At 55.3% G+C, this 57,013-nt stretch carries 50 protein-coding genes, 1 tRNA gene and 1 pseudogene; 34 read left to right on the top strand and 18 right to left on the bottom strand.

Features of this window, described 5'->3' with window-relative positions:
* Positions 1–8 precede the first annotated feature (8 nt).
* The 3 genes from ihfA to BM155_RS13705 all read left to right on the top strand — a co-directional run bounded on the left by ihfA (position 9) and on the right by BM155_RS13705 (position 866).
* Positions 9–317 (top strand): integration host factor subunit alpha, encoded by a 309-nt coding sequence (gene ihfA / locus BM155_RS13715; protein WP_067152890.1) that lies wholly within the window; start codon positions 9–11, stop codon positions 315–317.
* Positions 295–651, top strand: coding sequence for a MerR family transcriptional regulator (locus BM155_RS13710; RefSeq protein WP_067152892.1), 357 nt, complete (start codon positions 295–297; stop codon positions 649–651). Before ihfA ends, BM155_RS13710 begins: the two co-directional genes overlap by 23 nt.
* Positions 652–789: 138 nt before the next feature.
* A tRNA-Pro gene (locus BM155_RS13705) sits at positions 790–866 on the top strand.
* Between the two features lie 127 nt (positions 867–993).
* Here BM155_RS13705 and BM155_RS13700 read toward each other — a convergent pair.
* The 3 genes from BM155_RS13700 to BM155_RS13690 all read right to left on the bottom strand — a co-directional run bounded on the left by BM155_RS13700 (position 994) and on the right by BM155_RS13690 (position 2,639).
* The gene (locus BM155_RS13700) at positions 994–1,422 is read right to left on the bottom strand and encodes a DUF1810 domain-containing protein (protein ID WP_074903732.1); all 429 of its coding nucleotides are present in this window, start codon (positions 1,420–1,422) and stop codon (positions 994–996) included.
* 79 nt (positions 1,423–1,501) lie between these two features.
* Positions 1,502–2,230, bottom strand: coding sequence for a pseudouridine synthase (locus BM155_RS13695; RefSeq protein ID WP_074903730.1), 729 nt, complete (start codon positions 2,228–2,230; stop codon positions 1,502–1,504).
* A 34-nt stretch (positions 2,231–2,264) separates the two neighbouring features.
* Entirely contained in the window at positions 2,265–2,639 is a 375-nt protein-coding gene (locus tag BM155_RS13690) for a YchJ family protein (RefSeq protein ID WP_067152898.1), read from the bottom strand.
* 227 nt (positions 2,640–2,866) lie between these two features.
* Here BM155_RS13690 and BM155_RS13685 point away from each other — a divergent pair, with 227 nt between their 5' ends.
* The 5 genes from BM155_RS13685 (at position 2,867) to BM155_RS13660 (ending at position 9,158) form a co-directional block, all read left to right on the top strand.
* A complete protein-coding gene (locus BM155_RS13685) occupies positions 2,867–3,397 on the top strand; it encodes a TetR/AcrR family transcriptional regulator (protein WP_074903729.1) in 531 nt (176 codons plus the stop codon).
* A gap of 50 nt (positions 3,398–3,447) precedes the next feature.
* On the top strand, positions 3,448–4,509 hold the full coding sequence (locus BM155_RS13680; RefSeq protein ID WP_074903727.1) for an efflux RND transporter periplasmic adaptor subunit: 1,062 nt from the start codon (positions 3,448–3,450) through the stop codon (positions 4,507–4,509).
* A 46-nt stretch (positions 4,510–4,555) separates the two neighbouring features.
* Positions 4,556–7,657 carry an efflux RND transporter permease subunit gene (locus BM155_RS13675; RefSeq protein ID WP_074903725.1) on the top strand — a complete coding sequence of 1,034 codons (3,102 nt, stop codon included), beginning with the start codon at positions 4,556–4,558 and terminating at the stop codon, positions 7,655–7,657.
* A 581-nt stretch (positions 7,658–8,238) separates the two neighbouring features.
* Complete coding sequence (locus BM155_RS17595) at positions 8,239–8,583, top strand: GmrSD restriction endonuclease domain-containing protein (protein WP_067152908.1); 345 nt, start codon at positions 8,239–8,241, stop codon at positions 8,581–8,583.
* A gap of 275 nt (positions 8,584–8,858) precedes the next feature.
* A complete protein-coding gene (locus BM155_RS13660; protein WP_074903719.1) occupies positions 8,859–9,158 on the top strand; it encodes a hypothetical protein in 300 nt (99 codons plus the stop codon).
* Positions 9,159–9,197: 39 nt separating this feature from the next.
* Here BM155_RS13660 and BM155_RS13655 read toward each other — a convergent pair whose 3' ends face one another.
* Positions 9,198–10,820, bottom strand: coding sequence for a hybrid sensor histidine kinase/response regulator (locus BM155_RS13655; protein ID WP_082817429.1), 1,623 nt, complete (start codon positions 10,818–10,820; stop codon positions 9,198–9,200).
* Between the two features lie 156 nt (positions 10,821–10,976).
* On the opposite strand from BM155_RS13655, the gene BM155_RS13650 reads away from it, so the two are divergent.
* The 3 genes from BM155_RS13650 to BM155_RS13640 all read left to right on the top strand — a co-directional run bounded on the left by BM155_RS13650 (position 10,977) and on the right by BM155_RS13640 (position 14,088).
* Positions 10,977–11,294, top strand: a complete 318-nt coding sequence (locus BM155_RS13650; protein ID WP_082817430.1) for a helix-turn-helix domain-containing protein — start codon at positions 10,977–10,979, stop codon at positions 11,292–11,294.
* Positions 11,295–11,377: 83 nt separating this feature from the next.
* Entirely contained in the window at positions 11,378–12,790 is a 1,413-nt protein-coding gene (locus BM155_RS13645) for an amidohydrolase (RefSeq protein WP_074903715.1), read from the top strand.
* A complete protein-coding gene (locus tag BM155_RS13640) occupies positions 12,787–14,088 on the top strand; it encodes an amidohydrolase family protein (RefSeq protein ID WP_074903714.1) in 1,302 nt (433 codons plus the stop codon). Before BM155_RS13645 ends, BM155_RS13640 begins: the two co-directional genes overlap by 4 nt.
* A gap of 191 nt (positions 14,089–14,279) precedes the next feature.
* Here BM155_RS13640 and BM155_RS13635 read toward each other — a convergent pair whose 3' ends face one another.
* The 3 genes from BM155_RS13635 to BM155_RS13625 form a co-directional block, all read right to left on the bottom strand.
* Complete coding sequence (locus BM155_RS13635; protein ID WP_067152918.1) at positions 14,280–14,582, bottom strand: YebG family protein; 303 nt, start codon at positions 14,580–14,582, stop codon at positions 14,280–14,282.
* A gap of 286 nt (positions 14,583–14,868) precedes the next feature.
* Positions 14,869–15,486 (bottom strand): LysE family translocator, encoded by a 618-nt coding sequence (locus tag BM155_RS13630; RefSeq protein WP_067152921.1) that lies wholly within the window; start codon positions 15,484–15,486, stop codon positions 14,869–14,871.
* Positions 15,486–16,088 (bottom strand): DUF924 family protein, encoded by a 603-nt coding sequence (locus tag BM155_RS13625; protein ID WP_074903712.1) that lies wholly within the window; start codon positions 16,086–16,088, stop codon positions 15,486–15,488. The genes BM155_RS13630 and BM155_RS13625 overlap by 1 nt, the downstream gene beginning before the upstream one ends.
* Positions 16,089–16,240: 152 nt before the next feature.
* Between BM155_RS13625 and BM155_RS13620 the strand changes: the two genes are divergently transcribed.
* The 4 genes from BM155_RS13620 to BM155_RS13605 are packed head-to-tail and all read left to right on the top strand — an operon-like array spanning position 16,241 to position 18,313.
* Positions 16,241–16,513: a hypothetical protein gene (locus BM155_RS13620; protein ID WP_067152926.1), complete on the top strand. Its 273-nt coding sequence runs from the start codon at positions 16,241–16,243 to the stop codon at positions 16,511–16,513.
* A 53-nt stretch (positions 16,514–16,566) separates the two neighbouring features.
* Positions 16,567–17,379, top strand: coding sequence for a DUF6249 domain-containing protein (locus BM155_RS13615; RefSeq protein ID WP_254773195.1), 813 nt, complete (start codon positions 16,567–16,569; stop codon positions 17,377–17,379).
* 12 nt (positions 17,380–17,391) lie between these two features.
* Entirely contained in the window at positions 17,392–17,946 is a 555-nt protein-coding gene (locus tag BM155_RS13610) for a sigma-70 family RNA polymerase sigma factor (RefSeq protein WP_067152931.1), read from the top strand.
* The gene (locus tag BM155_RS13605; RefSeq protein ID WP_067152933.1) at positions 17,939–18,313 is read left to right on the top strand and encodes a DUF5056 domain-containing protein; all 375 of its coding nucleotides are present in this window, start codon (positions 17,939–17,941) and stop codon (positions 18,311–18,313) included. Before BM155_RS13610 ends, BM155_RS13605 begins: the two co-directional genes overlap by 8 nt.
* Before the next feature lie 30 nt (positions 18,314–18,343).
* Here BM155_RS13605 and BM155_RS13600 read toward each other — a convergent pair whose 3' ends face one another.
* On the bottom strand, positions 18,344–18,817 hold the full coding sequence (locus BM155_RS13600) for an LEA/WHy family protein (protein WP_074903708.1): 474 nt from the start codon (positions 18,815–18,817) through the stop codon (positions 18,344–18,346).
* Between the two features lie 161 nt (positions 18,818–18,978).
* On the bottom strand, positions 18,979–19,608 hold the full coding sequence (gene maiA / locus BM155_RS13595) for a maleylacetoacetate isomerase (RefSeq protein ID WP_067152938.1): 630 nt from the start codon (positions 19,606–19,608) through the stop codon (positions 18,979–18,981).
* Positions 19,609–20,057: 449 nt separating this feature from the next.
* Here maiA and BM155_RS13590 point away from each other — a divergent pair, with 449 nt between their 5' ends.
* The 5 genes from BM155_RS13590 to BM155_RS13570 all read left to right on the top strand — a co-directional run bounded on the left by BM155_RS13590 (position 20,058) and on the right by BM155_RS13570 (position 26,373).
* A complete protein-coding gene (locus tag BM155_RS13590; RefSeq protein WP_082817431.1) occupies positions 20,058–20,570 on the top strand; it encodes a MarR family winged helix-turn-helix transcriptional regulator in 513 nt (170 codons plus the stop codon).
* 32 nt (positions 20,571–20,602) lie between these two features.
* On the top strand, positions 20,603–21,793 hold the full coding sequence (locus BM155_RS13585; RefSeq protein ID WP_067152940.1) for an amino acid aminotransferase: 1,191 nt from the start codon (positions 20,603–20,605) through the stop codon (positions 21,791–21,793).
* Positions 21,794–21,955: 162 nt separating this feature from the next.
* Positions 21,956–23,347 (top strand): class II 3-deoxy-7-phosphoheptulonate synthase, encoded by a 1,392-nt coding sequence (locus BM155_RS13580; protein ID WP_067152943.1) that lies wholly within the window; start codon positions 21,956–21,958, stop codon positions 23,345–23,347.
* 486 nt (positions 23,348–23,833) lie between these two features.
* Entirely contained in the window at positions 23,834–26,059 is a 2,226-nt protein-coding gene (locus BM155_RS13575) for a M3 family metallopeptidase (protein ID WP_074903704.1), read from the top strand.
* Positions 26,060–26,166: 107 nt separating this feature from the next.
* Positions 26,167–26,373 (top strand): DUF2905 domain-containing protein, encoded by a 207-nt coding sequence (locus BM155_RS13570; protein ID WP_067152947.1) that lies wholly within the window; start codon positions 26,167–26,169, stop codon positions 26,371–26,373.
* A gap of 102 nt (positions 26,374–26,475) precedes the next feature.
* On the opposite strand, the gene BM155_RS13565 is transcribed toward BM155_RS13570, so the two are convergent.
* On the bottom strand, positions 26,476–28,662 hold the full coding sequence (locus BM155_RS13565; RefSeq protein ID WP_074903846.1) for a TonB-dependent hemoglobin/transferrin/lactoferrin family receptor: 2,187 nt from the start codon (positions 28,660–28,662) through the stop codon (positions 26,476–26,478).
* A 219-nt stretch (positions 28,663–28,881) separates the two neighbouring features.
* On the opposite strand from BM155_RS13565, the gene BM155_RS13560 reads away from it, so the two are divergent.
* Genes BM155_RS13560 through cobN form a run of 3 tightly spaced genes read left to right on the top strand, consistent with a single transcriptional unit; the run spans position 28,882 to position 33,724 of the window.
* The gene (locus BM155_RS13560; RefSeq protein ID WP_067152949.1) at positions 28,882–29,412 is read left to right on the top strand and encodes a MotA/TolQ/ExbB proton channel family protein; all 531 of its coding nucleotides are present in this window, start codon (positions 28,882–28,884) and stop codon (positions 29,410–29,412) included.
* Positions 29,412–29,777: a DUF2149 domain-containing protein gene (locus BM155_RS13555; protein ID WP_067152951.1), complete on the top strand. Its 366-nt coding sequence runs from the start codon at positions 29,412–29,414 to the stop codon at positions 29,775–29,777. Before BM155_RS13560 ends, BM155_RS13555 begins: the two co-directional genes overlap by 1 nt.
* A complete protein-coding gene (gene cobN / locus BM155_RS13550) occupies positions 29,774–33,724 on the top strand; it encodes a cobaltochelatase subunit CobN (RefSeq protein WP_074903702.1) in 3,951 nt (1,316 codons plus the stop codon). Before BM155_RS13555 ends, cobN begins: the two co-directional genes overlap by 4 nt.
* A 141-nt stretch (positions 33,725–33,865) precedes the next feature.
* On the opposite strand, the gene BM155_RS13545 is transcribed toward cobN, so the two are convergent.
* Positions 33,866–34,360 (bottom strand): Lrp/AsnC family transcriptional regulator, encoded by a 495-nt coding sequence (locus BM155_RS13545; protein WP_269454584.1) that lies wholly within the window; start codon positions 34,358–34,360, stop codon positions 33,866–33,868.
* A gap of 255 nt (positions 34,361–34,615) precedes the next feature.
* On the opposite strand from BM155_RS13545, the gene BM155_RS13540 reads away from it, so the two are divergent.
* Both BM155_RS13540 and BM155_RS13535 read left to right on the top strand, forming a co-directional pair.
* Positions 34,616–38,131: an indolepyruvate ferredoxin oxidoreductase family protein gene (locus BM155_RS13540; RefSeq protein ID WP_074903700.1), complete on the top strand. Its 3,516-nt coding sequence runs from the start codon at positions 34,616–34,618 to the stop codon at positions 38,129–38,131.
* Positions 38,132–38,349: 218 nt separating this feature from the next.
* Complete coding sequence (locus BM155_RS13535) at positions 38,350–38,742, top strand: hypothetical protein (protein WP_067152959.1); 393 nt, start codon at positions 38,350–38,352, stop codon at positions 38,740–38,742.
* Between the two features lie 147 nt (positions 38,743–38,889).
* Here the strand turns inward: BM155_RS13535 and BM155_RS13530 are convergent, their stop codons facing one another.
* On the bottom strand, positions 38,890–39,867 hold the full coding sequence (locus BM155_RS13530; protein WP_254773194.1) for a LysR family transcriptional regulator: 978 nt from the start codon (positions 39,865–39,867) through the stop codon (positions 38,890–38,892).
* Here BM155_RS13530 and BM155_RS13525 point away from each other — a divergent pair.
* Positions 39,860–40,360: a lactoylglutathione lyase family protein gene (locus BM155_RS13525; protein WP_067152963.1), complete on the top strand. Its 501-nt coding sequence runs from the start codon at positions 39,860–39,862 to the stop codon at positions 40,358–40,360. The genes BM155_RS13530 and BM155_RS13525 overlap by 8 nt on opposite strands.
* Positions 40,361–40,445: 85 nt before the next feature.
* On the opposite strand, the gene BM155_RS13520 is transcribed toward BM155_RS13525, so the two are convergent.
* Together BM155_RS13520 and BM155_RS13515 are read right to left on the bottom strand one after the other, a co-directional pair.
* Positions 40,446–40,721, bottom strand: a complete 276-nt coding sequence (locus BM155_RS13520) for a PepSY domain-containing protein (protein ID WP_074903698.1) — start codon at positions 40,719–40,721, stop codon at positions 40,446–40,448.
* Between the two features lie 297 nt (positions 40,722–41,018).
* Entirely contained in the window at positions 41,019–41,543 is a 525-nt protein-coding gene (locus BM155_RS13515; protein ID WP_074903696.1) for an HD domain-containing protein, read from the bottom strand.
* A 237-nt stretch (positions 41,544–41,780) separates the two neighbouring features.
* Between BM155_RS13515 and BM155_RS17895 the strand changes: the two are divergent.
* Positions 41,781–42,174: pseudogene (locus BM155_RS17895) on the top strand (IS30 family transposase); the annotation flags it as partial.
* A gap of 83 nt (positions 42,175–42,257) precedes the next feature.
* Here the strand turns inward: BM155_RS17895 and BM155_RS13505 are convergent.
* Positions 42,258–42,602, bottom strand: a complete 345-nt coding sequence (locus tag BM155_RS13505; RefSeq protein ID WP_074903690.1) for a hypothetical protein — start codon at positions 42,600–42,602, stop codon at positions 42,258–42,260.
* 289 nt (positions 42,603–42,891) lie between these two features.
* Between BM155_RS13505 and BM155_RS13500 the strand changes: the two genes are divergently transcribed.
* Positions 42,892–43,389 carry a hypothetical protein gene (locus tag BM155_RS13500; RefSeq protein WP_074903688.1) on the top strand — a complete coding sequence of 166 codons (498 nt, stop codon included), beginning with the start codon at positions 42,892–42,894 and terminating at the stop codon, positions 43,387–43,389.
* A 189-nt stretch (positions 43,390–43,578) separates the two neighbouring features.
* A complete protein-coding gene (locus tag BM155_RS16825) occupies positions 43,579–43,845 on the top strand; it encodes a hypothetical protein (RefSeq protein ID WP_082817433.1) in 267 nt (88 codons plus the stop codon).
* Between the two features lie 474 nt (positions 43,846–44,319).
* Here BM155_RS16825 and putA read toward each other — a convergent pair whose 3' ends face one another.
* Positions 44,320–47,466: a bifunctional proline dehydrogenase/L-glutamate gamma-semialdehyde dehydrogenase PutA gene (gene putA, locus BM155_RS13495; RefSeq protein WP_074903686.1), complete on the bottom strand. Its 3,147-nt coding sequence runs from the start codon at positions 47,464–47,466 to the stop codon at positions 44,320–44,322.
* Positions 47,467–47,608: 142 nt separating this feature from the next.
* On the opposite strand from putA, the gene BM155_RS13490 reads away from it, so the two are divergent.
* The 5 genes from BM155_RS13490 (at position 47,609) to BM155_RS13470 (ending at position 52,728) form a co-directional block, all read left to right on the top strand.
* Positions 47,609–48,118 carry an Lrp/AsnC ligand binding domain-containing protein gene (locus BM155_RS13490; protein ID WP_067152975.1) on the top strand — a complete coding sequence of 170 codons (510 nt, stop codon included), beginning with the start codon at positions 47,609–47,611 and terminating at the stop codon, positions 48,116–48,118.
* A 70-nt stretch (positions 48,119–48,188) separates the two neighbouring features.
* Complete coding sequence (locus BM155_RS13485; protein WP_067152977.1) at positions 48,189–49,106, top strand: DMT family transporter; 918 nt, start codon at positions 48,189–48,191, stop codon at positions 49,104–49,106.
* Between the two features lie 34 nt (positions 49,107–49,140).
* Positions 49,141–50,298, top strand: a complete 1,158-nt coding sequence (locus BM155_RS13480) for an acyl-CoA dehydrogenase family protein (protein ID WP_067152979.1) — start codon at positions 49,141–49,143, stop codon at positions 50,296–50,298.
* Positions 50,299–50,739: 441 nt separating this feature from the next.
* Entirely contained in the window at positions 50,740–52,032 is a 1,293-nt protein-coding gene (locus BM155_RS13475; protein ID WP_067152981.1) for an OmpP1/FadL family transporter, read from the top strand.
* Between the two features lie 237 nt (positions 52,033–52,269).
* Entirely contained in the window at positions 52,270–52,728 is a 459-nt protein-coding gene (locus BM155_RS13470; RefSeq protein WP_067157641.1) for an OsmC family protein, read from the top strand.
* 100 nt (positions 52,729–52,828) lie between these two features.
* Here the strand turns inward: BM155_RS13470 and BM155_RS13465 are convergent, their stop codons facing one another.
* The gene (locus BM155_RS13465; RefSeq protein WP_254773193.1) at positions 52,829–54,769 is read right to left on the bottom strand and encodes a tetratricopeptide repeat protein; all 1,941 of its coding nucleotides are present in this window, start codon (positions 54,767–54,769) and stop codon (positions 52,829–52,831) included.
* A 552-nt stretch (positions 54,770–55,321) separates the two neighbouring features.
* A complete protein-coding gene (locus BM155_RS13460; RefSeq protein ID WP_067152985.1) occupies positions 55,322–56,938 on the bottom strand; it encodes an arylsulfatase in 1,617 nt (538 codons plus the stop codon).
* Between the last annotated feature and the right edge of the window lie 75 nt (positions 56,939–57,013).

The raw sequence follows: 57,013 nt of genomic DNA, 5'->3' as shown, positions 1-57,013 counted from the left end.
AGGAACCAATGACAGAGGCACTGACCAAGGCCGGGCTCGCTGAAAAGCTGTACGAAGAGCTGGGCTTTAATAAGCGCGAAGCCAAAGAGATCGTCGAGTACTTTTTCGAGGAGATCCGCAACGCGCTGGAAAACAGCGAGCAGGTCAAGCTGTCCGGTTTCGGTAACTTTGACCTGCGCGACAAGAGCCCGCGCCCTGGCCGCAACCCCAAGACCGGCGAGGAAATCCCCATTTCCGCACGCCGGGTAGTCACCTTCAAACCGGGACAAAAACTCAAGGCACGAGTAGAAGAAGATGCTGGAAGCGAGCAACAATAGCGAATTGCCCGTCATCCCCGGCAAGCGCTATTTCACCATTGGTGAAGTCAGTGAGCTGTGCGCGGTCAAGCCACATGTTCTGCGCTATTGGGAACAGGAATTTCCCCAACTGAATCCGGTAAAACGCCGCGGCAATCGCCGTTACTATCAACATCAGGACGTCATTCTGATCCGCCAGATTCGAGCGTTGCTGTACGAAGAGGGGTACACCATCGGCGGCGCCCGCCTGCAGATGGAGAATGGTAGCCAGAAGGCGGAGACTGTCCAGTTACAGCAGGTGATTCCACAAGTTATCGCCGAGCTTGAAAGTGTTCTCAGCTTGCTGGAGACCTAGGCCGGCTATTGCAACTCAAAAAAGGCGTAAATCCAGGCTTGCATTCCCCTGTCACTCATGTATGATTTGCGCCTCATCGCAATGCGGTGCCCCTTATAAATCAAGCACTTATGTTGTTTAGTGTGCGATTTGCTCAATCGGAGCGTAGCGCAGCCTGGTAGCGCACCACACTGGGGGTGTGGTGGTCGTCGGTTCAAATCCGGCCGCTCCGACCATATACTCAGTACGCAGAAAGCCCTTGTAATTCTCAGATTACAAGGGCTTTTTGTTTTTGTGGTGGGTATAGCGCAACGCTCCCAATGTAGTGGGCTTGCGGTCACGATACGCACGCTGTCTGCCATCTCACTGGGGTTTGCGCAAAATTTCCAGTGTGCGGTAATCCGGCTGGCCTTTATAGAATTTGTCCAGAACCTGGCTGAACAGCCCCTTCCCACCTTCTGCGATGGAAAACAGGGTCATGGAAGACCTGAGTTTCAAATCATCCGGGCTGCCAAAAATTTGCTGGGCTGTGCGTTCTTGTTGCAGCAGCTGTGTGCAGCATTCTTTGAGTCTGGGCCCCAGTAGCGGGTGATCAAGGTAAGCCCGCGCTTCATCCAGACTTTTGAGCGCATAGTGCTGAGCCATGGCGCTGTGACCCAGGCCGACAATTTGCGGAAATACATACCACATCCAGTGGGAACGCTTTTTTCCCTCCGTTAGCTCTTTTAATGCCGAGTTGTAATTTTTTTCTTGGGCTGAGACAAATCGCTCTAGGTTAAACGGATCGTTCATGGTTCTATGCGTGGAAGAAGTCGCGTGGAAGAAATCGGCCTGTGCCGAATAGCAGTATAGTTAGTTGTTCCGGGAGTGTTTATTGCGGCAGCTGCCAGCCAAAAGCCTGGATCAGAGAGTGAAATTGCCCGCGCGGCGGTGCCAGCAAATTGAGAGGCTCGCCGGTTAGTGGGTGGCTGAGGCGTAACTGCAATGCATGTAGTAGTAACCGTTTGCAGTTGTAATGTTCAGCAAAGAAGCGGTTGTGGACTGACTTACCGTATTTGGGGCAGCCGATCAACGGGTGGTGAATGTGTTTGAAGTGACGGCGTATCTGATGTCTTCGCCCTGTGACCAGAGTTATCTCTACCAGGGAGTAGCGGCTGCTTGGGTAGCGATCCACGGCGTAGGGCAGTTCGACGGTCTCTAGTCTGCGGAACTTTGTGATAGCAGGCTGCCGCGGCAGTTCGGCTCTGCGGCGCTTGCGCTGATGCTTGAAGTCAGCGACTGGTGGTAAGGGGTGGTCGATCACACCTTCCTCCGGGCAGTAGCCGCGGCAGACGGCGACATATTTTTTTAAGGATTCCTCACTTTCCATCTGCACTTGTATTTTTGCGGCGATTTCTCCGCTCTTTGCGAATACGATAACCCCAGAGGTGGGTTTGTCCAGCCGGTGGATAGGGTAGAGGTGTTTGCCAGTGCGGTCGCGCAAGTGCTGCAATAGGATTCGCTCCTCGCGGGGATCTATGTTTGATCTGTGCACAAGCCATCCTTCTGGCTTGTAGGCCGCGATGAGCTGGGTGTCTTCGAAAAGGATTTCAGGATGCATGCCGCTTATATTCCGCTTGGGATTGCTTGTGCGGTCAACCCTGCAATGGGGCGACGTAAACCCAGCGCTTTTTATGCAGTTTGAATAAGGAGATCTCATGCATTGCCTGTTCCGTGCCGTTGTCTCGGTACCAAGCTCGGAACTCCACAATTGCTTTATCCGCTGCCTGCGTACTCCTAAGAACCTCTAGACGTGTCCACTGGGTTTGCAGGTCATCGGGGGTTAATTCGGGGCAGGTGTTTGGGTCCCAGGTCTTGCGCAGATAGGGCAAGTTGCCGCGAGTAAAGGCGGTGAACCGGCTGCGCATCAGGGTTTCGGCGCTATCAGGGTAGGCTGTACCGTCGAGAAACGGACCGCAACATCTTTTAAGGGGCAATCCGGAGCCGCAGGGGCATTTTACGTCTGACATAGTTGTATTACAGGTTGTGGTGTTGCGGAGCCCATCATTCGCTATTGATGATGGGCTGCGGCAGATTCTAAAGCCCCTGGGACTTGCTGTCTCGTCCGTCGGCGGGCAGGTGGGTGGTTTCGAGTGCTGAATACTGTCCATTGAAAGTTACTTCTTGACGCGGTCCCGCGGGCTGTTAACATACCGTCCAGTTGGTCGGTTATGACTAAGGTTCTCTGGAGAGTCACATGTCGAAGGTCGACAAAGAAGACATTATCCGTGCAGCAGAAGAGGTGCTGCGCGAGAAGGGGGCGCGCCGCTTGACCCTCGATGCGGTGGCAGCGCGGTGTGGCTTGAGTAAAGGCGGCTTGCTGCACCATTTCCGGAGCAAGCAATCCCTGCTGCAGGCGATGCTCGAATCCGCGATCGCTAGTGAAGAGGCTCTGGCTGCTGAGTACGCCGCGAACCACGAAAACAGCGTTCTCGCATCCCGCATTTATTCTGCGTTTGCGTTAATGCAGGACGAAAAACAGCTCCCTCGCGCTTTGATTGCCGCGGTGGCGGAAGATCCCGCTCTACTGGAGCCCATCAAGGCCAAAGAAGCAAAGATTCGCGCGACCCTGTCTGAGCACTGTCGAGACCCAGAGCTGGCGCTCCTGCTGATTTTGGCAACGCGCGGTCTGTTTCTCGGCCGCCAATTTGGTGTGCTGGACCCCGATGACCCAATTTTCACTCAGCTGCGAGAGCGCTTGCTGAATCTTGCTGCCGAGCTGGAATAATTTCTGATTAAGTTCTGTTAACTCCCCACTCGATGTTCTGAGTATTGCATATGAATATCCCTGGTAATGTTCGTTCCCCTTTAATTTCGCTGTTGGCATTTGCGGTGGTTGTCTCTGGTTGTTCCGGCTCCGCTGAGGATGAGCAGCAGGTCGAGCGCGAGTGGCCGGTAAAAGTCGCCACGGTTTCCACCAACGACACAATCGATCAGCGCCAGTTCGCCGGTCGGGTCAAGGCGGTGCAGACGGTGGATTTGTCATTTCAGGTGGGAGGTAAACTCAACTACCTGCAATTCCGTGAAGGCGAAATTATTCCAAAGGGTAAGCTGATTGCAGCTCTTGATGAGAGCGATTTTGTTCGCGAGGTGAAACAGGCGCGTGTCAATCTTGATTTGTTACAGAAAACGCTAGCCCGCCAGCGCTCTTTGGCCGAGCGCAATGTGATTTCCCAGCAACAGCTGGACGAAACTGAGACCAATTACGATCTTGCCAAGGTTGCGCTCGAAAAAGCGGAACAGAATTTATCTTATACAAAATTGAAGGCCCCCTTCGATGCACTGGTTACGCGTCAGCTGGTGGAAAATTATACTAACGTGCAGGCTGGGCAGGGCATTGTGCGGCTGCAAGATGTGTCGGAAGTCCGGATTCAGGTATCGGTGCCGGAGAACCTACTGGCCACAGTGAACCGCGAGCGGGTGAATTCTGTAAGTGCGACATTTGAATTTCTGCCTGGTAGAGAATTCCCACTGGAGTACCGAGAGCACCAGGCCGAAGCAGACAGCGTGACCCAGACTTACATTGTGGAGCTGGGTATGCCACAACCAGAGAATGTGCAGATTTTGCCGGGCATGACTGCCCGTGTGAACCTGAAACTTAACCAGGCGCAGGATGACCTGTGGGTACCTTTATCCGCTGTGCAGAGCAGTGCGGATGGCTCGCCGTATATTTGGCGAATCAACGAAGATCAATCTGTATCAAAAACGCCTGTACAACTCGGGCGTACCGATGGCGAGGTGGTGGAAATCAAGAGCGGCGTGGATACATCCATGAAGCTGGTGGCCGCTGGCGGGCAGCACCTCTACGAAGGTGCAAAGGTGCGTAACTATGCACAGTAACTCGTGCGATGTTTCTGCAGGTCACTGATAAGAGTGGGAAAGCGTTGTGAAAATTTCTGATGTATTCATTCAGCGGCCTGTTTATAGCTGGTTGCTGATGTTGATTTGCTTGATCGGGGGCCTGTGGGGTGTGGTGGATATCGGCCGCCTTGAGGACCCCGCTTTTACTATCAAAGAAGCTCGTGTCTTTACCGCCTATCCCGGTGCTAGTGCGCGCAAGGTCGAAGAAGAGGTAACCGAAAAGCTCGAGGTTGCCATCCAGCAGCTGGGGCAGCTGAAGCGGATTACCTCCACGTCCCGTCCGGGGATGTCTGAAATCCGGGTGGAAATTGAGGATCACTACGATTCCGATGAGTTGCCGCAAATCTGGGATGAGCTGCGCCGCAAGGTCAGTGATGCCCAAATTGAGTTGCCCAGCGGCGCCATGGAATCCATTGTCAACGACGACTTCGGAGAAGTCTACGGGATTTACTACGCCGTGACGGGGGTGGGCTTTTCCCAGAGTGAGATGCGCGATATCACCAAGGTGATTCGCCGGGAGCTCCTCACCGTTGATGGCGTCGCCAAGGTGTCGCGCTCCGGAGTGATCGATGAAGTCGCCTATCTGGATATCGACGAAGCGCGTCTGGCGCAATTCGGCTTTTCCCTGGACGATCTGGCGCAGGTTCTGCAGACCGAAAGCGCCACCCAGCCGGTGGCCGAATTAGAAGGTCGGGATTTGCGCACCAGGATCCGGGTGGACAACCAGGCCAGCGACTTGGAGTCAATTCGCAATATTCTGCTCGGGGTTCCCGGTTCCACCTCCATGCTGGCGGTGCGGGATATCGCCCGGGTGTCGCTGGGTTACGATACGAATCCTGATTTTATTGCCCGTTTCAATGGTGAGCCGGCCATTTTGATCGGCGTAGCGGGCGCGATGAATACCAATATCGTGGACGTGGGCAAAGCCGTAGAAGCGAAACTGGAAGAACTGGCGCAAAGTCTGCCTCTGGGAATCGAGATTCAGCCGGTCTATGAACAGCACCGGGTGGTTGAAGATAGTGTCGATGGATTCCTGTTCAACCTGATCTCTTCGGTGGCGATTGTCACTTTGGTTTTGTGCCTGTTTATGGGGTGGCGTTCCGGCGTTGTCGTCGGGACGGTGCTGGCGCTTACTGTTCTCGGAACGGTATTGATCATGAACCTGTTTGGTTTCAATCTGCAGCGGATTTCCCTCGGTGCCCTGATCATTGCCATGGGGATGCTGGTGGACAACGCCATTGTGGTGGCCGAAGGCATACTAATGGGGGTGCAGAAAAAAGAAACCGCGCAAAGTGCGGCAGCGCGCGTGGTACGCCAGACTTTCTGGCCCCTGCTGGGTGCCACGGTGATCGGGATCATGGCCTTTTCCGGTATTGGTCTGTCCAGTGATGCCACCGGCGAATTTTTGTTTTCCCTGTTTGCCGTGATCGGTATCTCCCTTTTGTTAAGCTGGGTGCTGGCTATCACCATCACGCCTTACCTCGCGCATCACCTGTTTAAGCCCGGCACTGACGCGGGCGCTGAAGATCCCTACGCGGGCCGCTTTTACCGGATGTACGCGCAGGCGCTTTCCGGCGCCTTGCGTCACCGGGGACGCACGGTAGTTGCACTCGTGGTGGTGACACTGGTGAGTTATTTTGCTTTTGGTTTTGTGAAGCAGGGCTTTTTCCCCAACTCCAACGCGCCCCTGTTCTATGTGAATTACTTTATGCCCCAGGGCAGTGATATCCACCGCACGGACAAAGCACTGCAGCAGGCGATGGAATATCTGCTGGCCCAGGACGAGGTGGTTTCCGTGACGTCGGTTGCAGGGCGGGGCGCGGACCGGTTTATGCTCACCTATGCACCGGAGCCGTCCAATCCCTCGTACGGACAGCTGATCGTACGCACGGAAAACCGCGATCAGATCCCTGCGGTGATCGAACGGGCGAAAGTGGAATTGCGCAACGCGCATCCGGAAGCCCTGGTGACATTTAAACGACTGGTATTTGGCCCGGGTGGGGGCGCGGACGTGGAGGTGCGTATTTCCGGCCCCAACTTTAACACGCTCCGGGCCGCTGCTGATGAGGTGAAGGCGATTTTCCGCAGCAAGGGACTGGAAGACATCCGCCACGACTGGCGCGATCGGGAGCCGACCATACGCGCTCACCTCGATGATGAGCGGGCGCGGGTGGCGGGGGTAACGGCGACTGATATTAGCCGCACATTGCAATTTGCCACTGAAGGCTACCGTGTTGGTGATTTTGAAAGGGGCGATCGCATTATCCCCATTGTTGCCCGCCTGTCCCAGGAGGAGCGCAATCAGGCGGGTGCCCTGCAGGATCGCCTGGTTTGGAGCCCGAATGAGCGCAACTATATTCCTGCCGGGCAGCTGGTGGACCAGTTCGAAACCACAGCCGAAGAGGGATTGATTCAACGTCGTAACCGGGTGCCGACGATTACTATTAGTGGTAACGCGCCGGATGGGGTCACTGCGATGGCGGCTTTTGCGCGCATTCGTGCGGAAATAGAGGAATTAGCTCTGCCCCAAGGGTACAAGATGGAGTTTGGTGGTGAGTACGAGCGTTCCTCGGATGCGCAAGAGTCCCTGGGCAAAGGTTTGCCACTGGGGTTCCTGGTCATGATTCTGACATCAGTGTTGCTGTTCGGTACTGTAAAGGAACCGGTGATTATCTGGCTGGTGGTGCCCATGTCACTGGTGGGGGTAGTGGTCGGTTTGCTTGTGTCCGGTCTGCCATTCGGGTTTATGTCACTGCTGGGCGTACTTAGTCTGTCCGGTATGTTGATTAAGAATGCGGTGGTGCTGGTAGACGAAATTGAGGTACAGACCCATGCGGGATTGCCGCGACTAACCGCGATTCAGCAGGCAAGTGTCAGTCGTCTGCGCCCGGTATTCCTGGCCGCGGCTACTACAATTCTCGGTATGTCCCCACTGCTGTTTGATGCCTTCTTCGCAGATATGGCGGTAACCATAATGGGAGGGCTCGGTTTTGCGACAGTGCTCACCTTGATTGCAGTGCCGGTGCTCTATGCAATGTTTCACAAGGTTCGCGCAGACGAAGTGGTTTCCTCACGCGATTCTCGGCAAACGGAGGAAATCCGGAAAGAATCCCCGCAGCCGGCATAGGGAATCTATGATGAAATTGCCTGAGTGCCGTGGTGGGTTTCGGGGCGCTCAGGCAATAGGGTGGCCATTTCGAAAAAGCGCGAGTGCTTCTCTGTGGCTCCGCCGGATACCTCCTTGTATCCGACGGTTTCGAAATGTCCACCCCACCACCTGAGCTTCTCATTTGGGCGATATGTCTCTTTGTCGTCCAAGAGCCAATTAATCAGAGGCTCCCTATAAAGGAAAGCGTAATCCATTTTCCTAGTCCGTAGGACACAGTGAATTTTCGTTTGCCACCTTCCTGTCCGGTGAATTGATCGATACCCAAATAGATTGAAATTTCGTACGATTGTGCCACTTTTTTGATTGGTAGTAGTGGTATGCGCATTCGATCAATTTGTCGGCATTTTGCTTTTGTTTTATTCTTTTTTTCTGTTTTTTCGGCATCAGCGGCGTCCTACAAAAGATCCGAGTGGTTACCCCGTTGGTCGGATTTCGACGGTGATTGTCAGGACACCCGCCACGAACTTCTGATTCGTTACTCCCTGGCTCCGGTTACATTCACACGCGTCGATAATTGCAAGGTGGCTACGGGCCTGTGGATGGACCCCTACACCGGCCATTTTTTTACCAAGGCATCGGACCTGGATGTGGAGCACATAGTGCCGCTGAAATGGGCTCATGACCACGGCGGTGCCGGCTGGAGTCGTGCGCAGAAGCGGCGGTTCGCTGAAGATCCAGATAATCTTTGGTTGGTGGACGACGGTCACAACCAGAGTAAGGGCGATCGGGGCCCCGATGAATGGATGCCGCCCTATGAGCCGGTTGCCCAAATCTATGTGCAGAGGTTTATGGCCATAGTACAGAAATACGGGCTCAAGCCCACTTTGGCAGAAATTCGCCACTTCGAAACACTTGCGGCAAATTCACAGAGAACCTCCGGTTAACGATATCTTGTTTCTGATAGAGGGGGCGTCGGAGCTACAGGGGTGTACTCGTGCGGTTGTGAAATGCCCATCCCATTGCCTGAGTGCCTCCCGGTCCAATACGGCTATCGTGTGAATTAATCAGAGATTCTCCAGAGGGCATCTCTCGGATACAGGAGCGTATCCGAATGGGTTATAGGGACTCGGGACTAGAGTAGACGGGAGGTTCGGGAGGAAAACTACGCCGGCTATTGCTACGCTTATCGGGAGTGAGTGGATGCAGTTGTGGTGTGCTTATGTGGCAGTGGTTGCTCGCCACCAGTCTGCTGGTGCCGGTTTCTTTTGATACTCAGACGATAATCGTCGGACCCCAGCCGGGGGGAGGGCAGAGCCCTTATTTGAGTTTTTGCCAGCAACGATTTTACGAAGAGGAGGATGGCCGCCTGCTATGCAACTGGGCGGTCAACTTCAACTATGCCTGTTTTGTCTCCTATCCGAGTAATAAAGTGATTCAAGCCGGCGCCAAGCTGTCTGAACCGGAAGTAGTCGGCGAGTGTGATGATGGGGAACCGGTCATCAAATTATTGCACTACTGATCCGGATTGCGACCAGGGTGTCTGGTATACCGGTTAATGCTACAGATGTCCGGCGCTGGCCATTGCATCTATTTTTTCCTGGAGCTGCTCATAGGTAAAGGGCTTCTGGATATAATCCAGAATGCCATCGGTGAGCGTTTCCTGCACTTTGCTGTCGACGCTATACCCGGTGGACAGTATCGCCTTAATTTCCGGGTTGATGCCTTTGAGAATCTTGAACAGCTGCTGGCCATCCATACGAGGCATGATCATATCCAATAATACCAGGTCAACATTCATGTAGGAGCGGCGGTAGAAATTGATCGCCTCTTCGGCACCCGCGAAAGTCCGTACCTGGTGGCCGTGCATTTCGAATAGCGTTTTTGAGTAGTTGCGCACTATGGCCTCATCGTCCACAACCATGATGCGGATTTTCCTCTCTTTTCCGGATGGTTTGGGGGACTGCCGTAGATGCTTGGCGCAATCCCTGATGATTGGCAGGTAGAGATCGAAGCTGCTGCCTTGCCCCTCGCTGCTGCGACAGCGGATAGCACCTTTGTGCAGATGAGTGGTGCCGTAGACCGCGGCTAGTCCCAGGCCCGCACCACGGCCGCTTTCCTTGGTGGTGAAAAAAGGTTCGAAAATACGGCGGCGTATCTCTGCGGACATGCCTGTGCCGCTGTCACAGATGGTGATCAGCAGATACTCTCCAGCCTCAATCTCGAAATCGTAAATTTTGGTGGGACTGTCGATGGAAATATTGCGGGTGGAGAAACGGAGCGATCCTCCGTTAGGCATGGCATCCTTGGCGTTGATACCCAGGTTCAGCAGGGCGCTCTTCAGTTGCGCCGGGTCGCCCATCACGTGTGGCCGGCTGGCGTCCAGTTGCTGGCTAACGCGAATGCGCCGGTCGATGGTGCGTTCCAGTATGGCGCACACATCGCGGATAATTTCGTGGGTATTGCACTCTGTCAACTGATAGCTGCCTTTGCGCGCGAATGTGAGCAGTTGTTTGGTGAGTTCCGCCGCATGGTGCGCGGTGGTCAGAATATGGGTGCTGTACTCACCGAGACGCGGGTCGTCAGTAAGCTGTTGTATCGCCTCGGCATAGCCGATAATGCCGTGGATCATATTGTTGAAATCGTGCGCGATACCTCCGGCCAGTTCGCCGATTGCCTGCATTTTGTGCGCTTGGCGCAGTTCCTCTTCCAGGAGCCGTTGTTTAGTGATGTCGGTGCCGATACTGAGCACGCCGATGGCGTTACCCTGATCGTCGGTGAGTAGCTTGTTCGTCCAGGCGACCCATACCCTGCGACCGTTTTTGGTGATGTTTTCGTTGACGTTGTAGTGATGTTCTTCCGGGTGGTTACAGATTTGCTCCATTAGAGGGCGCAGGTCGCGTCCGGTGCTTTCGTTGGCGGGAACAATAGTGCCGACAACATGTTTGCCAATGATTTCTTCTTCGCTGTAACCGAAGAACTGTTGGGCGTATTCGTTAAAGAAGGTGATAATCCCGTTCTTGTCCCAACGCATAATGATGGAATTCGCATGTTCCACCAGCTCGCGATAGCGCTCTTCACTCTTGCGCAGCGCCTCGTAAATTTGCCGGGAATCTTGCAGTGTGACCGGGGGAGGAGCGGATCCCCAAGCCTCGCAGCTCAATACGGGTACTTTGTTATTCATGTCTTCCCCTTGGCCCCCTTCCTGGGTATTTTTTCGTCAGGATTCCACCATGAAGTAGTGACAAAGTCCAGATGGCAATTGCGAGTCAGAACACATTTTTTGCCGTTTCTTGGCACTCTATAATCCATCTCCAAATCACGTTGGATATTGTTTCAAATGCAATCGGTTAACACTCGAAAAATGCGGGAGCAACGGTTGCTGTGCCGGCTGGGGAAGCAGGTCCGTCACCTGCGCCTTGCGCATAATATTTCCCAGAAAGATTTGGCATCCGGTTCGGGCGTCGGACTCAGTACATTAAAGCGGCTGGAAAACGGTCAGGGGTGTAATCTGGCCGCTCTGGTGCAACTGTTGGTCGCGCTGAACTGTGACGACAAGGTTGATGTTTTGTTTGCGCAACTCGCGGAGGATGTGGCTGGCAGCCGGGCCGCGATTAGAAGCCGCGCATCTTCACCGCGCAAGGCGGTCGATCCCTGAAAGTAATCTGGCAATGGAAAAGTGATCGCGAGCTGATAAGATTTAACGAAATTATTTCGGTGATATACAAAGGAAGTCTGACTATGCAGCTTTATTCTCGAGCGGCCGGGTGCTGTATCGCTGCCCTGATTTGCGCTGCAGTACTGCTGCCGGGGTGCGGAGGAGGCAAGCAGGCGGAGGGGCATCGATCCACTGATTTCGCCCGCCAGAACGCTTTCCCGTCCACCTATTCCGTTAAACAGTCCCGTCCGGTGCTGATCGAGGGGGCAACGGTGCTGACTGGCACTGGTGAGCGTCTGGACAACACCGACTTGCTGCTGGAAGACGGCAAAATCGCAAGGATCGGCGATAACCTGGAAGCGCCAAAGGATGCACTGGTGGTGAAGGGTGCGGGTAAATGGGTGACTCCGGGTATTATTGATGCCCATTCCCATTTGGGGGACTACCCGGCTCCGGAAATTGAGTCCACTCAGGACGGCAATGAGATGACGGCGCCCAACACTGCGGAGGTTTGGGCGGAGCACTCTGTATGGACCCAAGACCCGCAATTTGCTCTGGCGCTTGCCGGCGGCGTGACCACCCTGCAGATTTTGCCGGGTTCTGCCAATCTGTTCGGCGGCCGCGGTGTTACGCTGAAAAACGTACCCGGCCGCAGTGTGCAGGAGATGAAATTTCCCGGCGCACCCTACGGCCTGAAGATGGCCTGCGGCGAGAACCCGAAGCGCGTCTACGGAAGCAAGGGCAGCGCGCCCTCCACGCGCATGGGCAATGTGGCCGGCTACCGTAAGGCCTGGATCGAGGCCACTGCCTATAAAAAGAAGTGGGAGAACTATTGGGAAAATGGCGGTGACATGCCGGAGCGTGACCTACAGTTGGAGACACTGGCTGGTGTGCTCTCCGGGGAAATTCTGGTGCACAACCACTGTTACCGCGGCGAAGAGATGGCCATCATGATGGACATCGCCGAGGAGTTTGATTTCCAGATTTCCGCTTTCCACCACGCCGTTGAAGCCTACAAAGTGGCCGACCTCTTGGCAGAGCGGGGCGTTTGCGCGGCTATGTGGGCGGACTGGTGGGGCTTCAAGCACGAAGCCTTCGATATGACGGAGGCCAACATCGCCATTGTCGACCAGGCCGGTGCATGTGCAATGATTCACTCGGATTCCGCCATCGGCATTCAACACCTCAACGAAGAGGTGGCAAAGGCCATGACGGCAGGGCAGCGCGCTGGCTTCGATATCCAGCCGCAAGACGCGGTCGCCTGGATGACACTGAATCCCGCCAAAGCACTGGGTATTGACGATCAGACGGGCAGCCTGGAGAAGGGCAAGATGGCCGATGTCGTGGTTTGGTCCGGCAACCCTTTCAGCGTATACAGCCAGGCCGAAAAGGTGTTTATCGACGGCGAACTCATGTACGACCGCGCCGACAGGGCGCGCCAACCGCGCAGTGATTTTGAGCTGGGTATTCTCGACGCAGAGGGGGAACGGCTGTGAAGAAATTGTTTACAATTTGCGTCCTGACTCTGGGCCTGGCGACTGGCGTGGTCCGGGGAGAAACTGTATTAATCCAGGGCGGCAAGGTGCACACTCTAACGGAGAAGGGCAGCTTCGATGCGGCGGATATATTGGTTCGCGACGGCCGCATTGTCGCTGTGGGCCTGTCACTGGATGAGGATGCCGACCGCGTGATCGACGCCCGCGGCAAGGTGGTGACGCCGGGTGTGATCGCTCCGGTTTCAGAATTGGGGCTGGTGGAAATTGGCGCGGCGAGCGCCACCAATGACTATGCGGTTAACGGTGCAAGTATCGGCAGTGCCTTTGACCCGCTGCCGGCCTACAACCCAAAATCCACATTGATTCCATTCAACCGTGCTGGCGGCGTCACCCGTGCCCTGGTGTTTCCCGGCATCAGCCTCTGGGGCGGGGACAGCGATGGCCTGCAGCGGGTGTTTGCGGGCCGGGGCTTCGCTATCAAATTGAATGGGGCCTTTGACAGTGTGGTGAAGCGTAATCTGGCGCAAAAAGCGTACCTCGGGGAGGCTGGCGGACGGCTTGCCGGCGGGAGCAGAGCAAGCGCCTACGCCAAGATAGAGACGGCCTTGTTCGAGGCTCGGGAGTATCGCGATAACAGGGCGGCAATTCGCCGTGGCGACTGGCGCGAACTGAATCACAGCATTGATGACCTGGAAGCGCTGCAGGGGGTACTCAGTGGTGCGGAGCCCCTGCTGGTAACCGTCAACCGTGCCAGTGATATCCTCTGGGCTATTGAGCTGGCGGATGAGTACAATATCAAACTGGTGATCGCCGGTGCGGCGGAAGGCTGGATGGTGGCGGAGCAGTTGGCAGCTGCCGAGGTGCCGGTCATCATCGATGCAATCAACAACCTGCCCATTTCCTTCTCCACCCTGGGAGCCCGTCTGGACAATGCAGCGCTGTTGGCAAAGGCGGGGGTCAAAGTGGCGATTAGTGGACCGGAGTACGCCGCGACGCACAACCTCTACCTCGCGCGTCAATCCGCTGGCAACGCGGTAGCCTACGGTCTTCCCTATGAAGAAGGGCTCAGATCAATTAGTGCCAATGTGGCAGAAATTTTTGGTCTTGAAAGCGGAACCCTGGATCCGGGTGCGGTGGCGGATATTGTTGTTTGGAGCGGCGACCCGCTGGAGGTGACCAGCTATGCCGAGGAGGTGTTGATCGATGGGGTGCCGCAATCCCTGGTAACCCGTTCAACCCGTCTGCGCGACCGTTACTTGAAGCCGCAGCAGGGACATCAGGTGGGTTACAAACACTAGCACCCTCTGATTTAATCTTGCAGTAATCGGTTTCGCGGCCCTCAGGCAATGGGATGGGCATATCGAAAATGCACAAGTAGGCCCTTCTATCCGGCGGCTTGGAAGTGCCTATCCCATCACCCTGCGCGAATTCGCAGCATAAAAAAGCCCGGTATTTCTCCGGGCACAAAGTACAGGGATGGAATTCTTACTTACTGGTTTGCGGCGAAAGGAGTGACACGGTCGTCTTGCATTTCGGACGCTGCACTCTCTTCTTGTTCTTCCAGCAGTAACTCTGGTTTGCCCTTGCAGGCTTTTGCCAGGTCCTCGCGGCGCTTGGCCAAGAGCAGACCGATTTCCTCTCCGGCTTGCTCCGGAATGCCGTCGATATGGCGCTCGATCAAAGAGGTGATATTGGCGGCCAGCTCCAGCATTTTGTCGTGTTCTTCGGCGTCTTTTTTGTTGTCGAACATTGCTCCGTCTCTATCGCATTTCCATACAGCTACTACGGCCATAGTTTGTCTCCGGTTATTTTGCGGCAGTTGATTGATCTGTATGAGTATACAGTATCTGTATAGATATTCAGTGTCAACTAAAGCGAGGGAATAGGAGGGGACTGTGGGGTGCGGTAAGTGGAGCGACGTTTGCGGTGGCTCGCCTGTGCGAAAGCGGAGAAGCTGTCATAATAGATGCGGAAGTTAGCTGTCTTTACTCCCCCCATCGGGCAGTTAGCTCCGACCCCGCAGTAAGACGTTTAAGGCCCGCAAAGCGGGCCTGTTTTTTATTCGGATTCGGTAGCGGCTAAATGGAAAATACCAATTTCGCCGCCAGGCCGATCAACAGGGCGCCAAACAGCTGCTGCATCCTGTGGCCGGTTGTACTGCGCACCCAGCCGCGGTTTCGCCCGGCGATTGCGATCAGGGTCACCAGGCAGTACCAGCCGGCGTCTATTCCCGCAGCCAGGGATACCATGCCCAGCTTGACTGAGAACGCTTGTTGCTCGGCAACGAATTGGCTGAAAAGTGCTGTAAAGAAGACCGCAATCTTCGGATTGAAAAAGGTAATCCCGAATCCCTGCATCGCCGCGCGGCCGACTGACAGCGCTTGGGCCGGGGAGCTTTCGCCCTCGGTAGTGGGTGCCGGTGCGCGAAGTGCCTTCCATCCCAGATAAATGAGCATGGCTGCGCCGGCCCACTGCAAGATGTTGAACAGTAGCGGCGAGTGAAGAATCAGCACGGCCAGGCCAAAGGCGGTGAGACCGGCGTAGATAGCGACCCCAAAGCCGTGGGCCAGGGCGCAGGCGAATCCATGGCGCACGCCAGCACCAGCACAACGCAGCACAATCAGCAGGCTGGGGCCGGGGGACATGGCGCCCAGGGCACAGATTCCCGCGAGGGAAAGCCAGGATATAAAGTCCATCAGAAGCCTCCACCTTGTTCCAACCAACGTTGCTCCGCCGCTGTAGACGCGCGCCCCAAGGCCTTGTTGCGGTGCGGAAAACGGCCAAAATCCTCGATGACTTGCCGGTGGGCCAGGGCGTATTGGTGAAAGCGTTCCGACTGAACTGCAGTCTCGGCGTCATCCAAGTAATCGGCGTGCAGCCGGTGGAAATAAGCTACTGAGTGGTGTTGCATTTCCGGGTCCTCGCTGTGTTCCAGCGGCAGGCCGAGAAAGGCACGTTGATAGAGCCCCATTGTTTGGTCATCGCCCCGTTCTATAACGCTCCGGGCTGTCTCCAGCGCCTGCGGGTCACCGGCGAAGGCGCGTTCCGTTCCCCGATAAATATTGCGCGTGAACTGGTCGCAGACCAGTACCAGGGCCATTTCGCCCTCCAGTGTCTGGCGCCATTGGGAGAGCTCTCCGTTCACGGCCGCTTCCACAGTGTTTTGGAAACGGTCGGCGATAGTCTGGTCAAATGTTTCGTCAACCGCGAACCATCGTCGGCGGAGCTCGTCGCCGGGCATGGCATTAAGTTGTGCGCTTCCGAACCAGAAGGTCAGTATTTCATTGGGCGTTGACATGATTCGTCATTCCTCTGCCGGCAAGGGGGATTGCGACCTGTTTTGCGGCGGGTCCTGGGGCAGCTCGGGAAAGATTGTTTTGGCCACTGCATCCAAATGCCGCTTTGCCATCGTCCAACGAGCATACAAGGACAATCCGTCTGGAGGGGACTATGGTAACCGCTGGATCGCTGAAGAAGATACAATTCTGTGCCGGCTTGGCTCTGTTGTTGGGGGTGATGCCGGTGGGAGCCGGAGAGCTGCAACTACCGTTGCAGGAGGTGCGGCAGCAGCTGACCGAGCTGAGCGATGAAATCTTCTCGCGGAAGTTAAAGGAGCGCCGTGAGCGGCTTCGTCATACGCGAGATTGTCAGGCGTATACCGCTGAAAAACGGGAGTCCTGCGCGCCGGGCTTGCTGCCGCGAGCGCGCCTGACGGTAATATGAATGAAATTTGTCCGTTAGTTCACTGAACAAGAGCACTGCATCGAGAGTAGAAAATGAGAGCGAGAGTCATTTACCCCTTGCGCGGCTGCGCACGCTGGTTGCTGGTTCTGGTGGTGGCGCTGCACGTTGCCACTGGTTGGGCGCAGGACACGTCTTCTGCGGATCCAGACGTACCCAAGCCCCCTGAGCCGGCGGCCGCCGGGGTGCCGGCCGCCGATGCTTCGGAAGTGGAAAAGGTTGAAAAGCAGGTACGTATACTGCGCGACGAGCACGGTAACCTGACCATCAGGACCCGGGACGAAAACGGCGAGCGCAGTGAAGTGCGGGTGGATTTGGGCGAGGAATTCGGCGGCGCCTTGAGCCGGCGCATTATTGAGCGGCTGGAAAGCAAGGGCGTTCTCGATGAGAAGGGGCTGGTCGTCGAGGATGCGCTGGAGAGCGTGCCGAAAAATATCAGTATCGGGATCAGTGGCGACCTGGAAGATCTGCACGATCACCGCAGTTATAGTGGTAGCATGCAGTGGCTGACCGGTGTGGTGGCGATCCTCGCAGTGTTCGGGGCGCCGATAATGATCGTATGGCTGGTGACCCGCAACAGCTACCGCAAGAAGCAGCTGCTGATGGACAATATCAATCGCATGGTGGCCGAGGGCCGAGATATCCCGCCAGAGTTGCTGGACGCCATGGAAGGGGAGTCTCCCCGCAATATGAAGGATAGAGGTTTCACCCTGATTGCGGTGGGATTGGCAATCTTTATCTGGCTTACCGTCGCTGCCGGTCCCGAGGTTGGCAGCCTTGGCCTGATACCGCTGTTTATCGGTATTGCCCGCTTTATCAATTGGAAACTGGATAACAAGCAGGCGTAAGGGCAGGGGTGTATGGACCTCTCTGATGAGGATTTGATCCGGCGCGTCGTCGACGAAGGGGACCAGCGGGCCTATGCTCAGCTGGTTCGCCGCTATCAGTCCCAGCTGCGCTTTTCTCTTCGCCAGCTATGTGGTGGAGATCAGGCTCTGGCCGACGATATGGCCCAGGAGGCTTTTATCAAGGCCTACAAGGCGCTGCCGGCCTTTCGGGGGGATGCGCGCTTCAGTACCTGGCTGTACCGCATCGCATACAATCTCGTCATGAGTCATAAGCGCAAGAATGCACCAGAGGTCGATCAGGAAGCGGTGGACCGGGCGAGGTCCCAGGAAAGTGTTGAGGAATCTCATCAGCTCGGCATGGCGCGGGATTTAAATTCCGCAATGAGCGCGCTGAGCGAGGCCCAGCGCCAGGCAGTACACCTGTGCATGCAGCGGGGCTTTTCGCACGAGGAGGCTGCCAGCATTATGAAGCTGCCTCTGGGTACGGTAAAATCCCATGTCAATCGCGCGCGGGCCAAATTGCAGACGATGTTGCAGGCGTGGCGGGAGGATCTAGTCAATGGATAAATTTGAACAGCGGAAAGGCGGTACCGACACCTTGAGCGATTCAACCTTTCAAAGCAAAGATCCGGACTTCGACAGCTGGCTCAGCCAGCAGCTGCAGTTCAATGAGCCCTACCTGGATGACGACGGTTTTTGCGAACGCGTGATGGAGCAGCTACCGGCGCCCTCCAGGCGCGCCGAGCGCCGAGCCACCTGCATTCAATACGCAGCGGTTGTTGCCGCCTCCGCGATTGTTGCCTGGCAGTTCCCCTTTGGTGAAGTCCTCAGTGAGGCGGCTAGGCAGTCTATCAGTCTCTACAGCCTAATCGGCCTGGGTATTTTGTCCTCCCTTGCCGCCATGACCGGGGGCATTCTCGCCGCGCGTCGGTAGGGAGCCCTTTTCCATCGGCCGGCTGCGCTCTCACAGGTAAGGGCTCAGCCGCACCTCCCCGATTCTGCGCACTTTGATCGAAGGCACGATCGACCTGCGCAGTCCCAGTTTCGCCTCCAGCTCATAAGGCACCCTATCACTGCGGCCGCCGATCAGTTCAGCGGCGGCAAATAGTGATCCCACCAGACTCGCTGTCGCATCCACCGCAATATCGCCCTGACCGTAGGCTGCTATGGTCGGGAGATCATTGGAAGTTCCGGTGATCACTTTATGCCCGGCCAAACTCAAGGTGTAGTAAAGGCCGGATAATGCCAGTTCCGTATCGTTGGGGTTGAATACCCGCAGGTGAATGCGGAAGCGCAGATCACTGCCGGGGCCGGGCGGCATGGGTTCGAGCGCAGTTACCTCGACTTCCGGCTGTTGGAAACCGGGAGAGAGGGTGGCACAACCGCCGATTAGCAGGGGCAGAAAAAATAACAAAAAAGGGCGGTAGAGTTTGGTCATAAATTATCCTTTGGGCGCCTCTGAACATATCACTCCCAGCGAAAAGAGTCCGCGGACCGGCGAGCGGTGCAAGCGATGGCGTTTTGACAACACCGGGAGCACTATTGTTCAAGGGGAGACCGGGGCGCGGCACATGGGCGCGCTGACGCCCCGCTTGTAGCTCATAGCGTGCTGTCAGGCTGGTTTTCCGGTCGTGCATCGACAAACGCCGCTATGTCACTGCAGGCGTTCATGATGCGGTGAATGGCGGGATACTCGGATATATCCATGCCGAAGCGTTGCGCGCTGTAAATTTGCGGTATCAGGCAGCATTCGAAGAGTCCCGGTCTATCCCCGCCCGCGAAAGGTGCCGGATCAAGCTGCTTTTCCAGCGCGGTAAATCCTTCATGGATCCAGTGCTGAATCCAGTGGATCTTCTGCTTATCGCTGATGGCGTACTCCGATTGCAGGTACTGAAGTACGCGCAGGTTTTGGACAGGCTGTATATCACAGGCGACGCTATAGGCCAGCGCGCGGACCTTCGCCCGTTTCAGCGGGTCGCCCGGCAGCAGAGGCGGCTCCGGATATTGTTCGTCCAACCATTCCAGTATTGCCAGAGACTGGGTGAGCACAGTGCGGCCATCCACCAGCGCCGGTACCAACCCTTGGGGGTTGAGCTTTCGGTACGTATCTCCCCGCTGTTCACCTTGTAAAAGATTTACTGGTGTGTAGTCGTACTGCAGCCCTTTTAAATTGAGGCCGATACGTACCCGGTAGCTCGCGGAGGAGCGGAAATAGCCGTGAAGTTCCATCTTGATTCCTTTTTCTGTTGTTTTGAGGCAAGCGGTCGGGCAATAGGAGTTTTTTGTTCCGGCCGCGAAGAGTATTGGCGGGGGCGTCCGCAGCGGCTTGACGACTGGTGTCGCCCTCGACGCGGGGGAAGTGAATCCAGTGCTTCATAAGCCACTCCCGTCTACTGATGACCCGAGGTGCCGCATAAGGTCCGGAGATATGTTTCGCTCGCCGCGCAAATAGTTATCGTCATAATGCGTTTTCGATACCAAAAATGGCGCGTAAAGCCGTATAATGCGCGGTCGATTTTGCCTGATGACCTGCGCCTTCCCTAGGGAAAATATCTGGCGGCGGTGGTTACAATTGAAACCAATGTTAGTTACATTTGTAACCCGGTACAACCTCGGGCTTCTGTCCGGGTGTGACACTGGTGGATACTCCCCAGAGTAATACAGGTTAGAAAACAGCCATGACGACTGATAATAATGTGCCCCAAATGCAAATGGAGACTGGAACCGCTGCGCGCGGCGATCTGCATCTGGAAAAATTTCTGCCCTACCGCCTGTCGGTGTTGTCCAACCGTGTGAGCAATGCCATTGCCCAGGCTTATGGAGCGCGGTTCGATCTGACGATTCCCGCCTGGCGGGTGATGGCAATTTTGGGGCGTTATCCCGGGCTGTCTGCGGCTGAGCTGGTGGAGCAGACAGCAATGGACAAGGTGGCAATCAGCCGCGCGGTATCGTCCCTGCTGAAAAACGACTACATTACCCGCAGCGAGGATCCGGCGGACCGCCGCCGCCAAGTGCTGAACTTGTCAGAGCTGGGGTGGAAGGTCTACGAGCGCATTGTGCCACTGGCGCAGCAGTACGAGAGTGATTTGATCTCATCGCTGAGTGTCGAAGAGCGCGAGCAGCTGGATGGCATTATCGAAAAGCTGATGAGCCGCGCTCAGGCATGGGCCGAGCGGGGTCTGATTGATTGACAAAAGAGCGAAGATTATTGAAGGAGTTTGCGATGTTTGAGCAGCTGAACAGCCTGCCGCCGGACCCCATTCTGGGCCTGTTGGCCAGCTACCGCGCTGATGAAAACCCTAACAAAATCGATCTGGGTGTTGGTGTTTATAAAGACGAGGCTGGTCATACGCCGGTGCTTCAGGCGGTTAAGGAAGCCGAAACCCGCCTGTTGCAGAGTGAGGAGACCAAGGCCTATATCGGCCCGGCGGGAACCCCCGGTTTCAATGCGGCAATGCAGGAGCTGATACTCGGAGCCGACCATCCGGTTTTGCGGGCTGGACGCGTGCGCTCAGCGCAGACACCCGGTGGCTGCGGTGCCTTGAGGGTTTTGGCGGAATTCGTCAACCGCGCGAAAGCGGGCGCTACCATATGGGTCAGCGATCCCACCTGGGCCAACCATGTGCCACTGCTCGGCAATGCCGGTTTGAAGATCGAAACTTACCCCTACTACGATCGCGCCAGCAGCAGCCTGCAGTTCGACCGGATGGTGGAAACCCTGAAGCTGGTGGGCGAGGGTGATCTGGTATTGTTGCACGCCTGCTGTCACAACCCATGTGGGGCCGACTTGTCCCGGGAGCAGTGGCAGGTGATTGCCGAAATGGCGCAGAAGCAGGGTTTCACGCCCTTTATCGATATGGCCTACCAGGGCTTCGGCGACAGCCTGGACGATGATGCCTGGGGGCTGCGCCTGATGGCAGAGTCGGTGCCGGAAATGCTGGTGGCGGCCTCCTGCTCCAAAAACTTCGGCCTCTATCGGGAGCGCGTTGGTCTGGCGATGGCGATTTACAATAATGGCTCCGATGCGGACAAGGGGCAGAGCCAGATGCTCAACGTTGTTCGCGGCAACTACTCCATGCCGCCATCCCACGGTGCGGCCATCGTCGAGTCAATTCTGACTGACGCCGGGCTCAAAGCCAATTGGATGGAGGAGCTGGCCGAGATGCGCGAGCGCATCAACGGCCTGCGCGCGGGCCTGGTAGAGAACTTGGCGGCAGCCGGCGCTTCCGGCGACTTCAGCTTTATTCAGCGTCAGAAGGGGATGTTCTCCTTCCTCGGTATCACACCCGAGCAGGTGCAGCGTCTACAGACGGAATACTCCATCTACATGGTGGATTCCAGCCGCATCAGCATTGCAGGCTTGAGTCAGCACAACATGGACTATTTCTGTAAGGCGGTGGCCAGCATACTCTGAACTTGGCCATATTGCCGAATACCCGCCGTTGGCTGAAAGACTGGCCCTACTACCCGCGCGGTACTTCCCGCGCGGTGCTGCCATTACTGCAGAGGGCGGCGGAAAGGCACTTAACACTTAGCCGAGCAGGCATCGACGAGTTGTAAACACAAAGAGCCGAAAATGGATATTGAGGTAGATACCCCCGTGTCTGAATCCCCCTCCCAGTGCTGGAGCCCCGACAGTTGGCGTAAATTCGAGGCCAGGCAGCAACCCAGTTACCAATCTCCGGAGCAGGTGGCGGAAATCACCAAAGAACTCTCCGGTTATCCGCCCCTCGTTTTTGCGGCCGAGGCCCGTGAGCTGCGCCGGCAACTGGCACAGGTCGCCGAGGGCAAGGCATTCCTACTACAAGGGGGCGATTGCGCTGAGTCCTTCTCGGACTTCAATGCCAATCGCATTCGCGACACCTTCAAAGTCTTGCTGCAAATGGCAGTGGTGCTCACCTTTGCGGGCAACATGCCGGTGATCAAGGTAGCGCGCATGGCCGGCCAGTATGCTAAGCCGCGCTCTTCGGATATGGAAACTGTCGACGGTGTTGAGTTGCCCAGTTATCGCGGCGACATTATCAACGATATTGCATTTACCGCCGATGCCCGGGTTCCTGATCCCCGGCGTATGCTGACCGCCTACAACCAATCGGCGGCCACGCTTAATCTGCTGCGCGCTTTCGCCCAAGGTGGCCTTGCGGATCTACATCAGGTTCACGGTTGGAATTTGAGCTACCTCGAAAACAATCCCCAGCGGGCGAGATATGCGCAACTGGCAGAGCGGCTGCAGGAAGCACTCGAATTTATGGCGGTGTGTGGTGTTACTTCCGAAAACACGCCCGCTATCCGCGAGACAGTACTCTACACCTCCCATGAGGCGTTGCTGCTGGATTATGAGCAGGCACTGACCCGGACCGACAGCCTAACCGGAAAGTGGTACGACTGCTCGGCTCATATGCTGTGGATTGGTGAGCGCACGCGCCAACTGGACGGCGCTCACGTTGAATTTCTCTCCGGTGTTTGGAACCCGATCGGCGTCAAGGTGGGGCCGGGGATGGACGGAGACGAGTTGCTGCGGCTGATCGACAAGCTCAACCCCAATAACGAGGCCGGCCGTCTGACCTTGATTACCCGGATGGGCGCGGAAACTCTCGGAGAGAAGTTGCCGGCCCTGGTGCGGGCGGTGCAGAGGGAAGGGCGCTCTGTGGTTTGGAGTACAGATCCCATGCATGGCAACACAGTCAAAGCCAGCAGTGGCTACAAGACGCGCGACTTTGAAAAAATACTGCGCGAAATTCGCGATTTCTTCGCTGTGCACCGCGCCGAAGGGACCCACCCGGGCGGGATTCACCTGGAAATGACTGGTCAGCATGTCACCGAGTGCACCGGCGGGGCCTGGAAAATATCAGAGGCCGATTTGGCCAGCTGCTACCGCACCCAGTGCGATCCACGCCTCAATGCCGATCAGGTGCTGGAGCTGGCCTTCAATGTGGCCGAGTGGCTGAGAGATGGGCGCAACACCTGATCATTGAACCCGCGCGGAGCTTCGGCTCCGCGAGTGACTGCCGCTTCGAGCACTGTCGGGAAAACTCAGATTTATCTTGGGGGAGGCCGGGGCGCGCGGGGCGGGTCAGATCAAGCGATTCATTCACTTACCAGTGGCAAGCCTGCCGATAGATCACATCACGCATACGGCTCCAGCAGTCGTACACACTGCGAATAGCCTCATTTATTTCTCGCGCCGTGAATAACCGTTGATCGGCTAGTAGCGGTATTCAGTGCCCCTAAAAAGAATACACTTAAAAAGTCGTTATCAATTGGCGCATTCAATCCCATTAGCAACTTCCTTGCCAAACGCGTTAATCAGGGCAGGGCGTTTATCGACAAAAACAGTCCTTATACCGTTATCGGAGAAGGAGATTGGCGGCGGGGATTGACCACGGCGCCATAACTGGGGTTACACTCGGTCGTTTAACAGTTTCAAAAGAAAATATCTGAGAGGAGATTGTCGATGCGCCAGACGCTGATCGCTGTGTCTATCGCCGCCGCTTTGGCAGCTGCCGCGGGTTGTGGCAAGGACACAGGTCAAAACCCGTCCGCGGATAACCAAGTACAAACTAAGCAGACTGCAGGGGCCAAGGCCGATGGTGGCGCCGTTGCCGCTAATAGCCTGCTCAAGGAATGGACGGGGCCATACGGTGGCGTGCCGGCATTTGACACCATGCGCCTGGAAGATTTGAAACCGGCACTGGAAATCGCAATGGCGAATCAGCTGGCGAATATTGAGGCAATTGTCAGCAATCCCTCAGCGCCGACTTTTGCCAACACGATTGAAGCACTGGAGCGCAGTGGTTCGGATCTTGACCGGGTATTTGTCTACTACGGTATTTGGAGCTCCAATCTGTCGTCTCCGGAATTCCGCGCTATTCAGCGTGAAATAGCGCCTAAGTTGGCGGAGTTCCAATCAAAAATCACGCAGAATGACCAGCTGTTCCAACGTGTGAAAGCAGTTTATGACCAGCGGGAAAATCTCGATCTGAACGCCGAGCAGAAGCGTGTGGTGGAGTTGATTTACGACGATTTCGCCATGAACGGCGCGACCCTGAAGGGGGAGGCGAAAAAGCGCTATGGGGAAATCAACCAACGCTTGGCGGAGTTGTATACCCAATTTGCCAACAATGTGCTGGCAGACGAAGAGGGGTACGATATTTTTCTCACTAAAGATCAGTTGAGCGGCCTTCCGGAATCCATTGTCGCCGCTGCGGCGGCGTTGGCAGAGGAAAAAGGTCAGAAGGGCAAATACGCGATCACCAATACGCGCTCCTCAATGGACCCCTTCCTTACATATTCTGACAACCGCGCGCTACGCGAGAAGGTGTGGAAGAACTATTACAGCCGGGGAGATAACGGCGATGCGCACGATAACAACGCTATCATTGCCGAAATTCTGAAACTGCGCGATGAGCGCGTTGGGCTGTTAGGGTTCGACAACTACGCCCAATGGCGTCTGCAAAATCGCATGGCGAAGACTCCGGAACGCGCCATGGCACTGATGGAGGCGGTTTGGCCGGCGGCGATTGCCCGCGTTAAGGAAGAAGTTGCCGATATGCAGGCGGTAGCAGATGCGGAAGGTGCTGATATTACCATCGAGCCCTGGGATTACCGTTACTACGCCGAGAAGGTCCGCAAGGCCAAGTACGATCTGAACTCGGACGAGGTCAAGCAGTACCTGCAACTGGATAAACTGCGCGAAGCTATGTTCTTTGTTGCCGGTGAACTGTTTAATTTCAGCTTCACGCCGGTAGAAGAAGGCAGTGTACCGGTGTTCCACGAAGACGTTAAAGTTTGGGAAGTAAAAGACAAGACCAGCGGTGAGCATATCGGTCTGTGGTACCTCGATCCCTTCGCCCGTGCCGGTAAGCGTTCCGGTGCCTGGGCCACCATGTACAGGGATCACACCACTTTCGACGGCAAGCAAACCGTACTGGCCTCCAACAATTCCAACTTTATCAAAGGTGCTCCGGGGGAGCCGGTGCTGGTAAGCTGGGACGACGCGGAAACCTTTTTCCACGAGTTCGGCCACGCTCTGCATTTCCTCTCTTCCAACGTGGCTTATCCGACCCTCAACAGCGGTGTGCGGGATTACACGGAATTTCAGTCGCAGCTGTTGGAGCGCTGGCTGTCTACCGATGCGGTGATCGACAAGTATCTGGTGCACTACAAAACTGGCGAGCCGATTCCGTCTGAGCTGGTGGCCAAAATTAAGAAGGCGGCGACTTTCAACCAGGGATTTGCAACCACGGAGTACCTCGCTTCCGCGCTGGTGGATATGAAGTTCCATACGTCCGATCCCAAAGATATCGATCCGGATGCCTTCGAGCGTGAAACTCTGGAGGCACTCGGTATGCCGGACGAATTGGTGATGCGCCACCGCTCCCCGCATTTTGGGCATATTTTCTCTGGTGAAGGTTACTCTGCCGGTTACTACGGTTATCTGTGGGCGGATGTGCTGACCTCCGATGCTGCAGAAGCTTTTGCGGAGTCTGAAGGTGGCTTCTACGACAAAGAAGTGGCTGCGAAACTGGTGAAATACCTCTTTGCTCCACGCAACGCCATAGATCCGGCGGAAGCCTACCGCGCATTCCGGGGCCGGGATGCCCGTATTGACGCATTGATGCGGGACCGCGGTTTTCCGGTACCGGAGAAGCAGGCCGATACGGTTGCCGCCCAGGAATAATGGGTTAGGAAATCGCTGATACAGCCTTGTGGGCGCCACGACTGGTTCGGGGCGCTCGCGGGTAGAGATCAGCGGTTCTTGCACAGCGCATTCGACAGGGAGTGAACATGGCGAAATGGCTGATGATTGCCGGTTGCGTTATGCTCGCCACCGGTGTGTTACTGCATTTTTTTCCCGGTCTCTTCAGCTGGTTTGGGCGCCTGCCGGGTGATGTGCGGATAGAATCCGGACGCAGTCGGATTTATTTTCCGGTAGTGTCAATGCTTGTGCTGAGCTTGGTGTTGAGCGTGATTATCAATCTTTTTCGGCGCTGACGCCGGGCGTTCGCTTTACCATTTCATCCCATTTTGTGAGGGCCACTTCGACGGCATGCAGATGCCGTCTAGTTGGCCCTCTCTCGTTTCTGTCGCCCGGAATCAGAACTCGTACTTCACCGAAGCGGCAAAGGTGCGGCCTGCAGCCGAGTTGACGGACAGATCTGCATCCTCATCCCATCCTGCCACATTGAGGTAGGGCACATATTCCTTATCCAATAAGTTGTTGGCCATTAGATGGAAGGAGAGCTGTGCCGTTGGCTGATAGCCGATGGTCCAATCCACTACTCCATACCCTGCTGTTTCCGCTTCGCCCTCGTTGACCCGATCCATGTGGTCCGCCCAGCGCAGAATCAGTTGACTGGAGATCTGGTCGCCGCTGTAGGCTGCGCCCAAAACCCCGGAGAGGGGACTGATGGACTGCAGGTATTCACCAGTTGTGTCGTTCTCCCCGCGCTGATAGCTGGCGTTGGCAAACAGCTCTACTGTAGGGGTCAAATACCAGTTGGCGGCGACCTCTATGCCTTTGATGGTTACCGAGTCGATATTCCGGTACTGATAAGTTTCATAGACGTGGGAAAAGCTACCGTCACTATTGAAGAAGGTGTCACTGTCGATCAGCTGGACTTCTAGAAAGTCGTCGTAACTGGAGTAGAAAAGGGCGGAGCTGAAAGCGATATTGCCAATATGGCCACGCAGGCCCAGTTCGACAGTATCACTGGTTTCCGGGGACAGGTCGTCCGCCGGCACGACTTCATAAATATAGGATGCCGTGGGTTGCAGGTAGTGCTCTAGGTACGCCAAGTCATAGGCGGGGACTTTGAAGCCCTGGCCGTATTGGGCGAAAGCGGTGAGCCTTGGGCTGAGGCGGTAGAGTGCGCCGAGGTTAAACGAAACATTACTTTCTTCGATGGTGGCATAGGGGGTGCCATCGGACTTGAGGGCGCCGTTCGGGTCCATTTCGTACCAGTCATAGCGCAGGCCCGGTGTTACGGTTAGAGCGCCGCCAGCGAGAGTGATCTCATCGTTCACAAACAGTCCGGCTCTATCGACATCGTTCTTTGGGAATTTTTCCGAGGTTTCATCCAAGGTGATTTGAGGTGTGGAGGTGCCGGTAGTCAGAGCCTCTCGAAATTCGTGCACTTCGCGGATGCTCTCTGTGGTTTCCAGGTCTAACCCATAACCAAGGGTGTGTCTTTCATTGAGGGTCTTGAAGGCATTCGACAGGAAACCGTGGGTTGTCTGAGTGTAAACACCGGTTTCCCACATGTCCCGCAGCTCCATCACGCCAAACATTGGTGCATTGATGTCCAGTTGACCGTACTGCTCGTCTGTCTGTTCGGACTTGTTCCGGTACAGACTGATATTCAGTTGATCGTATAGTGGTGTTGCAGTTTCGCTGTGATAGCGGAGCTGGTATGCATGGGTTTCTTTCTCAGATATTGAGTGCTCGTCGACAATGTTGTATCCGTAATCGGCCAGGCCGCGGAAATAGTAAAGTAACCCGTCCGCCGCCTCACCGAGGCTTTCCTGCTTCCATTGCTCCGCACTGAAACTGAGAAAGTCCTCTCCCTGGAGGTGGTATTTGGCCTTGTAAAGTAAGCTGTCGGATTCGATTTCGAAGGGATCGCGGGTTTCCGCGTAGTTTTGCTCCTCGCTACCGTCGCGGTAGGTCAGGTGCAGCAATTGTTCGAAGTTGCCTGTGCGGAAGGCCAGGGTAGGGGACACGTGTGTCTGGCTGCTGATACCGTCATAACCGGTTTTGATGGCGCCGCCGAACTGCTCCCCATCTGCCAGGTAATCGCTGGCATCTTTGGTGGTGAAGACTACGATGCCCGCCAGGGCATCGGAGCCGTACAGGGAAGAGGCAGCCCCCTTGGCGACCTCAACCTGTTTCAGTGTGTCCGTCTCGATCATGCCGCGTCCCACGACATCGTTAAGGCCGTTGGCACCATAACCCTCGTTCATCCGCATACCGTCTTTGATCATCAGTACCCGGTCGGCCCCCATGCCGCGAACCAAAATATTCTGGGCGCCGCCGGTGCGGCCGGTGACTTCCACTCCCGGCTCATATTTGAACAGTTGGTTCATATCGTTCATTTGCAGCTTTTCAATCTCATCTCCAGTGACGACAGAGATGCTGCCGGTGACATCTTTCAACGGTTTTTCCGCGCGACCGCTGACAACAACCAGCTCCAGATCATCGTCAGCCGAGCTGGTTTCCTCTGCGTAAAGGCCGGGGGCGGAGAGCAGCCCAAACAGGGCTGCGGCGAGGGGATGGCGTTTCATGGTCAGGTCCTTGTTGATCATTATGTGAGCGTTTTGGAGGCCGATTGCGGCAGAGAGTCGCAGTTTGCGGCCCCGATAGCGGCGAATTATAGATATGCGTATACCAATGTAAAGCTAAATGAGAACAATTATCAAAAAGATTTGGATTGACCCGGCGTGTAGCTTTCGGTAAGTTGCGCCCCCGTCCAATGCATACCAATAAAGCTGGCGAGGTGCTCTTTGAACATTCAGGCAATTGAAAATCTGATGGCCAGCGTGGCCGACCTCTTTATGGCCCCCGTACTACTGGCCATTCTGGGGTTATTTGTCTATTCCCTTTACGCCTGCGGCCGTTTCATCTCCCTTTGGATGTTGCGCAGGAAGAACGCGGTGGCCTATGAACGGGCTCTTCAGCGCGGGGAGGCGCAATGGCTGCCCGGCTACCAAGTACACAATTACTATGTGCGCAATCCCCAGGCGAGCGAAGATGAGCTGGAAGTTTTCGCATTGAAGAGGCTGGAACTGCTGCGCCTGGCTACACGCATAGCGCCCATGCTGGGCCTGATTGCGACCATGGTCCCGATGGGGCCGGCACTGCGCGCGCTGGCGGACGGCAATATACAGGGGATCAGTGAAAATCTGATTATCGCCTTCGCCGCGGTGATCTGGGGACTGGCCATTTCTACCTTGACCTTCTGGCCGGCGTCCGTGAAAAAGCGCTGGTTTGCCTCAGAACTGATCAACATCCGCAAACTGAAGGAGGCCGCCTGATGCGTTTTCTGGAGGAGGATGAGGAGCTGAATCCGATTCTGAGCGCGGTTAATTTGATTGATGTGTTTCTGGTGATCATTGCCGCACTACTGATCGCCATTGCACAAAATCCGCTCAATATCTTTTCCAGCGAAAAGGTTACGGTTATTAAAAATGCCGGTGAGCCAGAAATGGAAGTGATCGTTAAGGACGGCAAGGAGATCAAACAGTATAAGTCCACAGGAGAGATTGGCTCCGGCGAAGGCACTCGTGCCGGAGTTGCCTACCAGATGGCCGACGGCAGCCTGGTTTATGTACCGGAAAACAATAAAAAGGGAAGTGCGGGGGCTGGTACATCCCAGGGCGCTGGAGGTAAATCGCAATGAGAAAATACAGTCTGTATTGCTTGGGATTACTGTTTGGACTGCTGTCGCCCCTGTTGGCCCAGGCGAATGAATCCGGCGCGGCCAATTCAATCAAAGTATTGCTGATGATGTCCGGCCACACGGCGGTGGCCAAAGGGGAACTGCTGAAGGAAGTATCGGCGGACCAGCCATTTACGCTCGAGGTATTCCAGAGCAAGGGCAAAAGTGAGGAACAGATTGAGCAAGCCTGGTCTTCTGCGGACTTGATAATGCTCGATGGCATTAATCCAGCCTTGTCCCAGTACCTGTTTGCCAAATTCCGACCGCTGCTGGAAAAGTACCCGCAGGTTCCGGTCATCTCCCTGGGTGACTTGGAAAACAGTGCGATGAATCAGGGCCTGAATGGTGAACAGCGCAGTCGCATCGGTGGTTACTTTAACAATGCGGGGCGCAAGAATTACCGCAATCTGATGCGCTACCTGTCATCAGAGGTTTTTGCTCTTACGGACGTATCGGTGCCTGTCCCTATAGAAGTCCCGGAGGTGGGACTTTACCATCCGGACTACCCCAATCTGATGACAGACAAGGAAACCGCCTTCTTCAACTGGCTCAAGGCCGGAGATGAACAGCCGGTGATTGCCGTCGCCATTCACCGTTCCGTTATTGACTACGAGCAGCGGCAAGTGGTGGACGCACTAATTGCCGGGCTACAAGATAAGGGCGCCAAAGCATTTGGCTTTTTCTTTGAGGGTGAAGACCTGCCGCTCAACTATCCGGAACTGTTGCAGGATGACAAAGGCCGGACCCGGATCGATCTGATGATCAACTATCGGGCGCTGCACTATGTGACCAAACGCCGCGCCGAATTTGAGAAACTCGGCGTGCCGGTGATCCACGCACTCAACTACACACAGGGTGATGAAGCGGCTTATGCGGCGGATAACAGCGGTGTATCCCCCTCTTTGACGCCGTTTTTCCTGGTCATGCCGGAAGATACCGGCAGCATCGATCCGGTGCTGATCGCCGCCAACGACAAGGGCATCAAGGCGGTAATGAAGGATCAGTTGAACGCGCTGGTGGAGCGCGCCTGGAACCACGCGCGTCTGGCGCATATTCCCAACGCCGAGAAAAAGGTGGCTACCTTTATTTGGAATTACCCTCCGGGGGAAAAGAATATAGGCGCTGCCTTTTTGGACGTGCCGTCGTCAATTGAAGCCATTGCCAGAGAGATGAAAGCGCGCGGTTACCAGATCGAATTGCGGGATTCAGACACCTTGATTGACTGGGCTGGGCAGCTGTTGCGCCCTTATTATCGCCGCGAAGATACCACCGCCCTCGTTGACAAGGGCTTGGCGGACTGGATGCCCTTGTTCACCTATCGGGAATGGTTTGACACCCTGCCTGCGCAGGTGCGTGATCCCATTGTCGAACGATGGGGAAAACCAGAAGACAACGCCATGCTCGCCGAGCACAACGGCGAGCCGGCTTTCGTGATACCGCGCATGAAGCTCGGCAACCTGATTGTTCTGCCACAGGGGCTGCGCGCGGACAATGCGAAAGACCATGCCTCCCTGTATCACGATATGAAAACTCCGGTTAATCACGCTTATCTGGCGGTCTATCTCTACGCGCGCCGGACCTTTGGTGCCCACGCCTATATTCACCTTGGCACACACGGTTCCCAGGAGTGGCTGACGGGCAAGGAGCGGGGTCTTTCGGTGTACGATGCCCCCAACCTCGCCGTGGGTGATATTCCGGTTTTTTACCCCTACATCATCGACAATGTGGGCGAGGCGATGCAGGCCAAGCGACGCGGGCGCGCCACCATGATCAGCCACCTGACGCCCGGTTTTGCCAAGGCCGGTCTGTACGCCGAGGTGGCGGAGCTTTCGGAGCTGATCAGCAGCTATCAGGTGTTGGGGGAAGGGCAGACGAGACAAAATACCCGCAACCGGATCGCGGCCCTGGCAGAAAAACTCAATATGCTCGCGGACTTGGGGCTGTCCAAGGAAGCCTTAAATAAAGACTTCGATACGCAGCTCAACCATCTGCAGGATTATCTGAATCAACTGGCGGAAATGAGTCAGCCCCTGGGGGTGCACCGCTTTGGCCAACTGCCCAAGCCCGAGCATGTCACCAGTACGCTGTTGCAGATGCTGGGGGATGGCTATATCAAGGCCGCCGCCGAATACGAGCGGGCAAATGGTCTGAGTCTGCCCGCAGAGAGGGCCAGGGACGAACGCAATGTGGTAGCGCTGCAAGCCCAGCCCGGCTATCAACTGTTGGATACCTACCTTTCCGGTGGCGAACTGCCGCACTTGTCGGAAAATCTGAGGAATCAACTGCAAGCGGGTCGCGAGTACGCAGACAACTTCGCCAGTATTGCCGAGCTGGAAAACCTGATGTCGGCTCTGAACGGCGGCTATATCCCGGTCAGCCACGGTGGTGACCCGATACGCAACCCCAAGGCAGTACCCACAGGGCGCAACCTGATCGGTTTCAACCCGGCCAAGGTACCGTCCAAAGCGGCTTATGAAGCCGGGGTGCAACTGATGGAAGAAACCATTGCCGACTACCGTGCCAAACACGGCCGCTACCCGGATAAATTGGCCTTTACGCTCTGGTCCCTGGAAACCATGCGTCACCAGGGCGCCCTGGAAGCGCAGATACTGCACGCCCTGGGCTTAAAGCCCAAGTGGAATCAACAGGGCAATGTGATCGGTACCGAGGTCATTCCCTATTCAGAGCTGAAGCGGCCGCGCATCGATGTGGTGATCTCAGCCACAGGGCTCTACCGGGATGCGTTTCCCAACGTGATCCTGTGGCTGGCAGAGGCCATCGACAAGGTGGCGCAGATGAAAGACGACAACAACTTTGTCTATCGACACAGCCAGTCCCTGAAGAAGGAATTGCTGCAAGAGGGCAAGAGCGAGGAGGATGCGCAGTACCTGTCGTCGGTGCGTATTTTTTCTAATGAGACAGGTGCCTACGGTACTGGCCTGAGCGGTGCCAGCCTGGCCTCCGATACCTGGGAGACGGACGACAAGCTGGCGGATCTCTATATGCGTCGCATGGGTTTTGCCTACGGCAAAGACGAGTCGCGCTGGAGCGAAGACCAAAGAGACGCAGGTCTTTACGGCAGAGTGCTGTCTGGCACGGATGGGGTGATTTTTTCCCGCTCCACCAACCTTTACGCGCTGATGACTAACGATGACCCTTTCCAGTATTTTGGCGGCGTCGGTCTGGCGGTACGCAACCTGGATGGCAAAACACCGGAAATGTATGTGTCCAACCTGCGTCGCACGGACGACATCAAAACCCAGACACTGGATGAGTTTATCAATCAGGAAATGCGCAGCCGCTATTTCCACCCGCGTTGGATTCAGGCCATGCAGGAATCCGGCTACGCCGGTGCCACGGCGATACTGGACAGGGTTAATAACATGTGGGGTTGGGAAGTCATGACGCCGGAAGCGGTGCGCGACGATCAGTGGCAGGAAATGTTTGAAGTCTACGTGAACGACAAATACCAGCTGGAGATGCGCGAGTTTTTCGAGACCCACAATGCCGAAGCCCTGGCGCAAATTCTGGAGCGCATGCTGGAATCCGTGCGCAAAGGTTACTGGGCAGCGGACGCGGAGACAGTCAAGAAAATGGTGGAAACTTACGCGGAGTTAGCGGAAACGTTCGACGTGGCCACCGATAACGAGAAATTCAAGGCATTTGTCGACGCGCAGGCTGCAGGTTTCGGCCTGGCGCCCCTGGCGACCGCTCAGGCAGCTGATGTGTCCCCGGCTCCGCAAGCGGCCGCGGCGCCGACCCAGCAGGTCAGTGGACAAAAGCTGGAAGAGGTGGCGCAGCCCTCGGCAGACAGTGATTCCAGGGTTCATCTGTGGCTGCTGTTGCTCGGAATTCTGCTCGCCGGCTTTATCAGCGGCCTGGTCGAGCGGCGGCCTGCCGCGGCCTAATTCCCCGGCAGGCCCTGGGCCACAATCGGCGCCGAGTGCACCGGTTGTGGTGCTTATGCCGGATACGCGGATTTGCCCGTGTAGGATCGCAATGGCTACGCCGCCTGCGCGCTAAGCGGTACGTTGCGGAACTTCAGAAAACTATTTCCCCAGCAGTTGGTCCAGAGGCAACTCGGTGCGGTAGCGCACCTGCTTGAGGGAAAAGCTGCTCTTGATATGGTCGATACCCGGCAATTCGGTGAGTTTTTTATCCAGAAATTCCTGATAGGCCTGCAGGTCCGGCACTACTACGCGCAATAAATAGTCAAAATCACCGGTCATCAGATAGCACTCCATCACCTCGGGCCACTGGGCGATGACCGACTCAAAATCCTGCAGCTCCCGCTTCACTTGGTGGTTCAGGGTTACCTGAATAAACACGCTCACTGGCAGGCCCACCTTCTCCGGCTCCAGCAAGGTCACGGCACGCTTGATAAAGCCTTGTTCGTGTAGGTTCTTCACCCGGCGGGAGCAGGGAGAGGGCGAAAGGCAAACCTTCTCCGCGAGCTCGATATTGGGGATGGTGGCGTCTTGCTGCAGTATCTCCAGAATCTTTTTATCAGTGGCATCCAATATATAGGCCATTGTTCTATTCATCTCTCTCGTTGGGTGAGGGCACCGGGCTTGCTGCCAGGGTGGCCCGGGGCCGGAAGCGGAAAACCGGGTTTGAGCTACATTCCCTAAAATGGTGCAAATTGAGTGATTCGTTGCTGTTCTAGGCCGGTCTTTGGTGACTTATGCCGGTATTATGCCTTATTGGTGCCTATTTTGGTATGACCTGCTTGGTCGGAGGGTGTTAATTTTACCGGCGTATAACAAACGGATAATAAATACGCTGACGAGGTGGCACCCATGGCAATGGTCGAAACGGATCAGGAACTGGGTTTCGATAACGAATACTCCCTAAAGGCCGCGTTTACCCGCGAAGCGGGCCGGGTGTTTTTGACCGGTATTGATGCCCTGGTGCGCTTGCCCTTAATGCAAAAGCAGATGGACGAGCGGGACGGACACAACACTGCCGGTTTTATCTCCGGCTATCGGGGTTCCCCACTGGGCGGATACGACCAGGCACTTTGGCGGCACAAGGCGCTATTGGCGGAGCGGGACATCCACTTTGAACCGGGCATCAACGAAGACTTGGGCGCAACCAATATCTGGGGTACCCAGTTACTGGATCACTACCGCCAACAGGCCACCCGGGACGGTGTCTTTGCCATCTGGTACGGCAAGGGCCACGGCGTGGACCGCAGCGCCGACGTATTCCGCCAGGCCAATATCCAGGGCACATCAAGACTGGGCGGTGTTCTCGCCCTGTGTGGGGACGACCACACCGCCGAGTCCTCTATGTTCTCTCATAACACCGATCAAATCTTTGAATCGGTTATGATGCCCCTGTTGTTCCCAGCCACCATCGACGAATATCTGACTCTCGGTGTGGCGGGGATAGCCCTGTCGCGTTTCTCTGGCCTCTGGGTTGGCTTCAAGACGATCACCGAAACCGTCGAGGCCGGTGCTTCCCTAATGGTGCCAACGCTACCGCGGTTTACGGTTCCGGCAGATTTCCCGATTCCCGCCCACGGCCTCAACTACGATCCACACCTGAACTGGCCCGCAGAGCGCCTTGAGTACGAGCGGCGCATGCTGGAAGAGCGCCTGCCGGCGGCGCAGGCCTTTGCCTATGCCAACGGATTTGACAAAACCATCGTCTCCGCCCCGCGAAAACGTTTTGGCATAGTCACAGTGGGCAAGGCGCACGGCGATTTGCTGGAAGCGCTGGAATTACTGGGGTTGAGCGAAAAGGACCTTTTGGATGCAGGCATCTCCATTTACAAAGTCGCCATGAGCTGGCCGCTGGAGTCCAGGGGCATGAGTGCCTTTGCCGATGGAATGGAGCGATTGCTGGTTGTGGAAGAAAAGCGCCCGCTGGTGGAAGACCAGCTGAAAAACCTTCTTTACAGCTGGGAAGACAACCGCCGCCCCAAAGTGGTGGGCAAAAAAGATCTCAATGGCGCAGACCTGCTGCCGGCTATTTGGGGGTTCGGCCCGGATCAGGTGGCCAAGGCCATCGCCCGCTGGCTGGCGGACACCGAACTGGCGGAGAGAATTGTGCCCCTGGCGGAAAAGCTCGGCGGCGATGTTCCTGCCAGAGCCGAGGGACTGCTCGCCCGCGAGCCGATTTTCTGTGCCGGTTGCCCACACAATACCTCCACCAAACTGCCAGAGGGCAGCCTCGGCAGCGCCGGTATCGGCTGCCATATCATGGCTTTAGGCAAAGGCCTGCGCACCGACACTTACTCCCATATGGGAGGTGAGGGTGCCCAATGGGTGGGGCTGCACCGCTTCTCCTCCGCGGGCCATATTTTTCAGAATATGGGCGACGGTACCTACAATCATTCGGGCCTGCTGGCGATCCGCCAGGCAGTGGCCAGTAAAGTCAATATCACTTACAAAATTCTGCTCAACGACGCAGTGGCGATGACCGGTGGTCAGCCCGCCGATGGCGAAGTGACTGCCCCCAGCCTGGCAGCGCAGCTGCTCGCCGAAGGCGTGCGCGAAGTGGTACTGGTCAGTGAAAATCCCGGCTACTGGCACAAGCATCGCAACCAGCTGCCTGCGGCGGTGGAAATACAGCCACGCTCGGAACTGGATAGCCTGCAGCGCCGCCTGCGTGAAACCCAGGGCGTGACGGCGATTATCTACGAACAGGTATGCGCGGCGGAAAAGCGCCGCCGGCGCAAGAAAAAGCAGATGGCCGACCCGCCCACCCGATTGCTGATCAACCATCGCGTCTGTGAAGGCTGCGGCGATTGCAGTGTGCAGTCCAGCTGTATAGCCATCGAGCCATTGGAGACTGCTTTTGGCCGTAAACGCCAAGTGAACCAGTCCAGTTGCAACAAGGATATGCGCTGCGCAGATGGCTTCTGTCCGAGTTTTGTCACGGTTGAGGGCGGAGAACTGAAAAAGCCGCCGGTGCAGTCTTTGGCGGAGTCATTGGACGAAGCCATCTCCGGCCTGCCAGCGGCGCCGCAGGCGGATCTGGACAAACCCCTCAGTATCCTCGTGGCCGGTATCGGCGGCAGTGGTGTGCTGACCGTAGCCGCGTTGCTTGGTATGGCCGCGCATTTGGAAGAGAAGGGCAGTACCACCCTGTATTTTACTGGGCTCTCGCAAAAGAACGGCGCAGTGGTGGCGCATGTGAAAATCGCCAGGGAGCCGGAACAAATCACCACTGCGCGCATTCGCGACGGTGCCGCGGAACTGCTGCTGGGTTGCGATATGGTCACCGCAGCCAACCAGAGGCCGAAGTTTGCTTCCGGCAGAATGCGCGCGCTGGTCAATACCGCTGAAGTTCCGGTGGCCGCCTTTATTCGTGACAATGAGCTGGCGTTTCCCGCTGATGCCACCCAGCAGAGTATCCAATCCCTGTGTGCGGAGTATTTCGCTTTCGACGCGAACAAATACGCCCAGGCTCTGTTTGGCGATACCGTTGCCAGTAACCTAATGATTTTGGGTTATGCATGCCAGAAAGGCCTACTGCCCATTGGTGCGGCGGCATTGGAGCGGGCAGTAGAGTTAAATGGCGTGGCGGTGGAAAACAACCTGCGCGCTTTCCGCGCTGGTCGCCTGCTGGCAGTCGATCCTCAGACGGTGGAGCAGCTGGCGGTACCGGCACAGCCGGTGAAGCTGGTAGAACCGCAAGAAACCGTCGAACAATTGATTGCGCGGTTGAGTGCGGAGCTGACCGAGTACCAGAGCGCCGCTTACGCGCGCCATTTCTCCCGCAGTATCGAGCGCTTGTATGAATCGGAGAAAAAACTGCCGAACTGCGATGGGTCGCTTACCCGGGTTGCCGCCAACAGCCTCTACAAGGCTATGGCCTACAAGGATGAGTACGAGGTTGCGCGCCTCTATTGTGGCGAGGATTTTCAGCATCAGCTGCAAGAGACCTTTACCGGCGATTACAAACTGAAATTCCATATGGCACCGCCGCTGCTGGCACGCCCGGATGCCAGTGGCCGCGTGAAGAAAATGCAATTCGGTCCCTGGATGGGCAAGCTGATGCCTCTGCTTGCGAAGGGCAAAAGGCTGCGCGGAACTATCTTTGACCCCTTTGGCTATACCCGTGAGCGGCGTGTCGAGCGCGACTGGGCCCGACAGGTACACCGCTCGGTCAACGCCGTGGCCCAGCGCCTGAACAGCGACAACGCCGGGCTCGCCGCTGAATTGCTCGCACTGCCGCTTCAGGTGCGTGGCTACGGCCATGTGCGCGCGCAAAAACTGGCTCAGGTGCGGGCGCGTTGGCAACAATTGGCGAGCTATTTCGCCGATGGAGATGGCGGGGTGTCACTGGCTACCGTTTCCTCATAGCGTTGCGGTAACGTCGGGGCCGCGCGGCTTATGGACAGGCTGTGCGGCCACCGATCCATTCTGACATTTCCAGCAATTCGTCTGCGGACCTTCAGTCAATCTTTTTCCTCTCCTCAGCTGGCGCCAACTTCAACCAGCAGCTAAACCTAATGAAGAACGACGCGACATTCAGCGGCGCGCCCACTGCGCTGAAAAATTGAGCTTGAGAGGAGTATCAGATGAAGTTTGTTGCTGCCGCCTTAGGCCTCAGTGCGACATTGATCATCGGCTGTGCCGCGCAACCGGAGCAGGTGCCTGGTGCCGGAGGCATAGTGATCGACACCTATGGCGTGAATATGCGTCAGTATCAGGTAGACCTGGCGGACTGCAAAAGCTTGGCTTATGCCACCCGTGCCGATGAAGGGCGCCGGGGTATAACACGGGCCGCCGGCGGTGCCCTCCTTGGCGGTGCCCTGGGGGCCATTATCGGTGACACCAGCAGTGCAGCTGCGGCCGGTGCCGGTGCCGGCGCAGTACTCGGTGGCGTCTCCGGTGTGGGCAGTGCGCACGTCGAAGCAGACCGGATTACCAAAAACTGTCTGCTCAGTCGCGGATATCGCGTATTGAATTGATCTTTTTCGACCACGGGAGGTCAAAGGAACACGAGTCTCCTTTGATATTCGGCAACCTCACAGGATCTGGTCTGCGCCGGGGTATAGCCCCGGCTTTTTTTGTGTGCGTTGAAATTGCTGGTCCCGTGTGAATGAATCAGAAGCTCCTTAGAAAGACCATAACTGCTTGGCTTCAGAGATTACTGTTTCCACTCTTTTCGGTAGGGTTTTACGGCGTTGAAGACAAAGGTAGAGCGTCTCGCTGACAGGTTGGGCTAGACTATGGACCTTTATCCTGCCGGGCTTGGGAAAGGCCTCAACAGCATAAGCGGGCAGCACAGTAAAACCCAACCCCATACTAACCGGCTCAAGAATCAGGCTTATCTGATTTGAAAACCCTTTCTTTTGAAATTGCCCATAGTGTTGGAATTCAGGGTAATTGGCGCTGAGCAGTAGTCCAGCGTGGTGGCTGCCGTCCGGGTGGTCTATAAAACCCAGTGCCATCAAGGTCTTCCAATCCGGCTCCATTACATCTTCCGGTGTGACCAGCAGCAGCGGTTCAGTGGCAACAGCTTGGCAAGTGACATCAGCCAGGTTGGAGCATGAAGTCATAAGTCCAATATCCACTTTGGAGTCGGCAACCGCGTGCTCGATGTCGGAATTCGGTGCAAACCGGTAGTCGATAATGAGTTCCTGGTGCTGCTGCTGCAGTGCAAGCAAATGAGGGTAAAGCTTGAGCCCTACACTGCCCGGAGACATCAGGCGCACCAGGCCCTTGTACGGGGGATCTTCACCAATGCGCTGCTCCAGTGCCGACAAGGCGTACAAGATATCTCGTGCTTCGTTATATAACCGCTCTCCAGCGTCGGAAAGAGAAAACCCTTTTCCTCGCCGAACCAGCAACTCGACACCTAATTGCTCTTCCAGCTTGCGCACCTGCTGGCTCACGCCCGACTGCGTCATATGGAGCCGCTCAGCAGTACGAGTGAAATGACCTACCTCGACCAGGGTGCAATAGGTGCGTAACCAAGTGGTATTTAGCATCACATAATGTACTTGTTTAAATAAGAAATAATAATTTTTCGTAATCAAATACTGCGCGTAGCCTACCCTTATTGTCAATACAGGGAGACTAGCGATGAACAATGTGTATCCAAGAACCTTTTCACATATAGGAATCTCGGTCCCGGATTTGGAGAAAGCGGTTGAATTTTATACCCAGGTGATGGGCTGGTACCTGATTATGGCGCCGACAGATATCGTGGAGGACGACAGTCCTATTGGCGAAATGTGCACAGATGTATTCGGTAAAGGGTGGGAAAGCTTCCGAATTGCGCATCTGTCTACGGGAGACCGTATTGGCGTGGAGCTATTCCAGTTTAAAAATCAGACCAACCCAGATGATAACTTCGAATATTGGAAAACCGGCGTTTTCCACTTTTGTGTACAAGACCCGAATCTTGAAGATCTGGCTGAACGCATCGTCGCTGCTGGTGGAAAAAAACGTATGGAGAAACCGCGCTACTATTATCCCGGAAAGAAGCCCTATCGTATGATTTATATGGAAGACCCGTTTGGAAACATCGTAGAAATCTATAGCCATAGCTATGAGCTGATTTATAGCGAGGGTGCATATTGATCGAGGGGTAACTCGATCTTGAGTGTCAGGAAGCTGCTGTAGTGTTCGTGCGGTTCAATCAGCGCTTCCTGGCACTTGTGGAGTTTCAGTCGTCTTTTCGGTCTGAAACAATCTGACCAGTTAGGGGGTTAACCTTCAGCTCACGCGCTTCGTTACCCTTGTATGCCTCCACTTCCCAAACCCCGTTGTCCATCGATATCTCGGTGATTGGCGAGTACCCCTCCGCTTCCAATTTCTGGATGATTTCAACTAAAGGCTTAGCTCCTGCCGGAGGACGCTCGCCTGCGAAAGCCTGGGGAATAGTGAGAACGAAAGAAACGAAGGTAATAACAAGTATCTTGGATAGTAGTCGGGCTCTCATCTGAATTTCCTCGTTTTAAATACAAAGCAGAGAAGAGTTTAGCAGATACAAGCGCCACAGATTATCAAAGCGGATAATAGAAAGCTGCCTCTTTGGAGCTTATGTGAGTTGATTTGACCTTACACTTTGGGACTTCCACGACACCTGCGTCAATGCCCTGATAGCTAAAGATGCGTTAGTGGCCAAAATATGAATAAGTCGATGCGGGGAGCAGTTTATGCTCCCGTTGTTTCTCTCGTTGTCTGTGCACTCATAAATTTACTATATTCGCTCTCGAATTCGTCAAAGGCTATTTAATTAACCACTAATACTACGCTCTAATCTCTCATGTCCACCGGATGCAATATCCTCAAATGCCAAATCCAGTTCTGAAAAAATTTCCCAGCGGTCAAGATTTAATTTTCTGGCAAACCGATCAATGATTTCGAGTTCAAGCAATTCAGCGCGCCTACCTTTCCACAGGCTATCCGCAAGCGCGATAATGAGCTCTTCCGTGGAACACTCCATTTCCTGCCACCTGGCATGGGATAAACAAACTCTAGCCAGTTTAGGTGAAACACCTTTGTTTAGTAAAATTCTTTCGCCTTCCGGCTCATGATTAGATCCTGGGCCTGTCATTTCTTGGTGGTGAACGATTTTTCCAATATCGTGAATGGCTACGCCCATGCGAATAAAATTGAAATCTAGATTCAAACCGAGATCTTCACATTTTTGAATTAGTATCTCTGCAGCTTCTCCAACCAGCCTTACATGAGTTTTCAGGCGGTTTGGGGCATTCATGCTGTCTAACAGCTGATAAGCCTCTTCTATTGAATTAATCATTTCTCGCTTTCGGATAATAAGTGCAATTGGTAAGGGAACGGCCAGTTGGTAGAGCTACGCCTTTCCCCACCACGAGAAAAGCACTGATGAACTACAACCAGCTGGCCGAGAATGAACGATAGCAGATCTACAGCCTGAAAACAGCCGGGCACTCTCAAGTTGAGATTGCCAAAAACCTGGGGTGACACCCTTCCACAATCAGCCGTGGTCTACGCCGTAACACTGGACAGGGAGCATACTATTTACACAGTTGTTGTTCGCTTAACTGGGAAAAGAGCTGGTCTGTTATCCGGGGCCGCAGTTGATCACACGATACACCTGAAAGATAAGATCAAAACGATCACGTTTGACAATGGGCTAGAGTTTTCTGAGCACGGTGTGATAGCGAAAGGATTAGAAGCGGACATCTATCTTGGCTCACCTCTATGCATCCTGTGAGAGGGGGATCAACGAAAGTACCAATGGCCGCATTCGGCAGTACTTTCCGAAGGATGCAGATTTTACCAAGGTGACAGATGAGGAAGTTCAATTCGTTATGGAGTGGTTAAACGGTAGACCAAGAGCAAGTAGAGGCGGCCGGCCTCCGGATGAGTTATTTATTAGGCGGCGAGACGATTTGCTCGCTGCATAAAAAATTGCACTTATTGCTTGAAAGCATGTGCCATAATTTCTTTACGCACCAGCGTGTCTTTGGCTGCTTTTTATTTGATGACGCTACTCTTGCCACTTCCCTTGCTCGCTAACTAAGATTTTGCCTCGATCATGTACCACTTCCAGCAAACCATCTTGATGTACATAATAAGTGATGTTTCCGTTCTTGAACTTATAGCCGAGAAAGCGGCAAGGGGTAAGGCCATCAGAGCATAAGGTATGCCAAGAGCTTCCTTTTAAAGTAATGGTGTTTCCACTTTTCTTGCTGGTACCTTTGTAAATCAGTTGGTTGCAAGAAACATCGCCTTCGCCACAATTTGACTTTATGCTGACAAGGAAGCTTTTTGTTTCCAAATCTGCCGCTGAAGCTGCAATCGGAAATAGGAATGTAGTTATTAATTTCTTCATCGCCTAATTGTCGCATAAGAGAGATGTAGAAAAAAGCCAGGAAGTCATGATTTGCTCACCACTTTCTAATCCATCTCGATCCTAGTAATGTTCATCACCAGTGAAGGTGATGGGTATGAAGAGACAATCTTTCGAAAAGCTGATCATCCCGATCTTGGCAGAAGGTGAGACTAGCGTCCCGGTCAAGGTGCTCTGCTGAATATACAATATCTCGGCTGCCCCCTTTGGAGTCGGCGTATGAAGTTGGGGGGAGTATCTGAGGCCAGCTAATCCCGCTAAAGAGTTTGAAATGACTATGAAAATGCTGCATTCATCAATTATCCTGAGTCTGGCGCTTTTGGTAACTGCCTGCGCTTCGGCCGACACCGCCAGCCGGTCAATGGCGGAAGCCTGGGCGTCCGGTAAAGCCATCGTAGTTACCCTCAATAGTAGTCTCAATAAGACTGATGAAACCTACGGTGACTTCTCCTATTACCTGAATGACTTCGCGGTCTCAGCAGGGGACAACTGGGCCTTTTTTGTCCTGAATTCACTGGCAGATTCTTCCGAATTGCCGATCGAGCTCAACGTTATCGCTACGCCTTGCTCTGTGCTCTTTGTTAAGCGGGGGGAACCCCAGGGTTATATCCACCTCGGCCCCATTCTGGAACCTCAGGTGTACGACTTTGTTCAACGAAAGTTTGAGGGGCGAGATATCCCCGATTACCTCTATCAATTCAGCCCGCTTGAAGTGCAAGTACGGTGGGAGGATCAGGGTGGGGTGCTCAAGGTTAATGAGAAATCTTAATTCTATCCTCTCTTTGCAAATGGTTGGGTGATATCGAGATGGTATCTGCATAGCAAGGATATTGAATTTTCCTGGATTGGTAGCCCTTGCTGAATGCCGGTTGTGGCTGTCTTGTCGCTATTTAAAAGAGAAGAGCCTCAAGGCAGTTCAGTGTGATTTTTAGATTCTTCAGAAGAAATTGAGGGTTTTATGCTGGAAATTGAATGGAAATATGGTACTCCTTTTCTGAAGGGTTTGTATTTTATTGCTGTTCGAATGGGTCCTGAGGCGGGATGTTATGATTTTGCAAATTGGAACGGATCTTCGTGGGATAAAAGCATAGAGGGGGAGGTGGTTGCATTCTGTGATGCGGGTAGTTTTGTTAGGTGTATTTCAATAAAGTGGCCTTTTGAAGATAAAATAAAGTTAAGGTCAGAATCCAGGTCTGGAATTTCATTGGAATTTGAAGAGGCTTAGGGAGTCTCTGATTAATTTACCTGAGTATAGTCGTTGGTTCCGGGGCGCTCAGGTAATGGGGTGGATATTTCGAAAACGCACGAGTACTTCTCTGTAGCTCCGCCGGATACCTCCTTGTATCCGGCGGTTTCGAAATATCCATCCCACCACCTGAGCTTTTCATTTGGGTGATATACCTTTTTGTCGTCCAGGAGTCATTAATCAGAGGCTCCATAATATTTTGCCCCATAAATATTTGTGGTTGCGAGATGGAAATAGTTAATGGGGCTCTGATGGATTCATTTGATAATGGTAGTTGGTTCTGAGCCAGATAATGGGGTGGGCTTCAGGTCTGGGAGTGAAGAGTCTGCCTCCTGAAAGCAGATTAGTTATAGTTTTTTGATGTGACGGTTGCTGTGCTGCCAATAAAAAAGGGCGAACACAAGGTTCGCCCCATGGATTGGATTTGCCCGCAGAGGGCAGAGCCCTGGGAGATTACTGGCCCAGGGTAAACAGTTGAGTGTTGCCGCCGGTGGCCACGGTGTTGATGGTTTTGGTTTTTTCGTTGGCGAAGCGGAACAGGTAGTGGGGGCCGCCGGCTTTGGGGCCGGTGCCGGAGAGACCCTGGCCACCGAAGGGGTTGACGCCTACCACTGCGCCGACCATATCGCGGTTTACGTAGCAGTTGCCGACTTTCACGCGCTTGAATACCGCGTGTGCGCGGCCTTCGATGCGAGAGTGCAGGCCGAAGGTGAGGCCGTAGCCGGTAGCGTTGATACGGCGAATGACGTCTTCTAGTTCTTCTGCCTTAAAGCGCACTACGTGCAGGAAAGGGCCGAACACTTCTCGCTCGAGTAGGGAGAAGTCCTCGATTTCCACCACCTGTGGGCCGAAGAAGGTGCCTTTGGCTGGTTTTTTACTGTCGTCGAAGGTGAACAGCGGTTTGGCCTCTTTTTGCATGCGCGCGCGGTGTCTTTCCAGCATGCTGAGGGCTTTTTCGTCGATTACCGGGCCTATGTCGGTTTCCAGCTTGGAGGGGTCGCCCAGGGTCAGTTCTTTGCAGGCGCCTTTGAGCATTTCCAGCAGGTTGTCGGCGATCACGTCCTGTACACAGAGGATGCGCAGGGCAGAGCAGCGCTGGCCGGCGCTGAGGAAGGCGGATTGGATGACGTCGTCCACTACCTGTTCGGGCAGGGCGGTGGAGTCCACGATCATCACGTTTTGGCCCCCGGTTTCGGCGATTAGTGGGGTAATCGGGCCTTCTTTCATTGCCAGTTGCTGGTTGATCAGGCGCGCTGTTTCGGTGGAGCCAGTGAAAGCCACGCCGGAGAGGCGCGGGTCTTCGATCAGGGGTTTGCCCACGGCGGCGCCGGTGCCGGTAATCAAGTGCAGCACTTTTTCGGGTACGCCGGCTTCATGCATTAGCTGTACGGCACGGGCGGCGATCAGTGGGGTCTGCTCCGCCGGCTTGGCCAGTACGGCGTTGCCCGACGCCAGTGCCGCAACGACCTGGCCGGTAAAAATGGCCAGGGGGAAGTTCCAAGGGCTGATGGCGACAAAAACACCGCGGCCGCACAGGTACAGCTGGTTGCTTTCGCCGGTGGGGCCGGGCAGGGGCTGAGGTTCGCTGAAATGCTGGCGCGCACCGTTGGCGTAGTAGCGACAGAAGTCTACCGCTTCGCGCACTTCGCTGATACCGTCATTCAGGGTGCGGCCGGCTTCCATGCAGATCAGGGCGGTCAGATCGTGGATGTGCTTTTCGTAGAGTTCGGCAATCCGGTCGAGAATTTTCGCTCGCTCGTTACCGCCCAGGCGGTCCCAAGCTGTTTGCGCCTCTACCGCGGCGGTATAGGCGCGGTCGATCAGATGTTTGTCGGTGTTGGCCGTATAGCCGACCAAGTCCCCAGTGGCCGGGTTGTGTACCGGCAGGTCCGCTTCGCCCATCACTCCGTCGACGATGGGGCCGCCTTTAAACTGCTTGCCGCGTATGGCTTCCACGGCCTCCAGCAGAGGCTTGGTGGCGATGGGGTCCGTTAGTTCCAGACCGTGTGAGTTTTTGCGAGGCAGCGCTTCAGCGCCCATATAGATATCTTCCGGTACTGGGATTTGCGGGTGGCGATAGGGGTTGCAGGCTTCGCTCAGTTCGATGGTGTCCTGTACCAGCTCTTCGACCGGGGTTTTTTCATCCATAAAGCGGTTGACGAAAGAGCTGTTGGCCCCGTTTTCCAGTAGTCGGCGTACCAGGTAGGGCAGAAGGTCCCGGTGTGCGCCCACGGGAGCGTAGACACGTACGGGTACGCGTTTGCCATGTACCGCTTCCACTTGTGCATACAGCAGGTGCCCCATGCCGTGCAGACGTTGGAATTCGTAATCGTCGCGGTCACCGGCCAGCTCCAGAATCAGGCCCACTGTATAGGCGTTGTGGGTGGCGAACTGTGGGTAGATGGCGTCGCGGGCTTCCAGCAATTTTTTGGCGCACACCTGGTAAGAGAGATCGGTGTGGCATTTGCGGGTGTAAACCGGGTAATCGGTGAGGCCCATTTGTTGGGCGTGTTTGATTTCTGAGTCCCAGTAGGCGCCTTTAACCAGGCGCACCATCAGTTTGCGCCCGGTGTCGCGGCCCAGTGCAATGAGCCAGTCCGCCACGTGCGGCGCGCGCTTTTGGTAGGCTTGCATTACAAAGCCTAGTCCCTGCCAGCCTTTCAGCTCCGGATCCCGTGCCAGGGCTTCGAAAATGTCCAGGGAGATATCCAGGCGGTCTGCTTCCTCGGCGTCGATATTGAGGCCCATGTCGTACTTGGCCGCGGCGGCGCAAAGCGCTTTTACCTGCGGTAGTAGTTCGTTCATCACCCGCTCGCGCTGCAGGGCGCTGTAGCGGGGGTGCAGGGCGGAAAGCTTAATGGAGATACCGTTGGCTTCGACGACGTCGCGTTTGTCGTTGTTTTTGCCGATGGTCTCGATGGCGCTCATGTAGGCGTCGAAGTAACGTTCCGCATCCGCCATGGTGCGGGCGCCTTCACCGAGCATATCAAAGGAGAAGCGGGTGCCGGGCAGGTTTTCCGCCGGGCCACGCTTAAGGGCTTCTTCGATTGTGCGGCCCAGCACGTATTGACCGCCCATAATTTTCATTGCCTGCATCATGGAGGCGCGCACCATTGGCTCACCCAGGCGGCTGACCAGGCGTTTCACCCAGGATGCGGGTTTTTCTGTGATGTCCGGGTCCAATTCCACGATGCTGCCGGTCAGCATCAGGCCCCAGGTGGAGGCGTTGACGAACAGAGAGTCGGATTGGCCACGGTGGCTGGCCCAATTGCCGGAGTGCACTTTCTCGGCGATCAGTTTGTCGGCGGTATCCGCATCCGGTACCCGGAGCAGGGATTCCGCCAGGCACATCAGGGCGACACCCTCCTTGTTGGAGAGACCAAATTGTTGCAGAAAGGCGTCCAGGGTGCCGCGTTTGCTGCGGTGCTGGCGGGAGTGGCGAACCAGCTCGCGGGCGGTGCGCAGAATCTTCTGGCGCAGCGCGTCACCGGGACGCGGTGCGGCCAGCAGCTCACCGACACACTGGTTTTCATCGGCGTGCAGATATTCGCGGGCCCGTTGGCGGGCTGCGTGCAGATCTCCGGCGAAGTTTGTAGACATACTTTCTCCCGAACTCTGTTAACTGGGGCCAGTAGAAAAAACCAGATTATGTGCGAAACTACTCAGAATTAATCGCCATTTTGCCGCTAGTTGTGGTTAAATATAGCGCCGAATTGGCTTGTTGCTAGTAGGGTATGTTGCTATGTCTCGAAAGTTGGAAGATCTGGACCGTATCGACCGGCAGATACTGCGCATCCTCCAGCGCCATGGGCGCCTGCCGAACGTAGAGTTGGCGCGCCGGGTGAATCTGAGTCCCACCCCCTGTCTTGAGCGGGTCAAACGCCTGGAGCGCGAGGGGTTTATCCGCGACTATGTGGCCTTGCTGGACCCGCTGAAGGTGCACGCCGGCTTGGTGGTCTATATCCAGGTGACGCTGACCGATACTGCCACTGAAGCCCTGGAGGCCTTCAACGAGCATGTGTCCAACCTGGAAGAGGTGCAGGAATGCCATATGGTCGCCGGGGGATTCGATTACCTGGTGAAAATTCGTATTAAGGATATGCTCGGCTACCGCCGCTTCCTCGGCGAAAAGCTGGCCTCCATTCCCGGTGTGCGCGAAACCCACACCTATGTGGTGATCGAAGAGGTCAAGACGGATACCGCTGTTGCGGTGCCGGACCCCGAACCCAAGGCTAAGGGCAGCAAGCGCTGAGCCCACTGCCGCTGGCAGTACACGGACGCTCTCCAACGCGTACCGGCTAGCCGAGCTGAAGTAACTGCCCATGACTGATACCCCGGTCTACCGCAGCCGCCGCGCCTACCTGATGGCGCTGGCGGCGGTTCTCTGCTGGTCCACTGTTGCCAGCGCCTTCAAATTATCTCTGCGCTATGTGTCGCCTCTACAGTTGGTGACCATTGCCGCACTGACGTCCACTTTTTTGATGGCGGCAGTGGTTAGCTGGCGGCACAAGTGGGGTCAGGTGCCCGGCGCTTGGCGGCGGAACCGGCGTTGGTACCTCGCTCTGGGGTTTTGTAACCCTTTCCTTTATTACTTGGTGCTGTTCAATGCCTACGACTTATTGCCCGCCCAACAGGCGCAGCCGCTCAACTATACCTGGGGCATTCTGTTAGCCCTGCTTTCGGTGCCGGTGTTGAAACAGCAGCTGCGACGTCGCGATCTGCTGGCCGCGCTGGTGTGCTATAGCGGTGTCCTGGTTATCACTTCCCGCGGCGACCTGCTGGGCATGCACTTCGATCAGCCCCTGGGAGTGGCGCTGGCCCTGTTTAGCACACTGATCTGGTGTTGCTACTGGCTGCTGAATACCCGTATCGGCGGCAGTGCGGAGATCAATCTGCTGCTCAGCTTTCTGTGTGGATTGCCGTGGCTGGCGGCCGCCCTGGCAGTGCAGGGCAGCTGGCAGTGGCCGCCGTTGGCGGGTTGGTTCGGCGCCCTTTATGTGGGGTTGTTTGAAATGGGGATTGCCTTTCTGTTGTGGCAGGGGGCAATGACGCTCTGCACCGATACGGCGCGCATCAGTAACTTGATTTATCTGTCGCCGCCGCTTTCGTTGCTATTCATTGCGCTTTTGGTCGGGGAACGGATTCATATGGCAACCATTGTCGGTCTGTTTTTGATTATGCTCGGCGTAGCAATTCAGCAGGGCATGTTGCGCCGGCTGATCGACAAACTACATTTCTGAAATCAGTAGGCAACTAAGAATAAGTAGGTACTGTATGGATTTCGCACTTACCGATGAACAGCTGATGATCCAGGAGGCGGCGCGCCAGTTTGCTGAAAGCGAACTAAAGCCCGTCGCCGCCGAGTTGGACAAGACTGGCAATCGCCAGCTCCTGCTGGAAAAGCTCAAGCAACTGGCGGAGCTCGGTTTTATGGGGATCAACATCGACCCGGAATACGGTGGTACTGGTGCCGGCACCGTCGCTTTCAGTCTCGCTATTACCGAATTGGCCCGGGGATGCGCTTCTACCGCCACTACTACTTCCGTTACCAATATGGTGGCGGAAGTCATCCAGGCACAGGGTAATGAAGCACAGAAAAGCAAATACCTGCCGAAAATCTGCAGCGGCGAATACGCTGCAGGCTCTTTTTGTTTGACAGAGTCGGGTTCCGGTTCCGATGCCGCCGCCATGCGTACCCGGGCGGTCAGAGACGGTGATCACTATGTGCTGAATGGCAGCAAGTTGTTTATCAGTAGTGCCGAGTATGCCGGTGTGTTTGTGGTTTGGGCCGTGACCGACCCTGAAGCGCCCAAAGGCAAGGGGATCTCCTGCTTTCTGGTGGAGGCGGGCACGCCGGGACTGGTGATCGGCAAGGCGGAAGAAAAAATGGGGCAGAAGGCATCCGTCACCAACGAGGTGGTGTTTGAGGAATGCCGCATTCCGGCCGCAAACCTGCTCGGGGAGGAAAACCGCGGCTTTCGTATCGCGGCGGGAGAGCTGGCTGGGGGGCGGATAGGCATAGGCTCGCTGGCACTGGGCATAGGGCTGGAAGCGCTGGATTGCGCCCGCAACTATATCCAGGAGCGCGAGCAATTTGGCAAGAAGCTAGCGCAGTTCCAGGGACTGCAGTGGCAGCTGGCAGACAAGTACACAGAAATGGAAGCGGCGCGCCTGTTGCTGATGCAGGCGGCGTGGCAGAAGGATGCCGGCATGGACTTTGGTCCGCGGGCATCCATGGCAAAACTCTATGCCTCTGAGAAAGCCAATGAGGCCTGTTACGTAGCTCTGCAAATGCACGGTGGGGTTGGTTATACACGAGAATTTCCCCTGGAGCGCATGTCCCGCGATGTGCGTATCACTACTATCTATGAAGGCACCAGTGAGATACAGCGGCTGATTATTGCGCGGCACTTGCTGGAAGGGGTGCGCTGACCGCGCGCCCTTTGGGGCTTTCCCCTATGCTCGCGGGGCATAGCAGAGAGCGCGGCGGGTCTCTTTCCGCCGTGCTCACTTTTGAAAATTGTCAGTTAAAAGATCCGCATAGCGCCCATCCTCCGTTTTACCCTGAAAATCTTTTCTATGCTTGATGGCATTGCGCTTTTCCATTGGAAGAGAGGTGGGCGCCGGGGTGCCCCTGGCTACTTCACTTTTTGACGGTAAAGAATCTTAAGGTGCTCAGACAAAGGGATGAGCATTTCAAAACCACACGAGAACATCCTTGCAGCTCCCGTCCCTGTATTCGACGGTTTCAAAATGCCAAGCCTATCATCCGGGCTATTCATTGGGCCTCAACGTATTTTTACCGTCGCAAGTCGGTTGAATCAGTGGTTCTTTAGCACTTATATGCACAGTTGGATATAGAGGGGTCAGGAGATGTCTTTTGGGGGCTTTTGTTTTAGCGCAAATGTATCCGCTGTTGCCGTAATTCTATCGCTGTTTTCCCTTCCCGCTGCAGCGGGCGGTTTGATGCTGTGGGAGATAGGCACGCCCACACTCGGCACCGCCAGTGCCGGTTGGGCCGCTACGCCAGAGGATGCCGCCACTGCCTTCACCAACCCCGCAGGGACCGTCTGGCGCGAGCATACCGAAGTGCGCGCGGCGGGGCAGGCACTGTACGGCGATATCGGCTTTTCCAACGGCGGCTTGACGAATGTTCCCGGCAATGACGGCGGCAACCCCATCCAATGGTTTCCCGGTGGCGGCGGTTATGCGGCGGGCCGGCTATCGGACAAGTTTGGCTGGGGGGTGGCACTGGCTGGAAACTTTGGCTTGGGGTTGGATTATGATGAAGACTGGGCTGGGAGACGCTTTGCACAGGAGGTGGATCTGATCGGCTTGAGCCTGATTCCTTCCCTGAGCTGGAAGGTTCACCCCTGTCTGTCAGTTGGCGCGGGCTTGAACATCATGGGTGTCTATTTCAAATACCTGTCTGCTCCCCGGGCAGGGCTGATCCCTGAGGATGCCAAGCTCAAGTACCGCGATGTCGAAATCAGTTATGGCGGTAATCTGGGTATTATGTACCGGCCGGTTCCGGGAACAACACTGGGATTGAGTTACACCTCTGAAGTCGAAGTAGATTTTACAGACCGGCTAACGCTAGATAACTTCGGCCCTTTTTTTCAGCCACTTGCCGAGCGGTTTAATGGCGCAAAAACTGAAATCGATATCACGATACCCGCCACCGCAACAGTGAGTCTGCAGCAGAAATTGACTGCTTCGACAACACTTTATTCAAATCTTGCCTGGCAGGGATGGACCGAATATGCGGGTGTAACTTTGGCGATAGATAGTCCGGAACAGATTACCATTCGAGTGAATCGCGGTTACAGGGATACGGGTCACTTTGCGCTAGGGATTCGCCACGCTATCGCAAGCGGCTATTTAAAAGGTTGGTCCATGTCCACAGGGTTTGCCTATGACAGCTCCATGAGCACTAAGGCCCAGGTGACAGCGGATACACCCACGTGGAAAGCCTGGCGTTTTGGGGTAGGGGCGGGCAAAGAGGTTTGCCCCGGTATTCACCTGGATGTCGGCTACACCTTGGTATGGTCTGGCGATATTGATATTGACCAGATTGGCAGGGAACCGTTTAGCCCGCGCCTGGAGGGCAGCTACAAGAATACGGCGTTACATTTTTTGGGTGCCTCGGTGCAGTTCCAGTTTTAGGCCGCGTGACACACTGCGGGCTTTGTGGTAATTAGGTGCTCACCCCGATTGATGCCTGCGTCCTGATCAAGGGCGCTAATCGCTTGAAGCCAAGGCTGGATACTTTCGCTTGCTGCCGGAAAGCCTTGATATATGTGGTTATTCGGCCACATTGCAGAATTTTTGCAGCTGGGCACGACTGCAATAGACTTCCCTGACAACAGCGAATTCCCAGCCACAATATTGAGGAATGCATTTATGTCCCGCCCACCGAAAACCGTAGTTACCGTAGAGGAAACTCTGGAGGGGAAGTTCGTCAATAAAATATGCTCCGGTTCACACCACTTGGTGGCGGATGAGCCGAAAAAATACGGGGGCGATGACAAAGGACCGGGGCCCTATGAGTATGTATTGATGGGGCTTGGTGCTTGTACATCGATGACGATTCGCATGTACGCGGACCGCAAAGGAATACCGTTGGAAAGAGTTCAGGTAACACTCTCTCACCGAAAAATATATGCGGATGATTGTGAGGACTGCGAGTCGAAAATGGGTAAGATTGATGAAATTGTGCGAGAGATAACATTGATCGGGGAGCTGAGCGAAGCACAGCGGCAGCGACTGTTGGAAATCGCCGATCACTGTCCGGTACACCGCACACTGACATCCGAAATTGTGGTGAGAAGCCGTATTGTCGACAAGGATACGCCAGAGTAAAACGGCTTCAGGTGTACTTATCCTGCGAATCTCCGACAGATTCCTTCGATGGTGGCAAATATACTTCGAGGTCCGAGCGCCCGAAAGTCCAAAAGGGGGCTTAGTTGAGTTGCTCCTGATACTGCTCCGCCAGACTTAAGTTTCCCTGGGAGCGCAGCAGGGCCACCAGTCCGCCGAGAATTTCCCGGTTTCCGGGGAATCGTTTCAACCCCTGTTCCAGCACAGCAATGGCCTGCTGCGGATTGCCACTGTCATTCAGGGCGATTGCATAGACATAGATATAACGCGGGCTACCGGGCTGCCCTTCGGCGGCCCGGCGCAAGTGAGGCAGGGCGTCTGACAGGCGCTTTTGGCGCACCAGGGAAAGCCCCAATGCATGCTCAACTGGCGACCGGGCTCTGACCTTGTTCAGTGCCTGTCGCAGCAATATCTCCGCTTCCCGCTCCCGTCCTTCGGTGCGGTATACATCGGCCAGGTTGACATAAGCCGGAGTATAGAAGGGGGCGACAGTCAGGGCGCGTCGATAGAAAGCCTCTGCCTGTTTGCGATTGCCGCGTTGTGCGTGCAGTGCAGCGAGATTGGAGAGGGATTCGGGGCGGTCGGCATTAAATGTTTCTGACTCCAGATAGTCTTTCATGGCCCGGTTAAATTGATTTTGTACTGCCGGCGGGTAATCGCGCGTGACCAGGCCGGATAGGCTGTTGGCCGCCATTGCGGCAATTACCCGGTGGTCGCTATAGAGCAGTGGAATGGCCAGTGAGGGGCGCAACTGCGGCGATACCGATTCCAGCGATTGTGCGATTCCCAGATTCAAGAGAGGCTCATCACTCTGGGCAATGGTTTGCAGCAGTTGCAGAGAGGCCGGTGACAGGTAGCGGGTCAGCAGACTGGTGGCAGTAGCGCGGGCGATGGCCGGCTGGCTGGTGTCCAGGATTAACGCCACCAGCTGATCCTCAGCACCCGGCAAGCCGTGACGCCCCGCGTAAATTGCCTCACCGAAGTGCCGCTCTTTGGGAGAGCCAAAGTGTTCTTTCAATACTTCCGCAGCCCAGGCGACAGGCATATCTCGGTGGCATCCGCTGCAGGCATTGGGGGTGCCGAGCTTGTCGGATAAGTCTGGACGCGGTTTCCGAAAACTGTGATCCCGGCGTGCATCCACCTGCATGTAGGTCTTTGCCGGCATATGGCAGTTGACACACTGGGCTCCGGTACTTCCGGCGGGGTGGAAATGGTGTTCTGACGTATCAAATTTTGCCGGTAGATGGCACTGGGTGCAGACACCGTTGCCTTCCGCGTTCAGGCGCAGGCTGTGTGGGTTGTGACAGTTGCTGCAAGTTACCCCGGCGGCATACATCCTGCTCTGCAAAAAGGAGCCGTAGACGAAAACTTCGCCGTTGATTTGTCCATCTGCGTGATAGAGATCTTCTTGCAACAGAGCGGGATTGAAATGGTCCAAAAATGGATCGCCTGCCTGTGCGCCTGGAAAGCTGGCGGCACGGCGTGCGTGACACTGGGCGCAGGTCTCGATTTCTCGCTGTGTTTCCACGGGTTCTTTGAGGGTGGCGATACCGCTCTCCGTATTCATGGCCCAGACTGCTTGTCGGCGTTTGCTATAGGAAACCGATAAGCCTTTGTTGCCGAGCGATAAATCGGGATTCTGCGCCCAGTTCAGGTGTCGGGAGCCGGGACCGTGGCAGGCTTCGCAGCCGACATGGATTTCGGCCCATTCGGTGTTGTACTTCTGGGTTGCCAGGTTAAAGTTTTTCTGCAGACCGGTGGAGTGGCAATCGGCGCACATAAAATTCCAGTTGTAGTTGATGCCGCTCCAGTGGAGTTCGTCGCCGTAGGCTATGGGTTCATCGGGGTGGAGGTGAAACCAGCGCTGGCCGCCTTCAGATTTTTCGCGGCTGTCCCAGGCAATGCTGAATGCTTGCAGTTTTCCGTCGGGAAATTCGATCAAATACTGCTGCAAGGGATGGACGCCAAAGGTGTAGGCGATACGGTAATCGCGTGGGGTACCGTCTGGTCCAGGAGTGCGCACAAAATACGCGTCATTTTCCCTATAAAAAGTAGACACTTGTCCGTAATGTGTGTACTCGGAATGATCGAAATTTGCGAGGACTCTATGCTCGTCGGCCTTCTGCATGGATAACCTGTGATGCGATCGATTCCATTGCTGGAATTGCTGCTGGTGGCAGCCGGCACATTTGGAAGAGCCGACAAAGCGCAGCTTTTGGGATGTTGCATCGGAGGTACCCTGCACGCTTTGGGTTGCTGACTTTCTGACCTGCTGGTCCGAGTCAGAATTTGCATTGCGATCGCATCCGACGAAAACCAAAGCTGTCAATAGCAGTGGTAACAGCTGACCGGGTATAGCGGTAGGGCTACCCTTGAGCGATAGAGCGCTGTAGATACGGTGTAATAAAATATTTATGTTGTAAATGTTTGTATTCAAGCTTCCGCTCTATCGGTGACACTAGGGCACCTCTGATTCGTTCGCATAAGCGACTCAAAATCAAATCCTGCTTTAAGGCAGATAAATCAAAGGTACCCTAGAGATGTCATAGTCACAGTGCTTTCCTGTCTGTCGGCGCTATTGGCCAGTTCGACTGGAAATAGCTTTTTCGATCTGCCGCTTGACACTGGTGAGATTAAAGCTTGCGCCGGGTTGCATGGGGGGGAATTCAACGGCGGTCTTAGCCAGCTTTTCAACCTGCTGCTGGACAAAGACAAAACGCCAGAATTCGTAGGCCCACCAATTCGCGGCAAAAAGGGATTCATTGAGTCCCATCTTTTCAAACGGGTCGAGGCGCAAGTTCACAATACCCGGCCAGTCCATTGGAACTTTGGGGCCAAACCAGCCTTGAGGTTGGTTTAGAAAGGTGTATTTGTAATCCCCTATACGGACCGCTGCCAGACTGGACTCTGTGAAATACCAGATTTCATTGCGAGCGGACTTGCTGCCCTTGGTGAGCATATCCATTTGATTGTATCCGTCCAGATGGACCTTGTATTTCTTGCCGTTGAGCGTTTTTCCCTTTTTGAGATCTTCGATGATATCTCCATCGTATCCCGCCGCGGCAACGAAGGTGGGAAACCAGTCAAGCCCGGACATGATTTCATTGTTCACTTGGTTGGGCTTAATTTTGCCCGGCCAGCGGGCGATGCAGGGAACGCGAAAGCCGCCCTCCGTTGCCATACCTTTCCAGCCTTTGAATGGTGTGGTTCCGCCATCGGGCCAAGTAAAGCCTTCTGCGCCGTTGTCTGTGGTGACAACGATGATGGTATTGTCGGCGACTCCCATTTGCTCTAGTTGCTTCATCACACTGCCGACGATATCGTCGAACTGTGCCATACCGGCTTCCTGCAGGCTCCAATTATTTTCTGGGGTTCGCAAGGCTTTATATTTGGGGGAAAGATGTGTTATCACATGCATTCGTGTGGGATTGAGCCATACGAAGAAAGGCTTATTCTCCTTCTGGGCCTTGTTCATAAAGTTAAAGGTGTATTGCAGGATAACTTCGTCAAAAGTTTCCATGTTGTACTCTATGCCTTCCATAGGGTGCGGCGGAAGGGGGCCCTTATCGATGATTTTTTGCCGTCCCACTTTGCCCCAGCGCGGGTCTTCGGTGTCGTCATACTTATCGGTGGCAAAGGTGTGCAAAACGTTGCGCGGTCCAACGGTATTTAACAGGTCTTTCGGATAATTGGGGTGAAAAGGGTCTTCCATGGCGTCCAGGTGGTAAAGATATCCGAAAAATTCGTCGAAACCGTGGACCGTGGGAAGGAACTCATTTCTGTCACCGAGGTGATTTTTGCCAAACTGGCCCGTTGCGTATCCTAGTTCTTTCAGCGCGGTGGCAAGGGTCGGCGCGCGGGCGGGCAGTCCGATTTTGGCGCCAGCCTGGCCCACGGTAGTCATGCCGGTGCGAATGGGCAGCTGACCCGTGATAAAGTTTGCTCGCCCCGCCGTGCAGCTCGCCTCGGCATAGTAATCCGTGAACAAAACACCTTCGTTGGCGAGTTGATCGATATTCGGTGTGCGTCCCGCCATCAAGCCTCGGTGGTAGGCACTGATATTCCACATGCCGATATCGTCGCCCATGATAAATACAATATTGGGCTTCGACTGGGCGGTTAGAATTCCAGGCGCAGCGATCAGTATCAGTAGGCTGAGTAACAGAACCGTTTGCGATCTCTTCCTATTCATGGCTGCCTCGGGGTGATGGTTTGGCGGTGCATTTGCTGTGCTGAGAATTCATGTATTTGGGGTTCCGGGAGATAT

Source organism: Microbulbifer thermotolerans (assembly GCF_900112305.1).
Taxonomy (GTDB): domain Bacteria; phylum Pseudomonadota; class Gammaproteobacteria; order Pseudomonadales; family Cellvibrionaceae; genus Microbulbifer; species Microbulbifer thermotolerans.
The sequence above is the reverse complement of the archived record's forward strand: the minus strand, read 5'-3'. Positions and strand labels throughout refer to the sequence as shown.

What these genes read in the sequence shown, in the direction of transcription:
- ihfA (WP_067152890.1), top strand. Translation starts at nt 9, where the DNA reads ATGACAGAGGCACTGACCAAGGCCGGGCTCGCTGAAAAGCTGTACGAA.
- BM155_RS13710 (WP_067152892.1), top strand. Translation starts at nt 295, where the DNA reads ATGCTGGAAGCGAGCAACAATAGCGAATTGCCCGTCATCCCCGGCAAG.
- BM155_RS13700 (WP_074903732.1), bottom strand. Translation starts at nt 1,422, where the DNA reads ATGAACGATCCGTTTAACCTAGAGCGATTTGTCTCAGCCCAAGAAAAA.
- BM155_RS13695 (WP_074903730.1), bottom strand. Translation starts at nt 2,230, where the DNA reads ATGCATCCTGAAATCCTTTTCGAAGACACCCAGCTCATCGCGGCCTAC.
- BM155_RS13690 (WP_067152898.1), bottom strand. Translation starts at nt 2,639, where the DNA reads ATGTCAGACGTAAAATGCCCCTGCGGCTCCGGATTGCCCCTTAAAAGA.
- BM155_RS13685 (WP_074903729.1), top strand. Translation starts at nt 2,867, where the DNA reads ATGTCGAAGGTCGACAAAGAAGACATTATCCGTGCAGCAGAAGAGGTG.
- BM155_RS13680 (WP_074903727.1), top strand. Translation starts at nt 3,448, where the DNA reads ATGAATATCCCTGGTAATGTTCGTTCCCCTTTAATTTCGCTGTTGGCA.
- BM155_RS17595 (WP_067152908.1), top strand. Translation starts at nt 8,239, where the DNA reads ATGGACCCCTACACCGGCCATTTTTTTACCAAGGCATCGGACCTGGAT.
- BM155_RS13660 (WP_074903719.1), top strand. Translation starts at nt 8,859, where the DNA reads ATGTGGCAGTGGTTGCTCGCCACCAGTCTGCTGGTGCCGGTTTCTTTT.
- BM155_RS13655 (WP_082817429.1), bottom strand. Translation starts at nt 10,820, where the DNA reads ATGAATAACAAAGTACCCGTATTGAGCTGCGAGGCTTGGGGATCCGCT.
- BM155_RS13650 (WP_082817430.1), top strand. Translation starts at nt 10,977, where the DNA reads ATGCAATCGGTTAACACTCGAAAAATGCGGGAGCAACGGTTGCTGTGC.
- BM155_RS13645 (WP_074903715.1), top strand. Translation starts at nt 11,378, where the DNA reads ATGCAGCTTTATTCTCGAGCGGCCGGGTGCTGTATCGCTGCCCTGATT.
- BM155_RS13635 (WP_067152918.1), bottom strand. Translation starts at nt 14,582, where the DNA reads ATGGCCGTAGTAGCTGTATGGAAATGCGATAGAGACGGAGCAATGTTC.
- BM155_RS13630 (WP_067152921.1), bottom strand. Translation starts at nt 15,486, where the DNA reads ATGGACTTTATATCCTGGCTTTCCCTCGCGGGAATCTGTGCCCTGGGC.
- BM155_RS13625 (WP_074903712.1), bottom strand. Translation starts at nt 16,088, where the DNA reads ATGTCAACGCCCAATGAAATACTGACCTTCTGGTTCGGAAGCGCACAA.
- BM155_RS13620 (WP_067152926.1), top strand. Translation starts at nt 16,241, where the DNA reads ATGGTAACCGCTGGATCGCTGAAGAAGATACAATTCTGTGCCGGCTTG.
- BM155_RS13615 (WP_254773195.1), top strand. Translation starts at nt 16,567, where the DNA reads ATGAGAGCGAGAGTCATTTACCCCTTGCGCGGCTGCGCACGCTGGTTG.
- BM155_RS13610 (WP_067152931.1), top strand. Translation starts at nt 17,392, where the DNA reads ATGGACCTCTCTGATGAGGATTTGATCCGGCGCGTCGTCGACGAAGGG.
- BM155_RS13605 (WP_067152933.1), top strand. Translation starts at nt 17,939, where the DNA reads ATGGATAAATTTGAACAGCGGAAAGGCGGTACCGACACCTTGAGCGAT.
- BM155_RS13600 (WP_074903708.1), bottom strand. Translation starts at nt 18,817, where the DNA reads ATGACCAAACTCTACCGCCCTTTTTTGTTATTTTTTCTGCCCCTGCTA.
- maiA (WP_067152938.1), bottom strand. Translation starts at nt 19,608, where the DNA reads ATGGAACTTCACGGCTATTTCCGCTCCTCCGCGAGCTACCGGGTACGT.
- BM155_RS13590 (WP_082817431.1), top strand. Translation starts at nt 20,058, where the DNA reads ATGACGACTGATAATAATGTGCCCCAAATGCAAATGGAGACTGGAACC.
- BM155_RS13585 (WP_067152940.1), top strand. Translation starts at nt 20,603, where the DNA reads ATGTTTGAGCAGCTGAACAGCCTGCCGCCGGACCCCATTCTGGGCCTG.
- BM155_RS13580 (WP_067152943.1), top strand. Translation starts at nt 21,956, where the DNA reads ATGGATATTGAGGTAGATACCCCCGTGTCTGAATCCCCCTCCCAGTGC.
- BM155_RS13575 (WP_074903704.1), top strand. Translation starts at nt 23,834, where the DNA reads ATGCGCCAGACGCTGATCGCTGTGTCTATCGCCGCCGCTTTGGCAGCT.
- BM155_RS13570 (WP_067152947.1), top strand. Translation starts at nt 26,167, where the DNA reads ATGGCGAAATGGCTGATGATTGCCGGTTGCGTTATGCTCGCCACCGGT.
- BM155_RS13565 (WP_074903846.1), bottom strand. Translation starts at nt 28,662, where the DNA reads ATGAAACGCCATCCCCTCGCCGCAGCCCTGTTTGGGCTGCTCTCCGCC.
- BM155_RS13555 (WP_067152951.1), top strand. Translation starts at nt 29,412, where the DNA reads ATGCGTTTTCTGGAGGAGGATGAGGAGCTGAATCCGATTCTGAGCGCG.
- cobN (WP_074903702.1), top strand. Translation starts at nt 29,774, where the DNA reads ATGAGAAAATACAGTCTGTATTGCTTGGGATTACTGTTTGGACTGCTG.
- BM155_RS13545 (WP_269454584.1), bottom strand. Translation starts at nt 34,360, where the DNA reads ATGAATAGAACAATGGCCTATATATTGGATGCCACTGATAAAAAGATT.
- BM155_RS13540 (WP_074903700.1), top strand. Translation starts at nt 34,616, where the DNA reads ATGGCAATGGTCGAAACGGATCAGGAACTGGGTTTCGATAACGAATAC.
- BM155_RS13535 (WP_067152959.1), top strand. Translation starts at nt 38,350, where the DNA reads ATGAAGTTTGTTGCTGCCGCCTTAGGCCTCAGTGCGACATTGATCATC.
- BM155_RS13525 (WP_067152963.1), top strand. Translation starts at nt 39,860, where the DNA reads ATGAACAATGTGTATCCAAGAACCTTTTCACATATAGGAATCTCGGTC.
- BM155_RS13520 (WP_074903698.1), bottom strand. Translation starts at nt 40,721, where the DNA reads ATGAGAGCCCGACTACTATCCAAGATACTTGTTATTACCTTCGTTTCT.
- BM155_RS13515 (WP_074903696.1), bottom strand. Translation starts at nt 41,543, where the DNA reads ATGATTAATTCAATAGAAGAGGCTTATCAGCTGTTAGACAGCATGAAT.
- BM155_RS13505 (WP_074903690.1), bottom strand. Translation starts at nt 42,602, where the DNA reads ATGAAGAAATTAATAACTACATTCCTATTTCCGATTGCAGCTTCAGCG.
- BM155_RS13500 (WP_074903688.1), top strand. Translation starts at nt 42,892, where the DNA reads ATGACTATGAAAATGCTGCATTCATCAATTATCCTGAGTCTGGCGCTT.
- BM155_RS16825 (WP_082817433.1), top strand. Translation starts at nt 43,579, where the DNA reads ATGCTGGAAATTGAATGGAAATATGGTACTCCTTTTCTGAAGGGTTTG.
- putA (WP_074903686.1), bottom strand. Translation starts at nt 47,466, where the DNA reads ATGTCTACAAACTTCGCCGGAGATCTGCACGCAGCCCGCCAACGGGCC.
- BM155_RS13490 (WP_067152975.1), top strand. Translation starts at nt 47,609, where the DNA reads ATGTCTCGAAAGTTGGAAGATCTGGACCGTATCGACCGGCAGATACTG.
- BM155_RS13485 (WP_067152977.1), top strand. Translation starts at nt 48,189, where the DNA reads ATGACTGATACCCCGGTCTACCGCAGCCGCCGCGCCTACCTGATGGCG.
- BM155_RS13480 (WP_067152979.1), top strand. Translation starts at nt 49,141, where the DNA reads ATGGATTTCGCACTTACCGATGAACAGCTGATGATCCAGGAGGCGGCG.
- BM155_RS13475 (WP_067152981.1), top strand. Translation starts at nt 50,740, where the DNA reads ATGTCTTTTGGGGGCTTTTGTTTTAGCGCAAATGTATCCGCTGTTGCC.
- BM155_RS13470 (WP_067157641.1), top strand. Translation starts at nt 52,270, where the DNA reads ATGTCCCGCCCACCGAAAACCGTAGTTACCGTAGAGGAAACTCTGGAG.
- BM155_RS13460 (WP_067152985.1), bottom strand. Translation starts at nt 56,938, where the DNA reads ATGAATAGGAAGAGATCGCAAACGGTTCTGTTACTCAGCCTACTGATA.